Origin of the sequence: Gilliamella sp. Lep-s35 (assembly GCF_009795845.1) — a bacterium.
Classification (GTDB): Bacteria; Pseudomonadota; Gammaproteobacteria; order Enterobacterales; family Orbaceae; genus Gilliamella.
On sequence record NZ_WTEX01000007.1, the window covers coordinates 1 to 57671 of the forward strand.

52 protein-coding genes and 3 pseudogenes (1 of these 55 running past the window's edge) are annotated in these 57671 nt (G+C 35.9%); 36 read left to right on the plus strand and 19 right to left on the minus strand.

The genetic code is table 11. The features are described 5' to 3' along the window. The first annotated feature begins 101 nt into the window (after window positions 1-101). The 5 genes from GQ590_RS04520 to GQ590_RS04540 all read left to right on the plus strand — a co-directional run bounded on the left by GQ590_RS04520 (window position 102) and on the right by GQ590_RS04540 (window position 3054). The gene (locus GQ590_RS04520; RefSeq protein ID WP_160406345.1) at window positions 102-575 is read left to right on the plus strand and encodes a hypothetical protein; all 474 of its coding nucleotides are present in this window, start codon (window positions 102-104) and stop codon (window positions 573-575) included. Then, a complete protein-coding gene (locus tag GQ590_RS04525) occupies window positions 575-1135 on the plus strand; it encodes a DUF1629 domain-containing protein (protein WP_160406344.1) in 561 nt (186 codons plus the stop codon). The genes GQ590_RS04520 and GQ590_RS04525 overlap by 1 nt, the downstream gene beginning before the upstream one ends. A gap of 100 nt (window positions 1136-1235) precedes the next feature. Next, complete coding sequence (locus GQ590_RS04530; RefSeq protein ID WP_160406343.1) at window positions 1236-2270, plus strand: AHH domain-containing protein; 1035 nt, start codon at window positions 1236-1238, stop codon at window positions 2268-2270. A 3-nt stretch (window positions 2271-2273) separates the two neighbouring features. Continuing rightward, complete coding sequence (locus tag GQ590_RS04535; protein WP_160406342.1) at window positions 2274-2825, plus strand: DUF1629 domain-containing protein; 552 nt, start codon at window positions 2274-2276, stop codon at window positions 2823-2825. 16 nt (window positions 2826-2841) lie between these two features. Further along, entirely contained in the window at window positions 2842-3054 is a 213-nt protein-coding gene (locus GQ590_RS04540) for a hypothetical protein (RefSeq protein ID WP_160406341.1), read from the plus strand. A gap of 121 nt (window positions 3055-3175) precedes the next feature. Here GQ590_RS04540 and GQ590_RS04545 read toward each other — a convergent pair whose 3' ends face one another. Beyond that, complete coding sequence (locus GQ590_RS04545; protein WP_160406340.1) at window positions 3176-4219, minus strand: LacI family DNA-binding transcriptional regulator; 1044 nt, start codon at window positions 4217-4219, stop codon at window positions 3176-3178. A 177-nt stretch (window positions 4220-4396) separates the two neighbouring features. On the opposite strand from GQ590_RS04545, the gene GQ590_RS04550 reads away from it, so the two are divergent. The 3 genes from GQ590_RS04550 to dnaB all read left to right on the plus strand — a co-directional run bounded on the left by GQ590_RS04550 (window position 4397) and on the right by dnaB (window position 7709). Then, entirely contained in the window at window positions 4397-5416 is a 1020-nt protein-coding gene (locus GQ590_RS04550; RefSeq protein WP_160406339.1) for an aspartate-semialdehyde dehydrogenase, read from the plus strand. Next, window positions 5403-6194: a tRNA pseudouridine(38-40) synthase TruA gene (gene truA, locus GQ590_RS04555; RefSeq protein ID WP_160406338.1), complete on the plus strand. Its 792-nt coding sequence runs from the start codon at window positions 5403-5405 to the stop codon at window positions 6192-6194. The genes GQ590_RS04550 and truA overlap by 14 nt, the downstream gene beginning before the upstream one ends. A gap of 90 nt (window positions 6195-6284) precedes the next feature. Continuing rightward, window positions 6285-7709 (plus strand): replicative DNA helicase, encoded by a 1425-nt coding sequence (dnaB, locus tag GQ590_RS04560; RefSeq protein ID WP_160406337.1) that lies wholly within the window; start codon window positions 6285-6287, stop codon window positions 7707-7709. A gap of 60 nt (window positions 7710-7769) precedes the next feature. On the opposite strand, the gene GQ590_RS04565 is transcribed toward dnaB, so the two are convergent. From GQ590_RS04565 to GQ590_RS04585, 5 genes are all read right to left on the minus strand, one after another. After that, a complete protein-coding gene (locus GQ590_RS04565) occupies window positions 7770-8618 on the minus strand; it encodes a metal ABC transporter permease (RefSeq protein ID WP_160406336.1) in 849 nt (282 codons plus the stop codon). Further along, window positions 8615-9481, minus strand: a complete 867-nt coding sequence (locus GQ590_RS04570) for a metal ABC transporter permease (RefSeq protein ID WP_160406335.1) — start codon at window positions 9479-9481, stop codon at window positions 8615-8617. The genes GQ590_RS04565 and GQ590_RS04570 overlap by 4 nt, the downstream gene beginning before the upstream one ends. Beyond that, window positions 9482-10378 carry a manganese/iron ABC transporter ATP-binding protein gene (locus tag GQ590_RS04575; protein WP_160406334.1) on the minus strand — a complete coding sequence of 299 codons (897 nt, stop codon included), beginning with the start codon at window positions 10376-10378 and terminating at the stop codon, window positions 9482-9484. Continuing rightward, on the minus strand, window positions 10378-11298 hold the full coding sequence (locus GQ590_RS04580) for a metal ABC transporter substrate-binding protein (protein ID WP_202112874.1): 921 nt from the start codon (window positions 11296-11298) through the stop codon (window positions 10378-10380). The genes GQ590_RS04575 and GQ590_RS04580 overlap by 1 nt, the downstream gene beginning before the upstream one ends. 404 nt (window positions 11299-11702) lie before the next feature. Further along, complete coding sequence (locus GQ590_RS04585) at window positions 11703-13703, minus strand: autotransporter outer membrane beta-barrel domain-containing protein (protein ID WP_160406333.1); 2001 nt, start codon at window positions 13701-13703, stop codon at window positions 11703-11705. 199 nt (window positions 13704-13902) lie between these two features. Here GQ590_RS04585 and GQ590_RS04590 point away from each other — a divergent pair, with 199 nt between their 5' ends. After that, entirely contained in the window at window positions 13903-14835 is a 933-nt protein-coding gene (locus GQ590_RS04590; RefSeq protein ID WP_368669149.1) for an L-lactate dehydrogenase, read from the plus strand. Window positions 14836-14963: 128 nt separating this feature from the next. On the opposite strand, the gene GQ590_RS04595 is transcribed toward GQ590_RS04590, so the two are convergent. The 6 genes from GQ590_RS04595 to ilvG all read right to left on the minus strand — a co-directional run bounded on the left by GQ590_RS04595 (window position 14964) and on the right by ilvG (window position 22079). Continuing rightward, window positions 14964-15350, minus strand: coding sequence for a hypothetical protein (locus tag GQ590_RS04595; protein ID WP_160422546.1), 387 nt, complete (start codon window positions 15348-15350; stop codon window positions 14964-14966). Between the two features lie 252 nt (window positions 15351-15602). Next, on the minus strand, window positions 15603-17138 hold the full coding sequence (ilvA, locus tag GQ590_RS04600; protein WP_160406330.1) for a threonine ammonia-lyase, biosynthetic: 1536 nt from the start codon (window positions 17136-17138) through the stop codon (window positions 15603-15605). 1 nt (window position 17139) lies between these two features. Beyond that, window positions 17140-18990, minus strand: coding sequence for a dihydroxy-acid dehydratase (gene ilvD / locus GQ590_RS04605; RefSeq protein WP_160406329.1), 1851 nt, complete (start codon window positions 18988-18990; stop codon window positions 17140-17142). Window positions 18991-19106: 116 nt separating this feature from the next. Further along, window positions 19107-20036 (minus strand): branched-chain amino acid transaminase, encoded by a 930-nt coding sequence (locus GQ590_RS04610; RefSeq protein WP_160406328.1) that lies wholly within the window; start codon window positions 20034-20036, stop codon window positions 19107-19109. Window positions 20037-20168: 132 nt separating this feature from the next. Continuing rightward, window positions 20169-20399, minus strand: coding sequence for an acetolactate synthase 2 small subunit (ilvM, locus tag GQ590_RS04615; RefSeq protein WP_160406327.1), 231 nt, complete (start codon window positions 20397-20399; stop codon window positions 20169-20171). Window positions 20400-20402: 3 nt separating this feature from the next. Further along, complete coding sequence (gene ilvG / locus GQ590_RS04620; protein ID WP_160406367.1) at window positions 20403-22079, minus strand: acetolactate synthase 2 catalytic subunit; 1677 nt, start codon at window positions 22077-22079, stop codon at window positions 20403-20405. 924 nt (window positions 22080-23003) lie between these two features. On the opposite strand from ilvG, the gene GQ590_RS04625 reads away from it, so the two are divergent. From GQ590_RS04625 to GQ590_RS04635, 3 genes and pseudogenes are all read left to right on the plus strand, one after another. After that, window positions 23004-24095 (plus strand): hypothetical protein, encoded by a 1092-nt coding sequence (locus GQ590_RS04625; protein ID WP_160422548.1) that lies wholly within the window; start codon window positions 23004-23006, stop codon window positions 24093-24095. Window positions 24096-24670: 575 nt separating this feature from the next. Next, window positions 24671-25078, plus strand: a pseudogene (locus tag GQ590_RS04630) (AAA family ATPase); the annotation flags it as partial. 40 nt (window positions 25079-25118) lie between these two features. After that, complete coding sequence (locus tag GQ590_RS04635; RefSeq protein WP_160406325.1) at window positions 25119-26453, plus strand: DNA polymerase III subunit gamma/tau C-terminal domain-containing protein; 1335 nt, start codon at window positions 25119-25121, stop codon at window positions 26451-26453. Here the strand turns inward: GQ590_RS04635 and crcB are convergent. Further along, window positions 26335-26712: a fluoride efflux transporter CrcB gene (crcB, locus tag GQ590_RS04640; protein ID WP_160406324.1), complete on the minus strand. Its 378-nt coding sequence runs from the start codon at window positions 26710-26712 to the stop codon at window positions 26335-26337. The two genes, GQ590_RS04635 and crcB, sit on opposite strands and share 119 nt — an antisense overlap. 171 nt (window positions 26713-26883) lie before the next feature. On the opposite strand from crcB, the gene GQ590_RS04645 reads away from it, so the two are divergent. After that, a complete protein-coding gene (locus GQ590_RS04645; protein WP_160406323.1) occupies window positions 26884-27501 on the plus strand; it encodes a riboflavin synthase subunit alpha in 618 nt (205 codons plus the stop codon). 125 nt (window positions 27502-27626) lie between these two features. Here GQ590_RS04645 and GQ590_RS04650 read toward each other — a convergent pair whose 3' ends face one another. Next, on the minus strand, window positions 27627-27998 hold the full coding sequence (locus GQ590_RS04650; protein ID WP_160406322.1) for a DUF805 domain-containing protein: 372 nt from the start codon (window positions 27996-27998) through the stop codon (window positions 27627-27629). A gap of 233 nt (window positions 27999-28231) precedes the next feature. On the opposite strand from GQ590_RS04650, the gene GQ590_RS04655 reads away from it, so the two are divergent. The 10 genes from GQ590_RS04655 to GQ590_RS04700 all read left to right on the plus strand — a co-directional run bounded on the left by GQ590_RS04655 (window position 28232) and on the right by GQ590_RS04700 (window position 37017). Then, window positions 28232-30208: a transcription antiterminator gene (locus tag GQ590_RS04655; RefSeq protein ID WP_160406321.1), complete on the plus strand. Its 1977-nt coding sequence runs from the start codon at window positions 28232-28234 to the stop codon at window positions 30206-30208. Further along, a complete protein-coding gene (locus GQ590_RS04660; protein ID WP_160406320.1) occupies window positions 30198-30653 on the plus strand; it encodes a PTS sugar transporter subunit IIA in 456 nt (151 codons plus the stop codon). Before GQ590_RS04655 ends, GQ590_RS04660 begins: the two co-directional genes overlap by 11 nt. 29 nt (window positions 30654-30682) lie before the next feature. Then, window positions 30683-32020: a PTS galactitol transporter subunit IIC gene (locus GQ590_RS04665; protein ID WP_160406319.1), complete on the plus strand. Its 1338-nt coding sequence runs from the start codon at window positions 30683-30685 to the stop codon at window positions 32018-32020. Between the two features lie 12 nt (window positions 32021-32032). Next, complete coding sequence (locus GQ590_RS04670; RefSeq protein ID WP_160399736.1) at window positions 32033-32317, plus strand: PTS sugar transporter subunit IIB; 285 nt, start codon at window positions 32033-32035, stop codon at window positions 32315-32317. 117 nt (window positions 32318-32434) lie between these two features. Continuing rightward, window positions 32435-32950 carry a YjbQ family protein gene (locus GQ590_RS04675; RefSeq protein WP_160406318.1) on the plus strand — a complete coding sequence of 172 codons (516 nt, stop codon included), beginning with the start codon at window positions 32435-32437 and terminating at the stop codon, window positions 32948-32950. 13 nt (window positions 32951-32963) lie between these two features. Then, window positions 32964-33614, plus strand: coding sequence for a ribulose-phosphate 3-epimerase (locus tag GQ590_RS04680; protein WP_160406317.1), 651 nt, complete (start codon window positions 32964-32966; stop codon window positions 33612-33614). Window positions 33615-33624: 10 nt separating this feature from the next. Next, window positions 33625-34161 carry a 6-phospho-3-hexuloisomerase gene (hxlB, locus tag GQ590_RS04685; RefSeq protein ID WP_160406316.1) on the plus strand — a complete coding sequence of 179 codons (537 nt, stop codon included), beginning with the start codon at window positions 33625-33627 and terminating at the stop codon, window positions 34159-34161. Between the two features lie 88 nt (window positions 34162-34249). Beyond that, entirely contained in the window at window positions 34250-34411 is a 162-nt protein-coding gene (locus tag GQ590_RS04690; RefSeq protein ID WP_160406315.1) for a hypothetical protein, read from the plus strand. 2 nt (window positions 34412-34413) lie between these two features. Next, window positions 34414-36645: a DNA polymerase III subunit gamma/tau gene (gene dnaX / locus GQ590_RS04695; protein WP_160406314.1), complete on the plus strand. Its 2232-nt coding sequence runs from the start codon at window positions 34414-34416 to the stop codon at window positions 36643-36645. A gap of 33 nt (window positions 36646-36678) precedes the next feature. Beyond that, entirely contained in the window at window positions 36679-37017 is a 339-nt protein-coding gene (locus GQ590_RS04700) for a YbaB/EbfC family nucleoid-associated protein (protein ID WP_160406313.1), read from the plus strand. Between the two features lie 64 nt (window positions 37018-37081). On the opposite strand, the gene GQ590_RS04705 is transcribed toward GQ590_RS04700, so the two are convergent. Next, window positions 37082-37888: a cold-shock protein gene (locus GQ590_RS04705; protein WP_065635231.1), complete on the minus strand. Its 807-nt coding sequence runs from the start codon at window positions 37886-37888 to the stop codon at window positions 37082-37084. A 270-nt stretch (window positions 37889-38158) separates the two neighbouring features. Here GQ590_RS04705 and ruvA point away from each other — a divergent pair, with 270 nt between their 5' ends. Together ruvA and ruvB are read left to right on the plus strand one after the other, a co-directional pair. Continuing rightward, window positions 38159-38767, plus strand: a complete 609-nt coding sequence (gene ruvA, locus GQ590_RS04710; RefSeq protein WP_160406312.1) for a Holliday junction branch migration protein RuvA — start codon at window positions 38159-38161, stop codon at window positions 38765-38767. A gap of 13 nt (window positions 38768-38780) precedes the next feature. Continuing rightward, a complete protein-coding gene (gene ruvB / locus GQ590_RS04715; protein WP_160399742.1) occupies window positions 38781-39785 on the plus strand; it encodes a Holliday junction branch migration DNA helicase RuvB in 1005 nt (334 codons plus the stop codon). Window positions 39786-39876: 91 nt separating this feature from the next. Here the strand turns inward: ruvB and cysK are convergent, their stop codons facing one another. The 3 genes from cysK to yfbV all read right to left on the minus strand — a co-directional run bounded on the left by cysK (window position 39877) and on the right by yfbV (window position 42045). Beyond that, window positions 39877-40842, minus strand: a complete 966-nt coding sequence (cysK, locus tag GQ590_RS04720; RefSeq protein WP_160406311.1) for a cysteine synthase A — start codon at window positions 40840-40842, stop codon at window positions 39877-39879. A gap of 211 nt (window positions 40843-41053) precedes the next feature. Beyond that, complete coding sequence (priC, locus tag GQ590_RS04725) at window positions 41054-41560, minus strand: primosomal replication protein PriC (protein ID WP_160406310.1); 507 nt, start codon at window positions 41558-41560, stop codon at window positions 41054-41056. Between the two features lie 14 nt (window positions 41561-41574). Next, on the minus strand, window positions 41575-42045 hold the full coding sequence (gene yfbV, locus GQ590_RS04730) for a terminus macrodomain insulation protein YfbV (protein ID WP_368669180.1): 471 nt from the start codon (window positions 42043-42045) through the stop codon (window positions 41575-41577). A 171-nt stretch (window positions 42046-42216) separates the two neighbouring features. On the opposite strand from yfbV, the gene GQ590_RS04735 reads away from it, so the two are divergent. From GQ590_RS04735 to GQ590_RS12845, 8 genes and pseudogenes are all read left to right on the plus strand, one after another. Further along, window positions 42217-43422 (plus strand): acetate kinase, encoded by a 1206-nt coding sequence (locus GQ590_RS04735; protein WP_160406308.1) that lies wholly within the window; start codon window positions 42217-42219, stop codon window positions 43420-43422. Window positions 43423-43488: 66 nt separating this feature from the next. Beyond that, complete coding sequence (gene pta, locus GQ590_RS04740; RefSeq protein ID WP_160406307.1) at window positions 43489-45639, plus strand: phosphate acetyltransferase; 2151 nt, start codon at window positions 43489-43491, stop codon at window positions 45637-45639. A 425-nt stretch (window positions 45640-46064) separates the two neighbouring features. Beyond that, a complete protein-coding gene (locus GQ590_RS04745; RefSeq protein WP_160406306.1) occupies window positions 46065-46541 on the plus strand; it encodes a toxin-activating lysine-acyltransferase in 477 nt (158 codons plus the stop codon). A gap of 120 nt (window positions 46542-46661) precedes the next feature. Next, on the plus strand, window positions 46662-49898 hold the full coding sequence (locus GQ590_RS04750) for an autotransporter outer membrane beta-barrel domain-containing protein (RefSeq protein ID WP_160406305.1): 3237 nt from the start codon (window positions 46662-46664) through the stop codon (window positions 49896-49898). Between the two features lie 278 nt (window positions 49899-50176). Next, window positions 50177-51760 carry a glutamine-hydrolyzing GMP synthase gene (guaA, locus tag GQ590_RS04755; RefSeq protein ID WP_160406304.1) on the plus strand — a complete coding sequence of 528 codons (1584 nt, stop codon included), beginning with the start codon at window positions 50177-50179 and terminating at the stop codon, window positions 51758-51760. 147 nt (window positions 51761-51907) lie between these two features. Then, window positions 51908-52060 (plus strand): Arm DNA-binding domain-containing protein, encoded by a 153-nt coding sequence (locus GQ590_RS04760; RefSeq protein WP_202112875.1) that lies wholly within the window; start codon window positions 51908-51910, stop codon window positions 52058-52060. Continuing rightward, window positions 52057-52294, plus strand: a pseudogene (locus GQ590_RS12840) (tyrosine-type recombinase/integrase); the annotation flags it as partial. The gene GQ590_RS04760 and the pseudogene GQ590_RS12840, both read left to right, overlap by 4 nt. Continuing rightward, window positions 52267-52350 (plus strand): annotated as a pseudogene (locus tag GQ590_RS12845) (hypothetical protein); the annotation flags it as partial. The pseudogenes GQ590_RS12840 and GQ590_RS12845, both read left to right, overlap by 28 nt. Window positions 52351-52501: 151 nt before the next feature. Here the strand turns inward: GQ590_RS12845 and GQ590_RS04770 are convergent. After that, entirely contained in the window at window positions 52502-53251 is a 750-nt protein-coding gene (locus GQ590_RS04770; RefSeq protein ID WP_160406303.1) for a glycosyltransferase family 25 protein, read from the minus strand. 212 nt (window positions 53252-53463) lie between these two features. On the opposite strand from GQ590_RS04770, the gene GQ590_RS04775 reads away from it, so the two are divergent. The 3 genes from GQ590_RS04775 to uvrA form a co-directional block, all read left to right on the plus strand. Continuing rightward, window positions 53464-53934 (plus strand): YhcH/YjgK/YiaL family protein, encoded by a 471-nt coding sequence (locus GQ590_RS04775; RefSeq protein ID WP_160406302.1) that lies wholly within the window; start codon window positions 53464-53466, stop codon window positions 53932-53934. A gap of 24 nt (window positions 53935-53958) precedes the next feature. Beyond that, a complete protein-coding gene (locus GQ590_RS04780) occupies window positions 53959-54894 on the plus strand; it encodes a sugar kinase (protein ID WP_160406301.1) in 936 nt (311 codons plus the stop codon). Between the two features lie 241 nt (window positions 54895-55135). Beyond that, window positions 55136-57671, plus strand: partial view of an excinuclease ABC subunit UvrA gene (gene uvrA, locus GQ590_RS04785; RefSeq protein WP_160406366.1) — the 5' portion only. The gene runs 314 nt beyond the window's last position; the window shows 2536 of its 2850 coding nt (coding positions 1-2536); it begins with the start codon at window positions 55136-55138; the stop codon falls past the right edge of the window.

Consider the following 57671-nt stretch of genomic DNA (forward strand, 5'->3'; position numbering starts at 1 on the left):
AATACCGAAAGACCGCATGAGGCGTTAAATAACATGACACCGATTGAGTATAAAACACTAAAACAGGCAGCGTGATTTTCTATGTTAGTTTTGTGCTAAAAATGGGGTATTTACATAAAGACCACGTAAAAAGCTTACTTAAAAAAATTTGCGAAGATTATTTATTACAAGATATTTGTGATAAAAACAAGCAGCAAGAATTAGCTAAGGATTTTATAATTGGTATGGATAAACTGAGTCAAGTCATATTTAAAAAAATCAGTACCTTTAAATGGACAATAACCGCTGATGGCTTTTCGTATTCGCCCGGCAATATTGGTTGCTGCGGTTGCGACGATCAGGAAACAAAACGAAAGCTGCTGAAAGAAAAATTAAAAGGTACTCAAAGATTAGCCGCCAGCAATGCCAAAAAATTTTGGGGGGTGCTTTATTCCTCAATAGAGGCGTGTAATAATTTGAAGGATGCTGATTTTACTTGCACAGCCGGAGCCGTAACCCCAAACCATCATCGGAATAATAATACCGGCTATTATCAGGAAAGAATAAATATAGAAAAATTTCAAGGATTTAAATAATGAAAAACACAAACAACATGAATGATTTTGAATACTATTTTATGCAAAGAAAAGGAGACCAGGCTTATCCAATGATCGATATTCTGGATGAAGATGCCGAAACGGTTGAAGCCGAACTTGGTGATCCCTTACCCCGCCGCCCCGTATTGGCAGACTACTTAACAGGGTCTAAAGATTTTGTAACCAAACGCATTGCGGATGTTATGATGGCTATGAATATGGAAGGCGTACGGATTGTGCCGGTAGAGTTATCCGACCGAAAAGGCGGGTATATCGAAGATTATTACTGTATTTATGTTGATGATAATACCTATGAAGCCCTGGATAAAACTAAATCAGATTATGAATATGATGAAGAATGCAAACTTTATTTTATCAATAAAGTAGTACTAGACAAAGAAGTACTAAAAAAGATCCCGTTAAGCAAACGCTTAGGCTGGCGTTTACGCGAAGAAGCTGGAACGTATTTATACTATAAAACAGTTGTAGACGAAATTAAAAAACTAGAACCCACCGGCGTAGTATTTATTAATATTGAAGAATATCAAGGTATCTATTAATATAAAAATTATCAATTTCGAGCCATAAATATAGAAAGATTTCAAGGATTTAAATAATGAAAAACACAAATAATATAAATGAATTTTAATATTAAGGAATATGCCACGAAACAAATCCGGAAAATGGAAAGATCCGTTAACATGCCCTGTTTGCAATAAAGAATTTACCGCAAAAAGCAAGACACATAAAAGAGGCAGAATACAAGAGGGTTACCCTGTGGGGCATGGACCAACTTTAGGCGGTAATGTAGTTAATCTTCACTACCATAAAACCTTTAAAAAGCACCCTTTTTATTTAGAATCAGAAAAAACCAACAAATACGATAAGAATGAACGTAACGGCGTAGAGGCGCATCACTTAGTTACGTCAGCCTCAATGGCACAAAAACTAAAATATCAACATTTAGCGCTTTTTTTAGGATATAATATTAACCATTCCAAAAATGGTGTATTGCTACCTACCACCATGAAAGTTGCCTGCCACTTTGGAGTACCGCTGCATAGAGGCGGACACGGGGTGACGTTTATAAAAAAAGAAGAAAATAGGGATATAGATACCCTGCAAGGCATGACAGAAAAATTAGATGAGTGGAGCAAGAAATTTAACCAAAAAGAAGATATTATTTTTTCTTCCTATGATATTGCTAATGAGTTAACCATATTAACGTATGAAGATCATGTCAATACATTAGTCGCTGATATTTGTAAATCTTATATAGAAGAACAGGATCTTTGTAAAAAAGACAAAGATGAAATGGAAAGTTTAGCCGAAAACTTTATTAATGCATTAGATGATTTAAGTCAATCTCTTTTTCGTGAGCTTATTTTGTTTAACTGGACACTGACCTCCGACGGTTTTGATTATAAATCCGGCGGTATAGGCTGCTGCGGGCAAAAGAATCTGCCCGATAAAAGAGCTTTTTTTAAACAAGCCGACCCAAGCTTAAAATCAATGAATGTTCGTGAACTAATGTCTGCTATTTATTCCAATAGTCAAAAGGCAGACGAAATCAAAACCAAGTTACAAGATAAAAAATGCGTTGCAGGAAGCATGCAACATGCTACCGTTATAACGAATAACCACCGAAACTATTTTATTGAAAGAAAAAACTTACAACCCTTTAAATTTAAATAAAACATGGAAAATTATTATTTTATACGAAGAAAATCAGATCAGGCATATCCACTTATTAGAGAAGTGGGGTATGAACCGGAAGATGATGATAGAAACGCAACATTAGTCTATTTAGAGTTTAATGGCACTATTCCCCGTAATCCCGTGATGGCAGATTTTTTATCCGGTCCGGAGGTTTATATAACCGATAAGATCATTGAGGTGATTAAATCCTTTACACCCAAAGGAGTAAGGTTTATTGAAACAGAACTCACCACCCCTAAAGGCGATTTGATTGAAGATTATTTTTGTTTAAAAACAGAAAATAGATACCATGCAATGGATAAGGAAAAATCTGAATTTACCTATAAATATCTAGTTTACAACATATCAAAATTTATCTTAGACAAAAAAGTATTAAATAAAATTCCGCTAGAAGAGCGATTAATTTTTGTGTTAAGAGAATCTCCCTCAAAAATATTATTCCATGAAACCGTCGCTAAAGCCATAATGGACGTAAACCCTACGGGTATGGTGTTTATTAATATAGAAACAGGCGGTGAGCCGTTGGGGTAGGTTATTATTTTAGACCATGACAATATACGAACTCAGTATAGACGGCGATAATGCCACCAGTTTAGACTTTCCCATACAAGATGAGCAGGAACAATTCCTGCTCCTTGCCGAAGAAAAAATCACCAATAACCTATCAGTAAAAGCACAGTGGCAAGAATTTTTAGTATTAAAAAAAGAGCCTAAAATAGATATGGATTTTAATGATATTTGTGATAAGTCTACCCCTTAAAAAAGTTGTATGAATTAGTGTAGCCGATCCAAACAGATACCTTTTAGTTTAAATCTACAAGGTAAGCTCCATAATCGACTTAATTACAAACAATTTAGCGATAAACCGAACGGCTCAAACATTAATAAAATATCGATTCTGCTTCTATAATTTTACAGCGCTTAGTGGGTTTTGCTGTGCTTTTAATTAGTTCACACAGTAAAGTTGCTGATTTTTGTCCCATTTCAAACAAAGGTTTGTTTATTCTGCTTAGGGTATCTAATTGATTGTATTTAAGTTCTTTAGATGAGCTAAAATACGATATTGTAAGTGGTTTTGTAAGTTTTGATTGGCTTTCATTGGCTTGGTGTACGGCACCTAAAATCATGCTATCGGGTGATTGGTTGTGGTCTTTATCATCGCTTTTATCCAAACAATTTAAGCTAAAATTATCGGTACAAATAATCGCTGAAGGTGATTTTGTGCCGTTTATTAGTTTTTTAACCGCTGATCTGGCATGTTGATAGGTAAAACAGCCATGAATAATATATCTAGGCTCAATAGTAATATTGGCGCGCATTAAAGCTTGTTTATAGCCTTGTAGTAAAAGTGTAGAGCTCGTTAATTTTTCATTATTAAGCAAAATAGCAATTTTGGTATGTGACTTATCAATCAAATATTTTGTTATTTGATGGCCAATAAGTAAATGATCAAAGTCAACACAAATAAAATCAAGCGAAAAGTGATTAACTAAAACAATGGGCGGTAATGTGGTTTTATAAGCAACTAGCGTTTTTAAGTAAGGTGCATCATTAATAATAATAATGCCATCAAATGCATGTTGAGCAACATAACGAATAATATGATGGATATCAGTTTTATTATGATAAGGAAATTGCAAATAAAACATTTGAAACTGTTCTTCTTTTAAAACTAGCTCTAATCCTGCATTGATTAAGCTTTTTGAATAAAGTTGATTATCGATAATTAATATCTTTCCGCTGTTATGTATGGGTTTATAGGGTTTGAAATTTTTTGAAGTATCCATATTTAATTCCTCAATAGCTTGATAAACGCGTAGTTGTATTTGAGGTGAGGTTAAATGTGGTTTTTTTAGCACTCTAGAAACCGAAGCGACAGACGTGTTGGCTTTTTTAGCAATCGTTGATAGGGTGATTTTTGTCATAATAATAAATAAAGTTAACTAAAATGACTTATCACTTTACCGATATTAATTTTTTTTGTAAGGGATCAAATTTTATTTTGTCGATCTGTGTTCCAAAATCAAGAAATATCTTTTTCCGTTATCTTTGACAATATAGTGATATAATTACCGCTAAATTTTTTATTTGGGTTGATAAATATGTCTGCATGGAATATTGCTATTGTTGGGGCGACAGGGCAAGTAGGTTCTGCGCTAGTTGAATTACTACAACAACGTGGTTTACAAGATAATAATCTAAAAATTGAAAATCTCTATCTAGTTGGTAGTGATAATAGTGCTGGCGAAATTGTTCGCTTTTCTGGCAAGAATTTAACCGTAATTGATAGTGCACAAATGGATTGGAGCGAGTGCCATTTTGCCTTTTTTGTAGCGAGCGCAAAAACTAGTGAAAAATATGCACAAGTTGCCGCAGAGGCAGGTTGTGTGGTGATTGATGCGAGTGGTTATTTTGCCGAGCAGGATCATATTCCTCTTGTCGTTCCTAAAGTTAATAATAGTGTATTAACCGAATACCGTAATGAAAATATCGTCGCTGTTGCAAGTGCCACTGTGTGCCAATTATTGCGCTGTGTTGCATCGTTGACTGATATAGCGTTATTAACCAATTTACATGTAACTAGTTTTATTCCAGCCTCATTATATGGCAAGCCTGGTGTTGATGAACTTGCAGGGCAAAGTGCGCGTTTATTAAATGGTATGCCAGTTGATAATCAACTGTTTGATAAACAATTAGCCTTTAACTTATTGCCTATATCACACGAACAGGATGATGCGATATTAGGTGAAAAATCACAAGTGAACCAAATCCGTAAAGTATTGAGTAATTATGAACTTCCTGTCTCTATTGAGTCAGTGATTGTGCCCGTGTTTTATGGCGTATCGCAAGCCATTAATGTATCAAGTAGTTTACCAATTGAATTAGATATGGCGCGTTTTGGCGAATTTGGTGTTGAAGTTCAAGGCGATAACTTGCCCACCCCAGTGACCGAAGTGAGCACCGAATCTGAAAGCCAACTCACCATTAAATTGTCTAATTTACGACACAGTTATGGTCATTATGAACAAATTCAATTTTGGTCAGTAGCCGATAATATCCGTTATTTAGGCGCATTAATGCTAATTGAAACGCTTGAGATCCTCATTAATGACTATATATAAAATTGCCCTTGGTATTGAATATGATGGCAGTGCTTATTTTGGTTGGCAACGGCAACAGTCGGTTGATTCTATCCAAGAAAGGCTAGAATCGGCACTATCAATGATTGCTAATTCACCCATAACCGTATTTTGCGCAGGAAGAACAGATGCAGGCGTGCATGCAACAGGGCAAGTTATCCACTTTGAAACTCAAGCCGAGCGATCAGCTAGTGCTTGGACAATGGGCGTGAATTCGCATTTACCCGATAACATAGCTGTGCGTTGGTCACTAAATGTCGATGATAGCTTTCACGCTCGGTTTAGTGCCACAGCTCGGCGTTATCGTTATGTGATCTATAATCATCGCTATCGCCCAGCCATTTTAGCCAAAGGGGTATCGCATTATTATTTGCCGTTGAATGAAAGCTTAATGCACCAAGCAGCGCAGTATCTATTAGGCGAAAATGATTTTTCCTCTTTTCGAGCATCTCAGTGTCAATCAAGAACGCCTTGGCGCAATATTCACCACATTGAAGTTTGGCGGCAGGGCGAATATATTATTGTCGATATTAAGGCCAACGCATTTGTACACCATATGGTACGCAATATTGTCGGTAGCTTACTTGAGGTTGGTACAGGTAATCAGCGCCCAGAGTGGATTGGCGAACTGTTACAAGCTAAAGACAGAACACAAGCGGCAGCAACGGCAAAACCTGAGGGGTTGTATTTAGTTCAAGTTGATTATCCTGCTCAATACCAAATACCAATGCAGGCATTAGGCCCGCTATTTATAGAATAAGTGACAAAATAAGTTATAGAGTTAGTTATAAAACTAAGCATAAAATAGATAAAACCACTTAAGATTGAATCAAATTAAAAGATAAATGTCATGAATAGTAACGAAAAAAGTGCAAGTAAAGATTCAAGAAACCAAGAAGCGAAAAAATCAAAACTCCATAATATCAAGCTTCCACCTCATTCGATCGAAGCTGAACAGGCGGTGCTTGGTAGCTTGATGCTTGATAATCAACGTTGGGATGCGGTATCAGAAATGATCACCGAACGGGATTTTTATTCACGTCATCACCAATTGATTTTTTCTGAAATGCATACTTTGGTTAGCAAAGGTACGCCAATTGACTTAATTACCCTTTCAGAAAGCCTTGAAAGTAAAGATATTTTGGCTGATGTTGGGGGGTTTGCCTATTTGGCGGAGCTGTCTAAAAACACGCCAAGTGCAATTAATGTGGTTGCTTATAGTGATATTATTCGCCAACAAGCGATTTTGCGTGAATTAATCAGTGCATCAAATGATATTGCCGATAACTGTTATGCCACTGAAGGGCGTGATAGTACCGAAATTTTAGACTTTGCGGAAAGCAAAATCTTCCAAATTGCTGAAAGCCGAACCAAACAAGGTGAAGGCCCTAAAAGCATTACTGAAGTGTTAGAGTCAACTGTAGCTAAGATTGAGGAGCTCTTTCAACGTCCGCATGATGGTGTGACAGGGGTTTCAACCGGTTATGTTGATTTAGATAAAAAAACGGCTGGCTTACAGCGTTCTGATTTAATTATTATTGCCGCAAGACCATCAATGGGTAAAACTACATTTGCCATGAATCTATGCGAAAACGCAGCACTAGAGCAAGAAAAGCCTGTGCTGATATTTAGTTTAGAAATGCCATCAGAACAAATTATGATGCGTATGTTAGCGTCACTTTCACGAGTTGATCAAACCCGAATTCGAACAGGGCAACTACAAGATGACGACTGGGCAAGAATTTCAAGCACTATGGGGTTATTGCTTGAAAAGAAAAACATTTATATCGATGACTCATCGGGTTTGACGCCAATGGAATTACGCTCAAGAGCCAGACGTATTTATCGTGAACATAAAGGTTTAAGTATGATCATGGTGGATTACTTGCAACTTATGCGAGTTCCCAATATTTCTGAAAATCGAACCTTAGAAATTGCAGAAATTTCACGCTCACTAAAAGCCTTGGCAAAAGAGTTACAAATTCCTGTCGTTGCGCTATCGCAACTTAACCGTAGTTTAGAGCAACGTGCTGATAAAAGACCGGTTAACTCAGACTTGCGTGAATCAGGATCGATTGAGCAAGATGCCGATGTGATCATGTTTATTTATCGTGACGAAGTTTATAACGAGGCGTCAGAACATAAAGGCATTGCTGAAATTATTTTAGGCAAACAACGAAACGGCCCAATAGGTAAAGTTAGATTAAAATTCCAAGGCCAGTTTTCACGCTTTGATAATTATGCTGATGCTAGTAAATATTTAGATGACGAATAACAATAAAAACGTATACAGTAATGCTTGGCATATTTTTGTCATAATGATTTTAAATGTTACTTAAATCGCCGTTTTAACGGCGATTTTTTTATTAGCAATAAATTGATAAATTTGGGCCAGTAAAAATAAGATTGCTTGTAAAATAACAATACTTGCACTGGTTGATGCATCAACATAATAGCTTATTAACGTCCCTAATACGGTTGAAAATGCTGAAACCAGTACCGCAATGACTAACATCCGCTCAAAGCGCTTAGTTAACGAAAAAGCAATAATGCCCGGAGCGATTAACATTGCTATCACTAAAATCATGCCAGCTGTTTTTAATGAACCAACAATAGTTAAAGCTAGCACACTTAATAGCCCGTAATGTAACAGCTTGACAGGCAAACCAACCACTTTGGCTTGCAGCGGATCGAAGCAGTACAGCATTAAATCACGGCGTTTAATAATAACTAAGATCGACACAATTGTGGCAATAAGGATAATTTGTTTAAGCTCGTCATAACTTGTTCCAAGCACACTACCAAATAAAATATGGTTTAAATGTTGCGAGGTATCTACCTTTGAAAACAGCACCAAACCAAACGCAAACATCCCCGAAAACACAATGCCCATGACGGTATCTTCTTTAATTCGACTATTTTCTTTAATATAACCTGTTGCCACTGAGCAAAATAATCCTGATGCAAATGCGCCAATGATAATGGGGATTCCTGCTAAATACGCCAACACGATCCCTGGCAAAACAGCGTGTGAAATCGCATCACCCATTAATGACCAGCCTTTTAGCACCAAAAAACAAGAAAGCAAAGCACAAACAACACCTGTGGCTAACGCGGCTAAAATTGCGCGTTGAATAAGGGGTAGGGTAAGTGGGTAATAAATAAACTCACAAAATTCGGTCATACTTTTCCCCTTTTATTTAATCGGCTTTGACGTATTTTAAGGCGATTTGAAATAAGCCCTTGCTGTGGTGCAAATAAAAATGCGGCAATAAAAATCAGCGTTTGTAGCGTTACAATCACGCCACCTGTTTCGCCATTTAAATAATAGCTAATCCACGCCCCGACAGCACTGCTTACAGCACCAATTGCAACTGAAATCATCAACAACCGTGAAAATTGATTTGTCAATAAATAAGCCGTTGCTCCTGGTGTGATAACCATCGCAATAACTAAAATAGCCCCAACAGTTTGCAGTGCCGCAACGGTACAGGCGCTTAAGATGGTAAAAAATAGAATTTTTAGTTTTAGTGGTTGTAAACCAATGGATCTGGCATGGGTTTCATCAAAAAAAACCACTAACAAATCCTTCCAAAAAAAGAAAAGTAATATAAATGACACCAAAATAATGATTTGTACTTGCCACATATCGCTATCGTCAATGCCAAGAATATTACCAAAAATAATTGTTTGCACATTGACCGAGGTCGGATTGAGCGAAATGATCAACAAACCGATAGCAAAAAAAGTTGAAAAAATAAAACCAATAATCGCATCCGCTTTTAACCGTGTAAAAGTGCGAACTAAGGTAATGGCAAGCGCTGCGAGCAATCCAGTAAAAAACGCACCAACCGAATAAGGCAACCCCAAGGCATAAGCACCTGCAACGCCCGGCACCACTGAATGCGAAAGCGCATCGCCCATTAACGACCAGCCTTTTAACATCAAAAAAGCTGACAAAAAAGCACAAGCCGCACCAACAAGACTACTTACCCAAATAGCTTTGAACATAAAATCATAGGTGAATGGTTCAAGTAACAGTTCCATTTATTTTGGCCTTTTTTGCTCGTTTTCGACATGGTTAACCAACAAATCTTGATGAGGAGAATCATGTTTACCTTCACCGTAAAAAATGGCTGCACGTTCATCGTCAGTTAAGATCGATACTTTACGGGGATCTTCGTTTTCGTGTAATTTATCGCCCGATAGGCTAAGGTAACGCAGTGCACCACCAAAGGTGGTCATTAAATTTTGTGGTGTAAAGGTGGTTTCAGTTGGGCCAAATGCCAATACTGTTTGATTAATTAACACCACCTGATCGCAAAATTCAGGCACACTACCTAAATTATGGGTTGATACCAAAATTAAATGGCCTTCAGCACGCAAAGTTTTCAAAAGATCAATAATGGCATTTTCGGTTTTAACATCTACGCCAGTAAAAGGTTCGTCTAACAATAGAACACTACCCTGCTGAGCTAAAGCACGGGCTAAAAATACACGTTTTTTTTGCCCGCCAGAAAGCTCGCCAATTTGACGATACTTAAAATCAAGCATATTGACACGTTCAAGCGCAATATCGACTTGCTTTTTATCTTCTTTACTTGGGATACGTAAAAAAGACATATGCCCGTATCGCCCCATCATCACAACGTCTGACACAAGAACAGGAAAATCCCAATCTACATCTTCCGTCTGTGGCACATAAGCAATAATATTTTGCTTTAAAGCCTGATTAACAGACATATCATTAAACGTCACCCGACCACGAGTTGGTTTAACCATTCCCATAATGCTTTTAAATAAAGTCGATTTACCACTACCATTTACTCCAACTAAAGCACAAATAGTGCCACCATTTAAGTGGAAGCTAGCATCATGAATTGCGGTGTGACCATTATTATAAGTCACGGTGATGTCATCAACATTCAAGCAAATTTGAGTCATTATTCTTCGAATCCTTTAGCTATGGTTTCAACCGTTACTTTTAATAGATCAATATACGTTGGCACAGGCCCATCTTTTGTTGAAAGCGAATCAACATATAAAACGCCACCATATTTTGCGCCCGTTTCATTGCTTACTTGTTTAGCGGGTTTGCTTGAAATGGTGCTTTCACTAAAAACGACAGGGATGTGATTTTTATTAACTAAATCAATTAAACGTCTAACTTGCTGAGGTGTACCTTGCTGCTCGGCATTAATAGGCCATAGGTAAGCTTCTTTCAAATTATAGTCACGAGCCAAATAACTAAAAGCCCCCTCACTGGTCACAAGCCAACGCTTTTCATCAGGGATTTTGGCTAACCGCTCACGTAATGGGGTATCAAGTGCTTTAATTTTGGCAATATAATCAGCCGCATTTTTATTATAAATCTCGGTATTTTTGGGATCATATTTAACCAATGCTGCACGGATATTTTCGACATAAACTAACGCCAAAGTTGGTGACATCCAAGCATGTGGGTTTGGGTTACCCTTATAACTACCTTCTTGGATCTGCATTGGCTCAATACCGTCTGTTACCACAACAGATGGTACATCTTTGACATCTTCAAAAAAACGTTTAAACCAAAGTTCCAAATTAAGCCCATTCCATAACACCAAATCGGCTGAAAGTACTTTAGTAATATCTTGTGGGGTGGGATCGTATTGATGAATTTCAGCGCCAACTTTGGTAATTGACTCAACCACAGCGGCATCGCCAGCGACATTTTGTGCAATATCTTGAATTATAGTGAAAGTGGTAACGACTTTGAATTTCTTATCTGCTGCGTGGGCGCATTTGGACAGACCAGTCAAAATAATTAACGAAGTTAAAATAACCTTTAATAACGTTTTGCGGTTTTTTAAAAAATTGAACTTCATTAGCGACTCCTTGCACATAATCAAATAATAAAATTCAGTGATAGTTATTAACAAATAGAGTAATTAACCAATCAAAAAAATAACGTCTTATTTAATTAGTGATAATAGTGAAACAGCGTTATGATAAACAATAATAACAAATATTAATGAGAATTATTATCATTTAAACAAATAAAGTCAAATATTTCCTAAAATTTACTGCTTATTACTTTAGTATTGCTTTAATACTGTTATAACGATAGTCTTAATTCATTGTATATAAAACTAAATTAAATAGTAGATAGTTCCGTCTATTTAACTAATAGTTAGCATAAAAAATCATGAAAAAAATTGCCATAAACCCTATTTTTAGCGTATAGGATTTATGGCATTTAGGACAATGGGGCAGCCAATTTTATTGGTAATTAGAAAGAAAAACGATATCCAGCATTGGCTTGTAATAAATCAAATCGGTTACCTGGTGAGCTTTCTAAATCCAAATAAATATTATGTTGTTGATTAAGCTGTGCGCTGATACCAACGCCATTATTCCACCAATTACCTTTGAATGAATGGCTTTCTTTATTAGTATTTAATTTATAGTAAGTATCACCATTAAATTCTCTAACAATTCCTGTTCTAGCATAGATATTGATATTATTGTTATCAGAATTGATTTCGTATCCAAATAATGCAGATGCTCGACCAATTAACGAATTATAATTACCTAATTTTACTTTAAGCCCGTTAGTCGCATTAATTGATGTAGCGTTTTGATGGCTATAAGATAATTGAGATTGTGGTTCAATATAAAAATCATTTAATTTGTATTTTTGACCTAACTCTAAAGATAAGCCCAGTCCATTGGTATGGCCTGTTCCTTGAACGTGATTACTGGCAGTATCTTTAACCTTGAAGTGATTTTTTTGGCGAGCATATTTAGCAACACCATCAACATAAAATCCATCATTGCTTAAATATGTTGCGTAAAGGCCGGTATTAAATGATTTTAAAGAGCCATCACCTTTATGATAATTTGGATCACCATAAGTCTGCCCAACAAAAGCACCGACTACAAAAGGTGAATCTTCAGATAGCTGTTTATCTGCACCAAATTGGAAACCATGGTAGCTCATATCAAATTTACTTAATTTACCACCCGAAAACGAATCCAACTTACCGGAAAAAACGCGTAACCAAACATCACCAAACTGCCCACTTGTTCGCATGTCGCCAAGACGTTTTAGCAGTGTTTGGGTTTCAACATAACTCATTAAGTAATTACTGTTAAGAAATCCGGCGCTAGCCATTGCCGACGAAGTAATAGGATTAGCAGTTAATACATAATCTTTCCCATCTTTTTTTAAAGAATATTGATAACCACCAAGTTCAACATCATGATTGATTTTAAACTCAGCAGTACTTGTTGCATTGTCATCAATTTTAACTAACGTCAATTTTTCTTTACCTGTGGTATTAGACGCTCCATTATTTGTTAAATTTAGGGTATGAGTTCCTTCTGCTGATATAGGACGATTTGTGTCAGCTGATTTTGAAATAATAATTTTATCGCTTTTTGCAGCAGCAATGTCGGTACGTAAATCAAAACTTGATTCACCTTTTAAATTCTCAATGGTTAACTCTCCATAATTACCATTAGAATTATCATTAACAAATTTTATCGAACCTTGTCCAGATAGTTCGGTAAGGTAAGAATCTTCATCGGTTATTTCCCAAGAAGCGCCTTTGGCAAGATTCATTTTTATAATTCCAGTGGTCTCACCAAGATTAACTTCATCAGGATTGTAAAGTCCTGTCACGTGACCTACAATTTTTGAACCAGCAGTTAAATTTAATATAATTGTTCCATTATTAATTGCTTCTATATCACCATGAATTATTGATTTATTATTGATTTTTATTACTCCTGCATCATAAGCAACAATATTCCCATCAATAACTGATTCGCCATGTAATGTTACATTTCCATCTGTTACAGAAATTGCATCTGACGATTCACGATCGCTAACGCTAAGTGTAGTTTTCCCATTAACAACAATTGATGAATCTCCAAAGATATTAATTGCATCAGAATTATGTCCTTGCATATGAATTGTAAGATCACCATTAAAAATGGTAGAGGATGTCGAATGAGGTGAAAGGAAAGAATTTAATCCAGAAATTTCCCTTCCATCTTCGATGTGGTTATCTTCTCTTTGGATATTGATAGTGACATTTTTTTCAAAAACAGTATTGCTGTTAGCAAATATATGGATACCTGATGTGATTTCTCCATTAACTTTATTTAAATCGTGAGTAACAGGAACATTAATTTCATCAGTGTAGGTTTGAGTTCCTTGTAATTCAAGTGCATTTACTGCTAATGGTGTGGCTAGAGTTAATCCTAGAATTATTTTATTTTTCATCTAATAGTTTCCTTTCATCTATAATTGATGGCAGTTTAACAATAAAAAAATAATCGTTCAATAATTAACCTCAATAGAATTGTTACCTTGTAGATTTTTAACAATAGCATTAATTAGTCATTTTGACTTGAATCTTTAATTAACGAGAGTATAAGGGTAAACAAATAGTTCCTTTTTAATCCAAATAAAATAGGGGAGGATAAGTATGAAACTGAGAAAAGTGATGATTATTGGCGTGGGGAATGTGGGATCAACAACGGCTTATACATTAGTAAATCGAGGTATTTGTGAAGAAATCGCACTTGTTGATCTTAATAAAGAATTAGCCTATGGACATGCACAAGATTTATTAGATGCGGCGGCCTATCGGCAAAACATGGTCAAAGTTAGTCTGCGTGAATCAACTGATTGTTCAGACATTGACATAGCCATTATCACCGTCACATCAGGCATTGCTCAAAAAAGTCGAGCCGAAGAGCTTGCTGGCACATCTAAAATTATCGCAAGTATCGTGCCTAACATGATGAAAAGCGGATTTAAAGGCATCTTCTTAATTGCCACCAACCCTTGTGATGCGATTACTTATCAAGTTTGGCAACTATCAGGGCTACCACGCCACCGCGTAATTGGTACTGGCGTATGGCTTGATACCGTACGATTACGCCGATTATTGGGCGAAAAAATGGATATTGGTCCACAAAGTATTGACGCCTTTATTGTTGGTGAACATGGTGATTCACAATTCCCTGTTTGGTCGCATTCATCGGTTTATGGCATTAATCTTAGTGATTTAGAAAAAAACAAAATTGATTTTGAACAAATTGGCACTCAAGCTCGAAAAATGGGCTTTGAAATAGCTAACCGTAAGCACTGCACCGAATACGGTATTGCCAGTACTATCACCGAAATCTGCCAACACATATTCACTAATAGCCACCGTGCCTTAGCGCTTAGCTGTATTTTAAACGGCGAATATGGCTATAAAAATGTTGCGATTGGTGTTCCTGCAATTTTAGATCAGCATGGTATTAAAAAAGTGATCAAACTCGACTTTACCGAAAATGAAAAGCAACGCTTTGACAAAAGCATCAATATTGTTAAAGGCTATATTGATCATATTAAATTACCGTAGCAGCACTTGTTTTTATTATTGCTCAATTACCGTACTTACTTACCGTCATCCATTCGTGGCGAAATTCTTATTCACGCCACGAATAGGAGGGAATTATAATCATAAAAGAAACAGATTTAAATCATAGACTAATCTTCTAAGATGATTTTAACTTGTTGTTTAAGTTGATTATAGTTAGCATTACTTAAAAAATGGTAACGAGTATCTCTGATATGGCTAGCGATTTTTCTATATGTATTAAGATGTTCAGATACAGGATAGCAAGCAATATAATCATTAAAAGTGGCAACATCAGCAACGTCAGCAAACTGCTTTTTATCGATGTTATTTAAATAGCCTTTAAGATCAAGTGTCTGGCAATTAAGCTTATATTCCTTTCGCCAAAATTGATTATTTTTAAACTGGTAAGTTAAATTAACATTCGTTTTATAGTCATAATGGTTATCTTTGACATTAGTAAAATACCCGAGTTCATAATCGGCTTTGACATGTACATAAAATAGATTATTAAGCACTAAAGACGAATAAAAGAACAAATGATCTTCATGTCCTGTTTTGGCTGATAAGATAAGTTCATCTAAATATTTGCCATTTTCATCGTTACTGTTTTCCTAATTATTTTTGTAAAAAATATTCAGGAGTCTATACCGTTTGGGGATTAAGTTCGGTATTTTATAAGAAATAATTCTAGTATCAATTTTGAAAATTAATTTACCTAACTAAACCTATCCACCTTAATAGGTGGATAGTGGTTACTAGTTTTTACTCTAATTTGTCAAAAACAACTTAAGTGATGGATTTTTTGTTTCATTATGAAAACCATAACCCAAAGCTTTCAAATGCTGATCAAATTCACTATTATCACTTTCGCTAATTTCAAACGCAGCAAGCACTCGACCATAATCGGTGCCATGGCTACGGTAATGGAACATTGAGATATTCCAATTTGTCCCTAATGTTTGCAAGAATTTAAGCAAAGCGCCTTGTGATTCAGGAAACTCAAAACTGTACACTTGTTCTTGAATCGGTTTGCACGGTTTGCCACCAATCATGTAACGAACATGCAGTTTTGCCATTTCATCTTCGGTCAGATCCACAACAGGGTAGCCTGCGGCGGTAAGTTCTTGCATGATGCCATCTTTTTCGTTGCTTTGCGCAATTTTAATGCCCACAAAAATGTAGGCAGACTTGTCGTCGTGGTAGCGGTAGTTAAATTCGGTCACTGAGCGTCCGCCAAGCAGTTGGCAGAATTTTAAAAAACTGCCTTTCTTTTCGGGAATGGTGACAGCAAACAGGGCTTCACGCTTTTCGCCAAGTTCGCAACGTTCTGATACATAGCGTAAGTTGTGGAAATTTAAATTAGCCCCCGATAATATGTGAGCAAGGTTTTCACCGCTGATGTTGTGCTGCTCTACGTACTTTTTAATCCCTGCCAGTGCCACAGCGCCAGAGGGTTCGGCAATGGCACGCACATCGTCAAATAGGTCTTTTACTGCTGCGCAAATTTCATCGCTATCAACGGTGATGATGTCGTCGATATATTGCTGGCAAAGCCTGAATGTTTCGTCTCCAATTCGTTTAACGGCGACGCCTTCGGCAAAAAGCCCAACACGATCTAAATCAACTGGGTGGCCGGCATCTAAAGCCGCTTTTAAGCAAGCGGAGTCTTTAGGTTCGACTGCAATCACTTTGATTGATGGCATGATTTGTTTGATTAATACCGCAACGCCAGCTGCAAGCCCGCCCCCACCGACGGGTACAAAAATGCGGTCGAGTTTGGCATTTTGTTGTAATAATTCCATGGCGATACTTCCTTGCCCTGCAATGACAAGTGGGTGGTCAAACGGGGGAATAAAGATGCGTTTTTGTTCTTTGGCCAGTGCCATGGCTTTGGCTTTGGCTTCGTCAAAATTGGCACCGTACAAAAGCACTTCACCGCCAAAGCTTTTTACTGCTTCGACTTTAATATCAGCAGTGGTTAGTGGCATAACAATTAAAGAGCTGATGCCTAATTTAGTCGCCGAAAAGGCGACACCTTGCGCATGGTTGCCAGCTGATGCGGCTATAACACCGCATTTGCGTTCATCTTCATTTAAGCTTGCTATCATGGCTTGCGCGCCACGGATTTTGAAACTGTGGACAAGTTGGCGATCTTCGCGCTTAACAAAAATTTGATTGTTTAATCGTGTTGAGATTTTTTCCATCTTTTCAAGCGGAGTGACTTCGGCTACGTCATAAACAGCACTGCAAAGCGTTGCTTTTAAGTAGTCGGCGCCTGTGAATTGCGTGTTTTGTTGTTTCACATTAACCTCCAAGTTTGCTTTTATCACGAACGGCCCCTTTGTCTGCACTGGTTGCTAAGCTAGCGTAAGCTTTAAGTGCATAAGAGACTTGGCGATTGCGGTGATGAGGGGTAAATGCTTTGTCACCACGCTCTAGTTCAGCGACTCGACGGCGTTCAAGCTCATCAGCAGGAACATCTAATACCAGTTTTCGATTTGGAATATCAATATCGATTATATCGCCATCACGAACTAGCCCTATAACCCCACCACTTGCGGCTTCTGGTGAGATGTGACCGATTGATAAGCCCGATGATCCCCCTGAAAATCGTCCATCAGTAATCAGGGCACAAGCTTTGCCAAGTCCCATTGATTTTAGGTAGCTAGTTGGGTAGAGCATTTCTTGCATACCCGGTCCGCCTTTTGGTCCTTCGTAAATAATAACAACCACATCACCTGCTACTACTTTTCCGCCTAAAATGGCATCGACGGCATCTTCTTGGCTTTCAAATACTTTGGCAGGACCTCGGAAAATGAGATTTTCAGCAGCAACGCCCGCCGTTTTAACAATTGCGCCATCTAGTGCTACGTTACCATAGAGTGTGGCAAGCCCGCCATCTTGGCTATAGGCGTGGGCTATATCACGAATACAACCATTTACACGGTCATCGTCAAGTGAATCCCAATAGCAGTCTTGCGAAAATGCTTTGGTGGTGCGAATGCCAGCAGGACCACTGCGGTACATTTTTTTGACGGTTTCGTCGGTAGTTTGTTTGATGTCGTATTTAGCAAAGGTTTCTTGCAATGATAAACCAAGTACGTTGTGAACATTACCATTGAGCAGGCCTGCTTTATCTAATTCAGACATGATCGATACCACGCCACCAGCACGGTGCACATCTTCCATATGATATTTTGCAGTGCTTGGCGCCACTTTGCATAGATGTGGGACTTTGCGTGATAATCTGTCGATATCTGACATTGTAAAGTCAATTTCGCCCTCTTGTGCTGTTGCTAGCAGATGTAAAACGGTGTTGGTCGATCCACCCATAGCAATGTCTAATGACATGGCATTTTCATATGCTGCTTTTGTTGCAATTGAACGAGGCAGGTAAGATTCATCATCATGCTCATAATAGCGTTTGGTGATTTCAACAATGCGTTTTGCTGCTTGTAAAAAGAGTTGTTCACGCTGTTTGTGTGTGGCAACTAATGAGCCATTACCGGGTAGGGATAGTCCTAAAGCTTCGGTTAAGCAGTTCATCGAGTTAGCAGTAAACATGCCTGAACAAGAGCCACAAGTTGGGCAGGCCGATTCTTCAATGGCTTTGCTGTCTTCGTCGCTGACATTTGGGTTAGCACTTTGGATCATGGCATCGACCAGATCTAATTTTATGATTTGATCGGAAAGTTTGGTTTTGCCTGCTTCCATTGGTCCACCAGAAACAAAAATGGTTGGAATATTTAAACGAAGCGATGCCATTAACATGCCGGGAGTGATTTTGTCGCAGTTTGAGATGCAGATCATGGCGTCGGCACAGTGTGCATTAACCATATACTCGACAGAATCAGCAATAAGTTCGCGCGATGGTAATGAATAGAGCATGCCACCATGCCCCATGGCAATGCCGTCATCAACGGCAATCGTATTGAACTCTTTGGCAATACCACCGGATGCTTCAATTTGTTTGGCAACCAGTTGACCAATATCTTTTAGATGAACATGCCCCGGTACGAATTGGGTAAATGAGTTGACCACCGCAATGATGGGTTTACCAAAGTCTTCATTTTTAACGCCAGTTGCACGCCATAATGCACGGGCGCCAGCCATGTTTCGGCCTTCGACCGAGGTTGCTGAACGATATTTAGGCATTTTTTGCTCCCAAGTTTTATGCAAGTAACCGTATTTAGCGGTTTGTAGTTTTTAAAATTAATCAAACGTTAAAAAAGTTATCCGCCAATACATTTGGCGGATTTTGGTTTTATCTGTTATTTAACTGGATCTAACCAACCGTATTTGTCTTCGGTTTTACCATTAAATAAGCCAAAAAATGTTTGTTGTATTTGTTTGGTGATTGGACCACAACGACCAATCCCCACTTGGATGCGGTCAACACTGCGCACGGGGGTGATTTCCGCTGCGGTGCCAGTCATAAACACTTCGTCGGCTAAATAAAGTGATTCACGTGATAGTGTTTGCTCACGCACTTCTATGCCAATGTCTCGTGCTAGTGTTAGCACTGCGTCGCGAGTAATACCCGGAAGCGCGGAAGACGATAGAACAGGGGTATATAAAATGTTATCTTTTATGATAAATAGGTTTTCGCCCGCGCCTTCTGATAGGTGACCATGCACATCGAGAGCAATACCTTCTTGAAAGCCATTTGCTCGTGCTTCAGATCCAATTAATAATGACGATAAATAGTTACCGCCGGCTTTAGCTGCTGCAGGGATGGTGTTTGATGCAACCCGATGCCACGATGAAACCATTGCATCAATACCTTGATCTAAAGCTTCTTCACCAAGATAAGCCCCCCATGGGAATGCGGCAATCATGACATCGGTTTGATAGCCAGCAGGTGGGTTGACTCCCATGCCTACATCACCAACAAAAACAAGTGGGCGAATATAAGCACTTTTTAAATTATTTTTTTTGATAGTTTGGCGAGTCGCTTCCATAATTTCTTCAAGCGAATAAGGGACAGGAAAACGATAAATTTTAGCTGAGTTTAACAGCCTTTGTGCGTGTTCTTTGTGGCGAAAAATAGCCGGGCCTTTATGTGTATCATAACAACGTACCCCTTCAAATACTGAAGTTCCATAATGTAAAGCGTGTGACATAACATGTACTTTAGCATCTGCCCATGGAACCATTTCGCCATTAAACCAAATATAATCCGATTTTGCTGTAGAACCCATTTTTGTTTTCCTCTTTATTTTTTATTTGATAAGTATTTTTTGCTGTAAGTATTTTGCTTTAATGGTTAAGCATTATACCCTGAGTTTGTGCTTGTTTAACTGTTAAGTTATTTACTAACCTTGGCTTTATTTTTATTCAATTGTAATAACATCTTCTAATTTTGCTACTTGATTTTGTAATGTAAATAGCGATCTTTCAGTCGTTAATTGTAGCGTCATTATTATTGTGTTGTTTTCGGTTGTTTGCATTTGCATTGACTTAATATGCGCACCACGATGACGGATTACGCGTAATATTCGTTCTAGCGTTCCTAAATTATCATGCGCTTTTATAGTCAATTGATATTGCGTTTGTTCATTCATTATTTACTCCTTACCACTTTTATCTAGCATGTTTTCATTGGCAGCGCCGGGGGGGACTAGTGGCCATACGTTTTCTAATTCGTCTATGCATACATGTAAAAGGTAAGCACCTTTGGAATTGAACATGTTGTCAAGCGCACCGTTTATTTGTGACTTTTTGCTGATGGTTTGCCCCGGTATGTCAAACGCTTTGGCTAGCGTTAAAAAGTCGGGGTTATCAGATAGATTTGTTTCGCTGTATCTTTCGTTAAAAAATAACTCTTGCCATTGGCGAACCATGCCTAGGCGCTGGTTATCAATTAATACCATTTTTATTGGTAGCTGTTTGCGTTTGATAGTGGTGAGTTCTTGAACATTCATCATGAATGAACCATCGCCCGATACGCAGATAACGCAGTCATTCGGTCTTGCCATTTGTGCACCAACGGCAGCAGGTAAACCAAATCCCATAGTGCCAAGCCCACTTGATGTGATAAAGTTTTGTGGGTGGGTAAAGCGCATGTGCTGGGCTGTCCACATTTGGTGTTGTCCAACATCGGTTGTAATAACTGCATCAGCCGATTTACGCTCTGATAGGGTTTTTAATAATGCTGGTGCATAAATGGCTTCGCCAGGGTGATCATAACGGGTTGGATGCAGTGCTTTTAATTCATCAATCCTTTGATGCCATGTGCTTATTGATACCGTTTGATTTAGCAACGGTAACACGTGTTTTATGTCACCTTGCAATCCTAAATGGCTTTGGCGTAATTTGTTGATTTCGGCTTGGTCGATATCAACGTGCAGCACTTTAGCATGCCGTGCAAATTCGTTAAGATTGCCCGTTACTCTATCATCAAACCGCACCCCTAACGCAATTAATAAATCGCACTCTTGCACTGCTAAATTAGCCGCTTTGGCGCCGTGCATGCCAATTAATCCTAAATAATAAGGGTTATTAAGATCGGCTACGCCAAGTCCTTTTAGGGTTGATACACTTGGAATGTTCGTTAATGCCATAAATTGCCTTAGTTCGGCAATTGCGCCAGAAAGCCCAACCCCACCACCAATGTAAAGAATTGGTTTTTTAGCTTGGGTGATCATTTGTTTAGCTTGGTTTATATCATCAGGCAGGATTGGATATAATTGAGTGTTATTTTGAGCGGTTTTGGTTAAGGATGGCGATAAAAAGTTTTGATAATCTAGGTTGGCAAGCTGTATGTCTTTGGGGATGTCAATCAATATTGGCCCCGGCCTGCCCGAACTGGCTAAATCAAAGGCCTGCTCTAAGGTATTGGGTAAATCTTTAGCATCATCAATTAAGTAACTGTGTTTGGTGCAAGCAAGTGATAATCCTAAAACATCCACTTCTTGAAAGGCGTCAGTACCAATAAGCTTTGTGGGAACTTGTCCTGTTATGGCAACAATCGGTACTGAATCAATTAAGGCGTCGGCAAGACCTGTGATGATGTTGGTTGCACCGGGGCCAGAAGTGGCAATGCAAACGCCAGTTTTGCCTGTTGCTCGGGCATAGCCTATAGCTGCCATGGCTGCACCTTGTTCGTGGCGACAAAGTACATGTTCAATACCACCATCATAAAGTGCATCGTATAGCGGCATAATTTGTCCACCAGGATATCCAAAAACGGTGGTTACACCTTTTTCTTTTAAAGTTTTTACTATCCACTGTGTTGCTAACATTGATTCCTCACTTATTTTGCCCATTTATTATTCATAAAAATAAGATTTATTAAAAATAAAATTCATAAAAAAACCCCCGCTTTTTAAGGGCGGGGGTTTTTGAGTTATGTATGAACATACTTTTAATTCAAAAAACGCCCCCGCGTTGGAATAATGACCACGCTGACAATAATGTTGATGAGGACGATTTTGAGTGAAAATTTCATAATGTTATACAATTAACTGTTTGTCATTTTTTAAAAACTATTCTTAACAAAATACTCGTTTTAAAAAAAAGTGCAACCGTTTTTTGACGTTTTTGTCATGTGCATCAATAAATTAATAAACTGTCAAAAAATTTCAGAAAACCACATATTTTAGTATAAAGTTCACTTTATTTGCAGCTTATTTTTGTAAAAAATATTCAGGAGTCTATACCGTTTGCCGATTAAAAAACAAATTATTAATCAGTTAAAAAAATCTGACATATTTTGAGCAAATTATTTTAAACATGGTGTGTGAATAATTTCATTGTCTTATATGTAGGAAAACGCCGAGTTGTTTACACTTCATGGTTAAAATAATCCTCTAAAAACTCATAAGGCGTTTTTCCTGAAATCGCTTTATGCGGTTTTATGGTATTATAAAAATTAATAAAGCGTTTTGCCAAATCAGTGACCGTTATTTTTTCTTTATGATATAAATGCCATATCTCTTGTCTGTAATAAGGCGTTAATTTTATTTTTTATTTATGTATATTCATTACAGTATTTTCTCAAATTACTGTAAACAACGTGAGAAATTTCTACATGTTATACATTTAAAAAATTTTCAAAAAAGCTAGCCAAGTGAATTTCAAAAGATTAAAATTTATGAGAGGGTTTGATCATTTTACAATCAAATGATTATAAACAAAACAAGATATTATTTTACAAAGGAAGTATAATGCAGCACCATATTATTAAACACCGACACTGGCAAACCTATGTTTTAAGTTTACCAAACACTGCCATTAGGTGCATTTTCACATTTTTCTCGCTTATATCCTCGATATTATCGCTTAAATTATCACTAAAATCATTGGCAAAAATTGTATTACTGGCACTGCCGTTATTGTCATATTCGTGGCAATTGCAGGCAGCAAATGATAACACTAATCAAACGGATAAGCGTAGTGATGCCATAATACTACCACTGACGGAAGTTATTAATTATGCAAGGCCAACTCTAAGGGGTGGTTTTGGAGGCCCAGCTGACATATGGAATTCGAATAAAGGCTTTTTAGTTCAATCAATCGAGCCTCAGTCATACAATCTCAATTTTCCGACCACGGGTGCGAATGGTCTATTTTTTGATTTACTCATAAGTGGCGTAGATATAAATAAATTGACATGGCAACCAGTCACGCACGAAGGAATTACTGCAACAGTGACAAATGTTGTAAATGCTCATTTGTGGACTCCTGATTATGAGGAGAGAGGACCTGTGGTAGCTCGCGTAACGCTAACCGGTCCAGTGGCAACAATAAATCAACATAAGAATCCGAATCCTAGCCCAATTGCTAAGCCAAGGTTACCGCAGACGTTTGAGTTAGTGGGTAGAGATAATGATGGCCATGAGGTAGTCTATGGATTTGTGCTACAAAAGTGGTTTGTCAATCGTGGTGCTGAATCTAAACCTTATAGTGACCAGTTAGCATGGTGTAATAGTTTGGGTTATCGCATGCCGAAGGTAAAAGATTTAACCAATGCGAAGTGTGGTAAACATTATTATTTCCCCTGTAGGAATGGCATAGATGGCGCCAAGCCGTCGTCAGGAGAGTATGGATTACAACGTCGAATTGGCGCTGGATTTTTCACGGAGTGGGGCTACGTGCAGGACTACTATGGTGCGAACTTTGTCTTCCTCTACTATTGGACAAGTGACGGGGTAGAGGCAGATAGAATTCGGTACAATGTCTACGCGGGCGGTGGCAACGTTGCCATCCCCAGCGACTCCCCCGACACTCACTTTTATGCTGTTTGCACCACCCCTTAGTTTTTAGTTATTAATCTTTAAAGTTATATAAGACAGCCAAGCAATAAAAAACAGCAGCCCCACATTAAGTGGGGCTGTTTATTTTGCCGATTATTTTGTAAAAAATATTCCGGAGTCTATACCGTTTTAAATTCATAACAAATTGATTTAACTAAAAAAGTAAAAAGTGCCAACAACACCGCAAGGCCAATATTTCAGTTTTTTTACGCTATCAAGAAAACAGACAAAGCCCCATTTTTGTTAAAAACTTTCAGGAATGCACCTTATTTATGTAAAAAACCTAAAAAAATCAAACTTAAGTTATAAAAACTAGCCAAGCAATAAAAAGCAGAAGCCCCACATTAAGCGTGGCTGTTTATTGGTTTATTTTGTCGGTTATTTTGTAAAAAATATTCCGGAGTCTATACCGTTAAACCGAATAAAGCGATTTTAAGCCAAAGGACTTATGCGCTTTTAGCGAATTACCTTAATGATGAAATGTAAAAACTCGGTGTTTTTCTACAGATTATTGCTTATATAAAGACTAATTTAGCGCTTTATGGTATGATTAGCGCCAAATTCAATGACAATAAGTTATGCTGATTAAGAGTTATCAAGTTTTAGCATGCAAATGGCGACCAAAATCATTTTCTGAAGTTGTGGGGCAGGAGCATGTCCTTAAAATTTTGTCTAATGCACTATCACTTGGTCGCGTTCATCATGCTTATTTATTATCAGGCACACGAGGCGTGGGTAAAACGTCAATTGCACGTTTATTAGCAAAAGGGCTCAATTGCGAAACAGGCATTACGGCAACACCTTGCGGGGTTTGTGATAACTGTCGTGATATTGAGCAAGGGCGATTTGTTGACTTGCTCGAGATCGATGCCGCATCACGAACCAAAGTCGAAGACACGCGTGAAATTCTTGATAATATTCAATACTTACCAACTAAAGGGCGCTTTAAGGTCTACTTGATTGACGAAGTCCATATGCTGTCACGCTGTTTGCATTTAAATGTGCTTGATTCAACTCTTGGCTTTTATGCCAAAGGCCGTTGATGCGGTTGTTCCGCCAACTGTGCTACAGCCACAATCGCAAACCCAAACCCAAACTCAACACCAAGCTCAAGCTCAAGCTCAAGCAATAGAGCAAACTAATGTATCAAAGCAAGCAGAGGGTAATAAGTCAGTTAATTCTCAAACGCAAATTTCGCATGTAACAACACCAGTACAAGCGACAAAGGCACCGCAAGTAAGTCAGCTTGAGCATAACGCAGTTAATCACTCAGATCCCGTTAAATCCTCCTCGCTTGAAGCAAAACAATCAGCGCTTAGCTCGCCTTTATCTGGATCTGAACAATCACAAAATTCCTCTAAACCAGTGAGTGACAAGTCGTCTGTTGCTAGCCGAAAAGTTGAAAAAATGGCTAAATCTGGAAATGATGATTTAGCGATTCCTGATGATGTTTCAACGGTGACTAAAAGCATTTTAGAAATGCGCATGCAGTTGATGAAAGAGGAACAAAATCCAAAAAAGCCTAAAACGGTTGAGGCTAAGGTGGCTCAACCAAAAAGCCCTGTAATCAACGCATCACTTGAACGAATTAAGCAAAATTCGGTTCCTGTTGAGTCTATCAATACCGATAATAGCGATAGTCATGCTGATAATGATAGCGATAATAGTAACGAAAAAGAAGAAATCACAGCCGAAAATTATCAATGGCAAGCGAGTGGTTTAATTCCGATGAAAGAAGAGATTGTGGTTGATACTAAAGCCTTTCGTGAATCGCTTAACGGTGAAAAAACACCTGAAATGACTAAAAAATTGATTGCAGAAATGGCTCAAAAGGATGCATGGTGTGCTGAAATTGAGCAATTGGATTTGTCACCTTTGATTAAGCAAATTTTTGTTAACTCGGCTGTTGAGCAAACAGATAATGAAACGATTGTGTTGCATTTGCGTTCAAACGTTAAACATTTAATTAATTCGGTATCGAATGTGATTAAAGTAAAAAAAGCGCTTTGCAAACATCGTAACCAAGAGCTTGATGTAAATATTATTATTGATGATGATCTAAATTATAAAACACCAATTGAAATGCGTGAAGAGTTGTACCAAGAAAAACTCGCACAAGCGAAGATAACGATTGCTGAAGATCCAAAAGTGGCTACAATTTGCCGATATTTTGACGCTAAGATTGATGAAGCAAGTGTTCGTCCTATGACTATTTTTTGTATTATTTGTGAATTAAATTGCTTTAAGATCGCAAATATTGGTACGATAAAATCCCTAAAAATGTCATTAAAACTGAGCCAATTACATGAATCAATATGGCTGCTAAGCCCCAAGATATTCGACCTTCTTGTAAAAAGTTAACAATTTCGGCTGAAAAAGTTGAAAAGGTTGATAGCCCTCCACAAAAACCGGTTATCACAAGTAAACGCCATTCGGCAGAAAGGTTAGAATGGTTAAAAAAAGCAATGGCAAAACCAATAATATAACCTGCAACTAAATTAGACAGTAATGTGCCTAGCGGAATTGCAAAAGCAATAATATTTAATTTAAGCGATAAAAACCAACGTAACAAACCACCCGCCACCGAACCGACCGAAATAGCTAAAATCAGTTTTAACATAATGATATGTCCTTGCTTATATACTGTAATAAAAAGTTAAATTTGTTATCGATATCAATAATAATTGATCAATAAACATTTGAAACGATCATACCAGTAGAAAATAGAAATAGGAAATTCTAAGCAGATTGAGATAGAATATTTAGCATTATCAAGAATTGAGGTTTATATATGTTTACAGGTATTGTGCAAGGAGTTGGTCAGATCATTGATATTGAAGATAAAGATAAATTAAGAACATATAAAGTTAAATTACCCCATCAATTGGTCGATAAAATTGAAATTGGTGCTTCAATTGCTAATGATGGTTGTTGCTTGACAGTGACAAGTTTTGAGCAAGATTGGGTAACGTTTGATATTATGCAAGAAACCCTAGCGTTAACAACATTAGGCAATAAAAAAATCCACGATTTTGTCAATATTGAACGTAGTGCAAAATATGGTGATGAAGTGGGTGGGCATATTATGTCTGGTCATATTTCTTGCACAGCAACTATAATTGATATTCAAAAAACAGCAACCAATTGCCAAATGACGTTACAGTTGCCAGCACAATTTAGTAAGTATTTATTATATAAAGGCTTTATTGGTATTGATGGTGCAAGCTTGACGGTTGGCAAGGTTAACGATAATTGCTTTCATATTCATCTAATCCCTGAAACACTCGCTGTTACTACCTTAAACGCAAAAAGAGTTGGGGACAAAGTTAATATCGAAATCGACTCTCAAACTCAAGCCATTGTCGATACGGTTGAGCGAGTATTAGCAACAAAAAATTGGGTAAATTAAATCTTATAAAATATCAAGATTAAAGTTACTTTAAAACCTAGAATAAAGGGTTAGATAAAATAATTAAGGCTAGGGGGATTGGATATAACGATAATCTATCTTCCCACCTTGTAAGGGGAATTTTATTATTTTGGCAATGTTCTTGGATCAGGTCCATATTTGTTTACACCTGGAATTGGAGTCAATATTAAAGATACACCTATTATAATTGCACCACAGAAAAAATAACCAAGACACCACCACCCGCTTGCGTTTGCATCATGTAGCCGTCTAACATTGTAGGATAAAATTGCAAAAAAGTTAACGATCAGAAATATAGCTAAACAAATAACAACTAGTAAAAGTGGTAATATTTTTATCCCAATTATAGTAAAAGTGAACAATGCTATAAATTGGAAGAGAATAAAATAACCAAACTCACTACGAGTTGAACGACCTTCGTAACAAAATATTTTTCTATACCCATCAAGCAATGAATTAATTGCTTTATCTAACACTTAATACTCCTTATTTATTAAAATTTTTGTAACTATATAATAAATAAAAATTTATTTTAAATATTCTATATTAGCAAGGTGATAAAAATATAATTAAAGTTTTCCTGCTTTTTTATTACATCTAATTCCAGATTAATCTGGAAAAAAATGTCATCGTCTTATTTATCCAACTAATTATACTTTAATATATTGAATCATGAATATATTTAAAAATATAAAAAGGGAGTTTGGTAATGGAAAGACAGATAGAGTTACTGAAACTACTTTTTAAAGAGTCTGAATTTAAACCGGCAACTTATTTTAGTGCAAAGTTATCTATTTCAACTAAAACCATTTATTCCGATATTGAAAAATTGAATGATCAGCTATTAGCTGTTCCAAATAGCGATATTTATATCGAAAAATCCCCACGCAAAGGTTTAATGTTAACGGGAAATAAAGAGTGTATTGATTTAATAATTGATTATTTAGAACAAAATAATAGCCACGGCTATTTTAATAAAAACTTTCGCAGATTAGCCCCAGAATATCGCCGATTAGATATTGTAAAACGTTGCTTATTAAACCAAGAAAGCGTTTCACTGGAGCAGTTATCTGATGATTATATTGTGAGTAAAACGTCGTTACATAAAGATATCGAGTTTATTAACCGCTCATTAGAATCAGAAAATGTTTTATTAATCGTTACACACAAAGCCATTGTTATAGAGGGCAAAGAAAGCCAAATTCAGCGTGCTATTAAGCACTTTTTATTGTTATATATTAATAAACAAGATAATTATTATCTAAATCAACTCATGAATTCATTGATGGGTGATAATTCTTTTGAGCAAATTAGCCAATTATTATTTGAACATCACGAATCAATTGTTCAGCGATCCTCTGAATATTATTTATCATCATTATTGATATCGATAGCAATACAGTTAAAACGATTAGCACTAGGTTATCCGATTGATGAAGAAGATGATTTTTTATTTAACCATATTCGTTATATGCAGTCGTATTTGATTGCATCGGATCTTGCAAAACAGCTTGAAGTGGTTTTTAACATTGAGTTTTCAACTAATGACATTAAATACTTAAGTAAGTTGTTTTTTGCTCATCGAATTATTGATGAATCAGTAAAAGTTGATGATAGCTTTTATGAGCAAATTATTCGAAAAATCATAAAAAAAATTGGCGAAATTGAAGGCGTTGATTTATCGAAAGATAGTAAATTGTTTCATTCTCTCTTATCACACTTTCCACCCATGATTACCCGTTTGCAAAAACAAATACGTATTATTAATCCTATTTTAAAAGAAATTAAACTCGAATATTCAAAATTATTTAGTGTGTTGTGGTACGCGCTTTCTGATTTAGAACATAAATTTAATATTCGCTTAAATGATCATGAAATTTCGTTTTTATTAATTCATTTTCAAATCGCATTAGATAAAGCCGCCGATGCAAATAATATTGTGATTATTTGTCAATATGGTTGTTCTTCATCAAATTTAATTTTAAATAAAGTTCGGAAAATATTGCCTTCTAAAGACAATATTGAAGTCTTTTCAATTTCGAAGCTAGCATCAACGAATCTTAGCAATGTTGATTTAATTATTACTACACTTGATATCAATAATCTTAATAAGCCTGTTGTTAAAATATCATCATTATTAAATACTAATGATTACCAAAATATCATTCAGGCTTATGCAAATTATGTTTTAAATAAGCAGTCTGATTTTTCAGAAAAAAATAATTGTTATCCTTCCACAGCAAAATTTGTAGATCCAGATCTTATTGAATTAAGTGCTGATATTGACAATAAAAATAAATGCCTTAGCCAATTAATAAAGCAACTTGAAGATAAAGGCTATGTCACCCATCACTACCGAGATTCTGTTTTACACCGTGAAGAAATTGGTGATACATCAATTGAAAACGGTATCGCTTTACCGCACGGTTCACCGATGTTTGTGACCAAATCCAGTATATCAATTATGACATTACGCAAACCAATTAAATGGGGAGTAATTGATGTAAGTGTGATTATTATGGTTAGCCTTTCTGAAAAAAATATCAATAGCATCAATGAAGTATTTACAGAAATTTATGAAATTGTTTCTAACAAGTGCGCTATATCTGCTTTAAAAAACATCACCAGTTTTAAACAACTAAAACTATTTTTGGATAATCAAAGAGGAATCAAACATGTATTTTGATAAGCATTTATGCCTTTTTAATATTGAGGCATCAAATCAAAAACAAGTTCTGACACAAATGGCACAAATATTATTGACGAATGGCATTGTTAAGCCTGATTTTTTAGATGGTATTTTGCAAAGGGAGCAACAATACCCTACAGGTTTATTAGTTAATTCGACTGGGTTTGCTTTACCACATACTGATTCGTCAAGAGTTAATCAATCTCAGATTTGTTTTGCATCATTAAAACAGCCAGTCATTTTTAGTAGCATGACCGATGAAAATGAAAAAATTCCTGTCAAATTCATTTTTATGCTAGCGATGAAACAACCTCATGAACAAGTTGAAAATCTACAAAATCTAATAGGCTTATTTCAAAACGAACAACAAATAAAGCTATTGGAACAATGTCATTCAATTAACCAATTTACTGCTATTTTAAATGAAGCGGGTGTGAAATAAAAAGTTAACTTTTATAAAGGAGTCCTAAAATGGATAGTATTATTAACATCTTTCAATGGCTAATAAATTTAGGTGGGGTCGTATTTTTACCTATCATTATTTTTATTATAGCCCTGTTTTTTAGAGTACCATTTTCAAAAGCCATTATGTCTGGTATCACTGTTGGTATTGGTATCGTTGGTTTAGGTTTGGTGATCACTTTATTGTCAGACACTTTGGGGGTTGCCATTCAAAAAATGGGTGAGCAGTACGGTACATCATTAAGCATTATGGATATAGGCTGTGGTGTGGGTGGGCCATTGGCATTTTCAACTACATTGGGGTTATTGCTTATTCCTATTTCGCTGCTCATTAACTTTCTTTTTATTTCATTAGGTTGGACTCGAACATTAAATGTCGATATTTGGAATTTTTGGTTTGCCATATTCTTAGGTTTAGTGGCTTATTCAATCACAGGGCTTTATTGGGTAGGAATTATTGGGTGTATTACCGCTGTTATGTTGCAATGGTTTTTAGCCGATTTGTTACAAAAACCAATAAGCTCATTTTTTGGTTATCCAGGTATTTCAATTACACATTTAATGGCTTTGTCGGGCGCTATTGTGGCAATTCCTTTAAATTGGATCTTTGATCGCATTCCAGGCTTTAATAAATTAAATGCTGATTCAGAAACGCTAACCAAACGATTTGGTATTTTTGGTGATACGGTTGTTATTGGTCTAATTATTGGTTTAGTGGTAGGAGTTTTAGCAGGATATGATGTTCCACAAATTGGTAAGCTTGCTATTTCAACCGCGGCAATTATGAAAATCATGCCTAAAATGGTTGCTATGTTTATGGAGGGGTTATTACCTGTCGCTGAAGCCGCACGTGAATTCACTAGCAAAAAGCTCAATGGAAAACAAGTTAATATTGGTATGGATGCGGCATTAACAGTTGGACATCCTGCTGTTATGGCAACAGCATTAATTATGGTGCCTGTCTCACTTTTATTGGCTTTAATTTTACCAGGCAATAAAGTGTTACCTTTTGGGGATTTAGCCTTTTACGCTTTTGGTATCTGTTTGATGATTCCGTTTTTTAAAGGAAATATTGTCCGTTCAATTATTGGCGGTACCATTTATTTAGTGATTTGCTTATATATGGCAACTTGGCTTGCACCTGTCATCACGGATGTATTCCATTTAGCTAATTATGATGTAGGTACAGCAGGTATTGTGACGGTTATTTTATGTGGTTTATGGCCAGTAACCTTGTTTGTTTTATTACTAAGCTACTTTGGCTATATAGGACTGATCGGCTTAGCGTTGGTGATTTTATGCTTGCTGATTTATATCAACAAAATCAAAAAAATTGAAATTTATTAAAAGGATATCAATATGAAAAAATTACTTATCATGTGTGGAGCGGGGCATGCAACTTCAACCATTGCCGTTAGCAAAGTAACCAAATGGTTAAATGATGAAAAATTAGCAGAAAATGTCAAAATCTATCAATCAAAAATAGCCGATGAGTTAAATAAAATTGATTCGTATGACGTGGTTATTAGCACCACTATTGTGCCTGAGTCGATTAAAGATAAAGTTATAAATGGTTTGGCTTTATTAACTGGTGTTGGCTTAAACGAGTTTTTTGCTGAACTAAAAAAACGCCTAGCGTTATAACATTACAATATTAGATTTGGCATTTAAAATTATGCCTCATTTACATAGCCCCATTTACATTGCGATTTAGCTGAATAGTGGATGTGTAGTTGGGGCAAATAAGCAAGGAATAATCTCATGAATATTTATCATCATGCTATAAAAATTGCAACTGTCGCAGGAAGGCACTCTTATCATGATATTACTAATGATATAAACCAATTTATTAAGCAATCAAATATCCAAAATGGTCAAATTACCATCGCCACAACGCACACAACCTGTTCGCTTTTTTTTGATGAATGTATGCACGATACTAACTTTTTTGGTGACGAGTATTTACATGTTGATATTAATAATGTACTAGAGCAGATCGTTCCAAAAATGACTAGCGAAAATCAATACAACAGCCCTGGACCAAAACATATTGAGTTTGGTTTAAGTTTGAATGATCCTAATTACCCCGCTGAAAAATGGGTAATGCTCAATACTGATGCTCATATCAAATCCTCTTTGTTTGGTAGTTTTTCACTAGTATTAATCATTAAAGATGGAAAGCCGCTTATGGGCGAACTTGGACGAGTTTATTTTGTTGATTGGGATGCATTACGCGAAAGAACTCGTAATGTTAATTTTATGCTGATGGGTTGTTAATAAAGGTATAACTATGATTTTGTCTCCATCGTTATTTAATTCAGATCTTTATCTAATCAAAGAAACCTTAGATACACTCGATTTGTTGGGGGTTACGCATTTACATATTGATGTAATGGATAATCATTATGTTCCTAATTTAGGTTTTAATGTTGGCTTTATATCAAATCTGAAAGCGCATACCAATTTTATTTTAGATTGTCATTTAATGGTTGAAAAACCCGAAGTATCAATTTCTGATTTTATTGAAGCTAAGCCAGATATTATTACTTTTCATTACGAAACAACGGTCCATCATTCCTTTATTATTAATAAAATCAAAGATAACAATATAAAAGTCGGTCTAGCCATTAATCCAAGTACGCCAGTTGAATCTATAAAAATGTTATTACCATTAGTTGATCTTGTATTAGTTATGACTGTTAATCCTGGACAAAAAAATGAGACCTTTTTACCTTTCACACTGCAAAAAATCGAGCAACTCAATTTAGAAAGGCAAAAAGGCAATTACCATTACGATATTCAGGTGGATGGAAATATTACCGATAAAACCCTACCTGCATGCGTAGCTGTTGGGGCTAATAATATCGTTTCTGGTGGATTTATTTTTAAAAATAATGATATTGAAAAAAATATTGAAAAATTAAAAGTAGCGATAAGTTAAGGAAAAAACAATGAGCATAAAATCAATATTAAGTAATATTTTCAATGAAGTATCAGCACAAATAGATACCATAAGCGAAGCACAACTTAATGAATTTAAAAATGCGATTATTAATGCAAATCATCTATTTTTAGCGGGAACAGGGCGTTCAGGGTTAATGATAAGCGCTTTTGCTAATAGGCTTATGCATTTAGGTAAAAGCGTTAGCTTAATTAGTGAAATAAGCAAACCCAAAGCTACTAAAGGCGATTTGTTGATTTTAGGTTCTAATTCTGGCGAAACAAAAAGCCTAATTGTTTATGCAAAACAGGCAAAAGAATTAGGTATCAATATCATCTTATTAACAGCAAACAGTAGCTCGAATCTGGCAAAATTGGCCGATAGTATTATTGTTACTCCCATCAATGTCGTTAAATTAAGCCAACCGATGGGTAGTACTTTTGAGCAATTATCGTTATTAATTTACGATAGCCTTGTTTATAGTTTGATGGAAGAATTACAGCAAACACCAGAAATGATGAAGTGTCGTCATGCAAATATTGAGTAATTCTTGTTTTTATTTTTTGTTATTTTTAATAAAATCAAAGTATTGCGTAATCTAAGCGATTGAATAATTCTTACAAAGCAAGAAGATTATGATTATTATCGATAATTTGGCTATTTTCTTAAGTAAGACATTTGGCTTATTATGGGGATCTTTGTTGCTCAATATTGCATTAATTATCGGTGGTTTAAAGACTATTTTATTGGTTTATGGTATGATTAGCGCCAAATTCAATGACAATAAGTTATGGTGATTATGAGTTATCAAGTTTTAGCACGCAAATGGCGACCAAAATCATTTTCTGAAGTTGTAGGACAGGAGCATGTCCTTAAAATTTTGTCTAATGCACTATCACTTGGTCGCGTTCATCATGCTTATTTATTTTCAGGCACACGAGGCGTGGGTAAAACGTCAATTGCACGTTTATTAGCAAAAGGGCTCAATTGCGAAACAGGCATTACGGCAACACCTTGCGGCGTTTGTGATAATTGTCGTGATATTGAGCAAGGGCGATTTGTTGACTTGCTCGAAATCGACGCCGCATCACGAACCAAAGTCGAAGACACCCGTGAAATTCTTGATAATATTCAATACTTACCAACCAAAGGGCGCTTTAAGGTCTACTTGATTGACGAAGTCCATATGCTTTCACGCAGTAGCTTTAATGCACTACTAAAAACCTTAGAAGAGCCACCCGAACATGTTAAGTTTTTATTGGCAACAACCGATCCACAAAAGTTGCCGATTACCATTTTGTCGCGCTGTTTGCATTTACATTTAAATGTACTTGACACAGCGTTAATCAGCAAGCAACTCGATCATATTTTACAGTTAGAACAAATTAGCCACGCCCCCAAAGCGATTGGATTATTAGCTAAAGCGGCTAATGGTAGTATGCGTGATGCGTTAAGTTTAACCGATCAAGCTATTGCTCTTGGTAATGGTAAAGTTGATGCCGAATCAGTAGCGGTAATGCTTGGTACGCTTGATAAATCAATTCCATTTTCGTTAGTTGAAGCATTGCATCATGGTGATGGTAATGCCTTAATGCAACAAATCGAGGCTGCGGCAATGCAAGGTGCCGATTGGGATAATTTATTAGCCGAAACCATTACGTTATTGCACCAAATTGCGTTATTACAGGTAGTGTCAACCGCATTAGGTGATTATACCGATAACGAAGAACGTATCCGTTTTTTAGCACAATATATGGCACCGAACGATGTGCAATTGTTTTATCAAATTTTGTTAATGGGGCGTAAGGAGCTTGCTTTTGCTCCTGATAAAAAAATTGGTGTTGAAATGAGCTTTTTGCGAGCCTTGGCTTTTATGCCAAAGGCCGTTGATGCGGTTGTTCCGCCAACTGTGCTACAGCCACAAACCCAAACTCAACATCAAGCTCAAGCAATAGAGCAAACTAATGTATCGAAGCAAGCAGAGGGTAATAAGTCAGTTAATTCTCAAACGCAAATTCCGCATGCAATACCAGCACAAGCAATAAAGGCACCACAAGTAAGCCGCCAGCTTGAATATAACGCGGTTAATCACTCAGAGCAGGCTAAATCACCGGAGCTTGGCGAGCAGCAAATATTTAGTTCACCACTCTCTGAACCTGAGCAATCACAAAATTCCTCTAAACCAGTGAGTGACAAGTCACCTGTTGCTAGCCGAAAAGTTGAACAAATGGCGAAATCTGGAAGTGATGATTTAGCGATTCCTGATGAAGTTTCGTCGGTGACTAAAAGCATTTTAGAAATGCGTATGCAGTTGATGAAAGAGGAACAAACTCCAAAAAAGTCTAAAACGGTTGAGGCTACGGTGGCTCAACCTAAAAGTCCAGTAATTAACGCATCACTTGAACGAATTAAGCAAAATTCGGTTCCTGTTGAGTCTATCAATACCGATAATAGCGATAGTCATGCTGATAATGATAGCGATAATAGTAACGAAAAAGAAGAAATCACAGCCGAAAATTATCAATGGCAAGCTAGTGGTTTAATTCCGATGAAAGAAGAGATTGTGGTTGATACTAAAGCCTTTCGTGAATCGCTTAACGGTGAAAAAACACCTGAAATGACTAAAAAATTGATTGAAGAAATGGCTCAAAAGGATGCATGGTGTGCTGAAATTGAGCAATTGGATTTGTCACCTTTGATTAAGCAAATTTTTGTTAACTCGGCTTTTGAACAAACAGATAATAAGACGATTGTGTTGCACCTGCGTTCAACCGTTAAGCATTTAATTAATTCAGTATCGAATGTGATTAAAGTAAAAAAAGCGCTTTGCAAACATCGTAATCAAGAGCTTGATGTAAATATTATTATTGATGATGATCTAAATTATAAAACACCAATTGAAATGCGTGAAGAGTTGTACCAAGAAAAACTCGCACAAGCGAAGATAACGATTGCTGAAGATCCAAAAGTGGCTACAATTTGCCGATATTTTGACGCTAAGATTGATGAAGCAAGTGTTCGTCCTGTATAATCATGGCCGTATTTTTTTAAACGAGGAATTATTATGTTTTCAGGTGGAAAAGGTGGATTGGGCAACTTAATGAAACAAGCCCAACAAATGCAAGCAAAAATGCAACAAGCACAAGAAGAGATCGCAAAATTAGAAGTTACAGGCGAATCGGGTGCAGGTATGGTTAAAGTGACCATTAATGGTACACATAGCTGTAAACGCGTTGAAATCGATCCATCGCTATTAACTGAAGATGATAAAGAAATGCTAGAAGATCTTATAGCAGCAGCTTATAACGATGCAAGCCGTCGTTTAGACGAAGCACAAAAAGAACGAATGGCCCAAGTAACCGGCGGCATGCAATTACCACCAGGTTTTAAAATGCCGTTTTAAGCGTAAATTATTTTATCGTGGCGGAAAAGCAAATCATATTTCCTTTCCGCTATTTTCGGTAAAATTATTTTCCAATAAAGATAAAATCGTTTACTAATTTTTCATTATCATAAGTAATATCACTTAAACGCTTTTTGAAAATTTCACATAAGTCATATATCGAAATTTCTTTTACTTTCACATTATCGAAATCACTTATCTCTTTGCTTTCTCCTTTAGTAATGATCCAAACTTGTTTATTTTTACCCGTTAATGGAATTGTTTTAGGGGTGATTCCACCGTCATTTTTTTTAATGTTGAAGGTTAATTGTGCTTTTTGGTTCAGTTTATTGATATAGTTTTCTATTTGTTCTTCTTTAAACGACTCAAAGTTTTTTTGTAATGTACAATCATACATTACCGCTAAATTTTCGATAATAAAAAAACCATCAGCCTTACCTGCTTGATTATCACGATCAAATTGAAATATTTTATTTAAACCAATCACTTTTAATAAATTAAAGACAGAGTCTTCAAACGCTAGTGGTTCGTCAATATATTTGATTTGTTGGACAGACTTTATTAAAAGTGCTTGATAGTCTTGGGCATCAATTTTATTTTTTAAAGGTTTATCGTCAGACAGGCTCTGTTCATTGTTTTCGGCTGCTTGATCTTTGATAATTTTGATATTTGTGGCAAATCGTTGACCAGAATCTTTTTCATTAGCCGTAAATGCCACTCGTAGGCCTATTTCTATTTCATCTATAGGTAAATTATCAAAATCCTTTTTGGTAAAGTAATAATCCTTTCCTTCATCCAATGCTCTTATAAATCCATAATAGGCATCTTCATTATTTTTATCTTTACAAAGTTTTTTTATTTGACTAATCATACATAACGCTCCTTAATGGAATAAATTATGATGTTCAAAACATAATTTTTGATTATTGAATAATTATAACGTTTATAAACAAAGGACCTTTTTTAACTAGTATTATATATAAATTCACGACATATATCATTTAGTAAAATGATATATGTCGTAATTAGTATTTTATTCAACTGTTCATTTATACAGTTTTTCTTTATTATTTTTTTGCTATCAGGTAAACTACACCTTATTATTTGCTTATTTATTATGCTTTATTATTAAGGATATATTGTGATTGGTCGTTTACGTGGCACTATTATTGAAAAACAGCCTCCGAAAGTTCTGATTGAGGTTGGTGGCGTCGGCTATAATGTGTTTATGCCGATGACCTGTTTTTATGAATTACCTGAAAACGGGCAAGAAGTTATTGTATTAACGCATCTTGCTGTGCGTGAAGATGCCCAAGTATTGTATGGGTTTAATCAAGAGCAAGAGCGTGAGTTATTTCGTGAGCTTATTAAAGTTAACGGTGTGGGGCCTAAATTGGCGTTAGCAATTTTGTCAGGTATGTCCGCACCGCAATTTATTAATGCTGTTGAACAAGGTGAAATTAAGACTTTAGTTAAATTGCCGGGCGTAGGCAATAAAACGGCACAACGGTTAATTGTTGAAATGAAAGATCGTATTAAACATTTTGCGGAACCATTATCAAACACTAGTACGATTGTAGATATGGACAGTGTTCAAAAATCGGCTAATCAAATTGAAGGCGAAGCGGTTTCGGCTTTAATAGCATTAGGCTATAAACCACAAGAGGCTAGCCGTATTATTAATAAAGTCATTAAACCAGAAATGGATAGCGAAACGCTGATTCGTGAAGCCTTAAAGTCGGCACTGTAAATAGGGATTGATTATGATTGAAGCGGATCGTTTAATTGCTCCACAAGCGCAAAAGGAAGAAGAATCACTCGATCGTGCAATTCGCCCTAAATGTTTGGATGAATATATTGGGCAACCACAGGTGCGTGAACAGATGAAGATCTTTATTCAAGCAGCTAAACAACGTAAAGATGCACTTGATCACGTGTTAATTTTTGGACCACCAGGATTAGGAAAAACCACGTTAGCTAATATTGTTGCCAACGAAATGAATGTTAACCTACGTACTACTTCAGGACCTGTGCTTGAAAAGGCCGGCGATTTAGCTGCTATGTTGACTAATTTAGAGCCCAATGATGTATTGTTTATTGACGAAATCCACCGATTGTCTCCTGTTGTTGAGGAAATTTTATATCCTGCAATGGAAGATTACCAATTAGATATTATGATTGGTGAAGGCCCTGCAGCGCGCTCGATTAAAATTGATCTTCCCCCTTTTACGTTAATTGGCGCAACAACGCGCGCCGGATCGTTAACTTCGCCACTGCGTGATCGTTTTGGTATTGTGCAACGTCTTGAATTTTATCGTGTCGAGGATTTGGAATATATTGTGAGCCGTAGTGCCAAATTTTTAGGGATGGATTTATCAGATGAAGGCGCACATTTAATTGCTAAACGTTCACGAGGCACCCCAAGGATTGCCAATCGTCTTTTACGCCGTGTGCGTGATTATGCCGATGTAAAATCAAAAGGCGTTATCGATCAAAAAATTGCGACTCAAGCGCTTGATATGCTTGATGTTGATAACGAAGGATTTGATTATATGGATCGCAAATTATTGCTAGCCATTATCGAAAAATTTATGGGTGGGCCAGTTGGTCTTGATAACATTGCAGCAGCTATTGGTGAAGAACGTGAAACGATCGAAGATGTACTTGAGCCGTTTTTAATTCAACAAGGCTATATTCAACGAACACCTCGTGGCAGAATTGCAACACCACATGCATATCGGCATTTTGGGATTATTCAAGATGCATAAGCAGATGTGTTCAATTTATTATATTTTTTGATAACCATATCATTTATTATTCTAACACCACTATAAGGTGGTGTTAGTAATTTTATGTCGTTTATCCCAACTCTTTTTCAGTAAAAATCCCACTAAACAAATCAGTGCTTAAATAACGTTCGCCAGAAGATGGCAAGATAACAACAATAGTTTTACCAGTGTTTTCAGGTAATTTAGCTAATCGATCTGCTGCAAAAACTGCAGCACCCGATGAGATCCCTGCCAATATGCCTTCTTTTTCCATTAATTCGCGAGCTGTGTCAATGGCTTGTTCGTTGGTAACTTTTTCAACTAAATCTATTAGGTTTAAATCTAGATTGTCAGGAATAAATCCTGCACCAATACCTTGAATCTTGTGTGGCCCAGGCTTTATTGGTTCGCCAGAAAGCGCTTGGCTAATGACTGGTGAATTAGCAGGTTCAACGGCAACAGCCGTAATATTCTTTCCTTGGGTATTTTTAAGGTAACGTGTTACACCTGTAAAAGTGCCTCCAGTTCCGACGCCAGCAATAAAGATATCGACTTTACCATCGGTATCTTGCCAAATTTCAGGGCCCGTTGTTTTTTCGTGAATTTCTGGATTGGCTGGATTACTAAATTGTTGTAGCATAATATTTTTTGTAGGATCGCTAGCGACAATTTCTTCAGCTTTTTCGATCGCGCCTTTCATTCCTTTGGCTGCTTCGGTCAATACTAAATTAGCACCAAGCGCTTTAAGTAGCTTTCTGCGCTCTATGCTCATGCTTTCAGGCATGGTTAATGTCAATTTATAACCACGAGCAGCTGCAACAGACGCAAGGGCAATACCTGTATTACCACTGGTTGGTTCAATTAATTCAACGTCAGAATTTAATAAACCACGTTTTTCAGCATCCCAAATCATGTTCGATGCAATGCGGCATTTAACACTAAAGCTTGGGTTGCGCGATTCGACTTTGGCTAATATATTGCCATGACCAAAATGTTTTAATCTGACTAACGGCGTATGCCCAATGGTTTGTGAGTTATCATCAAATATGTTACTCATGAATGTATCCTTATTAATTGCTTTTAACCGATAGTTTTAGAAATTTTGCTAATCTTTGCAATATTGCCAATATTATAAAGATAACTCCAAAAGATAACACTAATTAATAATTATAATAATATTCGTTTTGGTAATAAGCGTTTTTAGTTATGTTTTTATATAATATTCACCTTATATTTAGCTAAAATATAGCAAAACAACTATTTTTAACTTATAAATCAATGTCATTTTCCATTTCTAATTCAATTTTTTTTATTGCTTGTTCACAGCGGTAAATTCGATTATCAAGTGCAGCTATTTTGCTTTGGTTAGTGATGTCAGATGATAGTTCTAACTCGTATTTCATTTCTTGTAGTCGGCGTAAGTAATCTAAATGACGCATGTGCTTTTGTGCTAAAGTTTCTTCAATAACATGTTTAGGTTCTTTCTTACGTAAGTCATGAGTGGCTAGTTCGCGTGTTAGAGCTGTAATTTGGTTGACTAATGTGTCGGATAAAAATGTGATTTGTTCAATTTTTTCTGATTTAATATTGGCGACTAATGCGTGATAGGTTTGTTTTATTTTCTCAAGGTAAAACGTTTTGTCTGTCACAATTTTATTGGTTTGAAATAGTTGCTCATCAAAATAGGGCTCTTGAAACCGTTGTTCGTTTACCAAATTGATCTGTTGTTCTAGTTGATCAATTTGATTTTGTAATGTTGTGAGTAAGTCTGTCATTATTGTTGGCCTTTTTAATAAGGTAAGGAATCATCTGAACCAAAATAATCACCTAAATGCAATTTGGCTAAATTTATAATGTTCATAAATGCTTCAAATGTTAGCTTATTGTCGTCTGTGCTATTTTCAGCGATAATTTTTTTAGCAATCAACTTTAATTTTAATTGATTATAACAGTCAATTAAGTTAAGCGGTAAAGGCGATAGCGCACGTCGTCCTAGCCAAAATATCCCTTGTAGGGGCAGACTTAAGGCAAATAATAGGGTGATTATTGTTACTGCAATTTGCGCAGGCAGGCAATATTGCCAAACTAGTAAGCCAATAATGATAGGGGGCAAGTATTTATTTGCGGTTTTTATGTGGTTAATGATTTTTAATTCAGGAAATGAATGCATTAGCTGTTTGTCCGTCGGACAAAGCTTCATATACCTTATCCCAGCTTTAATTGTGTTTATTAGGTTCATCTTTTGCGGATTCCTCGACATTCACTTCTTATTGTCTTAAAATAGTGTTATTCAAATTGGAGACTCCTCTATTTTATCTCAAAAAGCAAGATATCAGAAGTCACCTAGTGTAGTCACATTGATTTTTTATCATGTGCTGAGTTACCAATTTTGATTGGTATATGTCTTTTTATTCAATCTATAGGAATTACTATGTCATCAAGTAATAACGCTCTAGTTCTTAATTGCGGAAGTTCATCATTAAAATTTGCCATTATAAACCCTGAAAACGGTGATGAATTTTTATCTGGTTTAGCTGAATGTTTTCACCTTCCTGATGCACGTATTAAATGGAAGCTTGATGGTGTTAAAGGCGAAGCATCTTTAGGTGCTGGTGCTGCACATAGTGAAGCAATTAAATTTATTGTTAATAGTATCTTCCCTCAAAAACCAGAATTATTAGATAGCATTAAATCGATTGGTCATCGTATTGTTCACGGCGGTGAAAAATATACTCAATCAGTGGTTATCGATGATTCAGTATTAAAAGGTATCGAAGAAGCATCTGCTTTTGCACCATTACATAATCCAGCACATTTAATTGGTATTCGTGAAGCATTTGCCGCATTCCCACATCTAAAAAATAAAAATGTAGCGGTATTTGATACAGCATTCCATACAACAATGCCAAAAGAAGCCTATTTATATGCTATTCCAAACGAATTATACACCAAGCATGGTATTCGTCGTTATGGCGCGCATGGAACAAGTCACTATTATGTAAGTCAACAAGCAGCAAAATTATTAAATAAACCAGTTGACCAAACCAATGTTATTACTTGCCATTTAGGTAATGGTGCATCAATTACAGCGGTTAAAAATGGTAAATGTGTTGAAACTTCAATGGGCTTAACACCATTAGAAGGTTTAGTGATGGGAACACGTAGTGGTGATATCGATCCTGCTATTATGTTCTTCTTACATGACAATTTAAAAATGTCTGTTGCTGATATTAATAATCTATTAAATAAAAAATCAGGTTTATTAGGTTTAACAGGGGTAAGTAGTGACTGCCGTTATGTAACTGATAATTACGAAACAGATGAAAATGCAAAAAATGCTTTAGATGTTTTTGTTCACCGTTTAGTTAAATATATTGGTGGTTATGCTATGCTTTTAGATGGCCGTTTAGATGCTATCATCTTCACTGGCGGTATTGGTGAAAATTCTGAAGAAGTTCGTCGTATGGCGTTACAAAAATTAAGCATCCTTGGTTTTGAACTTGATCAAGAGCGCAACTTAGCTGCGCGTTTTGGTACAGGTGGCATAATTACTAAAGATGGTTCTGCCATTGCAATGGTAATTCCAACCAATGAAGAGCTTGTCATCGCTCAAGATGCTGCGCGTTTAACTGCGTAATAAATATTCAAAACCGCCTAAATGGCGGTTTGTTTTTATTTAATAAAGAATTAAGAGGTAATAATTATGTCTCGTACAATTATGCTCATTCCAACTGGTACCAATGTTGGGTTAACTGGTGTGAGCCTTGGTGTTATTCGAGCTATGGAGCGTCAAGGTATTAATTTAAATGTCTTCAAACCTGTTGCTCAGCCAAGAGCAGGGGGCGATGCGCCCGATAATACAACAACTTTAGTTAGTCACAATACATCAATTCCAGCATTAAAACCGCTCAAAATGAGCCATGTTGAAAACCTATTAGGTTTGAATCAACAAGATATGTTAATGGAAGAAATTGTTGCACTTTATGCAGAAAACACGAAAGGTGCTGACGTTGTTTTAGTTGAAGGTATTGTGCCGACATCAGATTATCCTTTTGCTAATGAACTCAATAATAATATCGCTAAAACGCTTGGTGCTGAAATTATTTTTGTAGTGAATATGGGTAAAGATACACCAGAGCAACTTAGAGATCGTATCGAAATTGCGCGTTCTAATTTTGGTGGTATTAAAAATGAAAAAATTATTGGTGTGATTGTTAATAAAGTTAATGCACCAGTTGAAGAGCAAAGCCTTGCTCGTCCTGATGTGGCAGAAATTTATCATACGCCTAAATTTGATAATAAAAAAATCACTATCGATGATTTAAATGCACACAGCCCATTACCTGTATTGGGATGTATTCCTTGGAATATGGATTTAAGTGCTTGCCGAGCTGTGGATATAGCTAAACATTTTGATGCAAAAATTATTAACGAAGGTGATATTAAAAACCGTCGTATCAAGCATATTTCTTTCTGTTCACGTAGTGTTCCTAACATTATTAGCCATTTACAGCCAAATGCACTTTTAGTAACCTCAGCTGATCGTTCAGATGTATTAGTTACGATTAGTTTAGCTGCAATGAATGGAGTATCAATTGGTGGTGTTTTATTAACGGGTGGTTATGAAATCGATGAAAAAGTCGCAAAATTATGCCAACCAGCATTTGATACTGGCTTACCTGTGTTTACGGTTAAAACCAATACTTTCCAAACCTCTATCAATTTACAACAATTTAATTTAGAAATTCCTGTTGATGATAAAGAGCGCATGGAAAACACACAGAATTTTGTTGCTGATCATATCGATGCAAATTGGATTAAATCATTAAATGAAATAGTGAACTCTGCACGTCGTTTATCACCACCCGCTTTCCGTTATCAATTAACTGAACTTGCGCGTAATGCGAAAAAAGTGGTGGTATTACCAGAAGGTGATGAACCAAGAACAGTCAAAGCAGCGGCCATTTGTGCTGAACGCAACATTGCAAAATGTGTGCTTATTGGTAATCCTGATGAAGTACGTAAAGTTGCCGCTTCACAAGGTGTGACTTTAGGTCAAGGTGTTGAAATTGTTGATCCTGAAAATATTCGTGAAAAATATGTCCCTCGTCTTGTTGAATTACGTAAAAACAAAGGCATGACAGAAGTGATTGCTCGTGAGCAATTAGCTGATAACGTAGTACTTGGTACGATGATGCTTGAAGCAAATGAAGTTGATGGTTTAGTATCAGGTGCGGTGCACACAACAGCTAATACTATTCGTCCACCATTACAATTAATTAAAACAGCTCCAGGTAGTTCACTTGTTTCATCAGTCTTCTTTATGTTAATGCCTGATCAAGTATATATTTATGGTGATTGTGCAATTAATCCAGATCCAAATGCACAAGAATTGGCTGAAATTGCCATTCAGTCGGCTGATACAGCAATTGCCTTTGGTATTGAACCTCGCGTTGCGATGATCTCATACTCAACAGGTAGCTCTGGACAAGGTGCTGATGTTGAAAAAGTGAAAGAAGCAACACGCATTGCTCAAGAAAAACGTCCAGATCTTATGATCGATGGTCCATTGCAATATGATGCTGCGGTAATGCCAGATGTGGCTAAATCAAAAGCGCCTAATTCGCAAGTTGCTGGTAAAGCAACTGTATTTATCTTCCCTGATCTTAATACAGGTAATACGACTTATAAAGCGGTACAGCGTTCTGCAGATCTTGTTTCAATTGGTCCAATGCTACAAGGTATGCGTAAGCCAGTTAATGATCTGTCTCGTGGTGCATTAGTTGATGATATTGTTTACACTATTGCGTTAACAGCGATTCAATCTGCACAAGAACAAAACGCTAGCAATTAATTTTAATCGTATATTTTTATATCAATAAGAGGTGAGCAATTCACCTCTCTTTTCAACGCCATTTTTTACTAGCCTATTATTCATTTCCAAAATAATTTAAAAATTTTCAATTTTAAAATTAACAAAAAAGATGAAATTTTATTTCTAAAAAAATCAATGTGTTAATAATTAAATTCTTGTTTAAACAAGTGTTTTTTTTAAATTCTATATTATTCAAAAGCTTGCATAAACTTTGCAAGTGTCTCAAAAACAGGAGTTTTAGAAAAAAATCCTTATTATTTTATTGGCGTTGTATTTTTATACTTCAATAAAAATAATATGTTAACTAAATAATATAAAATATTATTAATAATAAAAAATAAAATAATTTAATTTACTTAATTAAGTAATATAATGGTTAATAGCTTTCTAAAAAGGTAAAATATATGAGCGATTTTAATCAATATGTAAATAGAATTATCGCACCAAGTATATATCCTGATACTATATGGAATGAAGCGGAAGTATTAGGTGCCATGATTTGGTTATGGAACCAAAATCCAGCCTATAAAAAAGTGGCACTTGATTCAGCTCTAGATACTTTACAACCTATAATTCGTTCTAAAAATTTTGCTTTAATTGTTCATAATAATAAACCGTTAGGTTATATAAATTGGGCATATTTTAACAATCAGGAAGAGCAGCAATATCTCAATAAAGAACTGCCTTACGTCAATTTCGTTCATTGTAATCGACCAAATAAATCCAAGCGGTTATGGTTACTTTCTTTTTACTGCCCATTTGGGCTGCGTGAAGTTTTTTTAACAAAGTCAATTTGTAAAAAAGTACTAAAAAATAATCTTTGTTATTTTGGTTATCACAAATCTAAAAGTAATACTGTCATTAAAAAAGTTCAATGTTAAGTTTTTAAATTAATTACCACATATAGCTAACTAACTAATTTTTATATTCTTATTATTTTTATTGTATAAAAATGAATATGTGATCTCGCCACGTTTTATCATCAATTAAAGGTAATAATTATGAATAAAGTATACCAAACAAAATTTAATATTGTTACAGGTATTACAATTGCATGTTCTGAATTAGTTCGAAGAGCTTGTAAATCAACAGCCACAGTTGTATGCCTTGTCACTTCAGCTTTAGCCATTCCTACTTCTGCATTTGCTTTAGATTGTATAGCAAACACAGATGGATCATATTTAGTAGGTCAAAATAGTCCTAGCTGTAATAATATTAAAGCAGCTATTGTAACTCAATCAGGTAATGCTAGTTTTTATGTGCTAACTAGAAGTAAACTGCATGAGCAACTTAATGTTGGGGATACAATCTTAACAGCAAATGTTAATGGTGATTATACAGGTTTAGCAAATCAATATACTTATGGCGTTTCAGGAGGTTCAATTAACGCAGGCAATTTAAATTTTACTATTACCAACAACGGTCAAACTATGGGGCTTGCAACACATCACAATGTTGATCTAACTGCCAAAAATGTTGAATTAAATATAACTGATAATTATACCCGTGGGAGTAACTCAGGCGGTAATGTAGCATCATATAGTATATTGGCAGGTTCTTTTGCTGATGCAGGAGAAAAAGACACTTATAACGGGAAATACAGTACAATTACTGTCGATAAATTAAAAATAAATCAAACAGCAAAAGGTGGTAAAACTCAGCCGATCTTAAATAATGGTATTCGTGCTATTCAAGGTGCCTACGAAAATTCAGGAAATGGTTCAGCAGGGCAAGTTATAGTCAATGATGATTTAGATATGACATTAACAGGAAATCGCTCTATCGGAATTTATGTCTCAGGTAATCCAACTAATCATGATACTGCCGATAAGGTTGGTTCTAGTGGTCAATTGACGCCAAAAGTGATTTTAAAAGGTGGGAAAAATACAATCACAATAAATAAAGGTAGCGACACATCGGCGTTAAAATGGGATAGTGCGGCTATAAAATTAGGTAAAACACGTAACACCGGTGAAGGTGCTGGTATTTTAGAGTCTTATGGAGAATTAACGATTGATACAACTAATGCATTAGAAGGTAGTGGTATCAAAATGATTCGTAATTCATTGCTCAAAGCAGATTATGAAAATAGTGCAACGATTATCAAAACAGGCGGTTATGCACTTGAAATTGGTACACATGATGATGCCAACTCAACAGGCCAATTTGAGCAGGCTGCATCACATGGTGTGAAAGCCAGTTTTAAAAATGCCATATTTACTACTACTGGCACTAGCGCCGATCCTGTAATAAATGGTTCTATAGGACGTAAAGATTTAATATTTGTTGATCAAGGGCAGGTTGACACGGTTTTATCTTTTACGGGGGACAAGACAGACCTTACCGCAAATGATGCAGGTTATATTATTAATGTAAGTGGTAACTATACAGCACCTAACTATCAATTTTTTTCTAATACTTATGATTCAAATGGAACTGAACTTGGGCACGATGCATATCAAGGATCCTCAGTCACATTTAATGCTTCGGGTAAAGGTAGTATGACAGGGTTAGTTTACAAAGGTTTAGTAAAAGTTGAAGAAGGGGAAGTTTTAGATACCAATGTAAATACTGTGCTTAATATTAATTTAAATGATAATTTTACGTGGAATTTGAAACCGAATGGTACAAGTAATATAGCAAAATTTGACAAAATTGAACTTACCAATGGAGCAACAATTAACGGCGCTTTTGATGATACAGGTAACAATAAATTTATATTAAAAGGGGATGTTATAAGTAATGGTGGTATCATTAACTTAGATAACCATTTGCATGGAAAGTATAATGATATTTTAACAATTGATGGTAATTATATGGCTTCTGGTACTGCGATGGTTAAAATGAATACCCTTTGGAACAATCCAATTGTAATGTACGATGCTAATGAACAATCAGATATACTAAAAATTACAGGTATGGCAACAGGAGTAACAAAAGTCATTCCGATAAATTCGACAGGACAAGAAAACATCATTGATGGCAATATCCGCCAAATAGCAAGTATTATTAATACAGATCCAGTAATTTATGTTGGGACAAGTAGTAATGAACAAGTATTTCAAGGCGTTGCACATACTAATGGTGCAACCGAAGTACAATTAGCCAAACGTAAAACTGCAAATGGAGATGAATACTATTGGACAATGCAGATAGGTAGTTTGCTACCAGTACCACAAGATCCGCAATCACCACAATCACCACAATTGCCACCAGTAGTGCTAATTAAGCCTAAACCTATTTTATCAAGTCCAGTTGCTGGTTATGTTGCTATGGCAAAGGTCAATCAAGAACAAGGGCTTTTAAGTATTGGAACATTACACGAACGACGTGGGCAAGATATCAAATTCAATTCTTCCCGTTATAATGGCAACAATAAATATGCAGGAGAAACATGGGGAAGAATATTAGGTAAACACCTTAAACAAAATGGGAAAGCACGTTTAAATTATGACACAGACATGTATGGGATCCAACTAGGTCATGACTTAATCAATAATATTGAAGAAAATGGAAGCCATAATCATGTTGGTCTGTATTTGGCATATACTAAAGCTTATACTGATTTTTCTGACAAATATCGAGCTGAACACGGAAGAATTTCTCATAATAAACGTACAGGTAAAGGAAAATCAGAATCAGTAAACTTAGGATTAACCAACAGCTATTTTTCTACCGATAATAGTTATCTTGATTTAGTGGGGCAATTTTCCTATTTACGTAACAAATATGAAGCACGAAATGGGAATAATCCTCACGCCCAAAATGGTTTAAGTATGGCACTCTCAGCCGAAGCAGGGCATGCTTTTATAATAAACCAAAGTGACATTCAGCAAAACAATTGGTTAATTGAACCTCAAGTTCAAATGGTCTATCAATATATTGATTTAGATAGCTTTAAAGATAAATACAGAAAAGTGGATCAAAATGGTCAAGATCAGCTAAGAGGTCGAATGGGGGTTCGAATTGCTTACAATCAAGGAAAAGCTCAACAAATAACCACAGTTTATGCTATAGGTAATATTTGGCATGATTTTATCAAACCCAATGATGTCAATATTGGTTGTGATAGGCTACGAGAAAAATATACTAGTACATGGGGCGAATTAGGACTAGGAATCAAAGCTCCATTAGGTCAAAATATGTACTTATACGGTGATACTCGCTATGAACATGATTTTGGTAGTACTAAACGTCAAGGATATCGAGGAAATATCGGTATAGAACATAAATGGTAAGTTTTTTTCCATCATCAAAACTTATTTAAGAAAATTATTAATATATACGTGATTATGGTCATAATAGTAATTACGTATATATTCCTTTTTATTATCAAAACAATATATCAAAAATTTCAGAATAATTTGCTCTCATTTACTATCATTGTATTAAGTAATTCAATATCCTTGTAAAACAAAAAATTTACAATTATTATTTAACAAGTTTAATTTTATCGTTAGATAATATAATATCACCTCTTATTTTTTTATTATTTCATACCTTAGGAATAAAATTCATGAAAAAAGACATCCACCAGCAACGTATTTTAATTCTTGATTTTGGTTCACAAGTTACCCAGTTAATCGCTCGTCGAATTCGTGAAATTGGTGTGTATTGTGAACTGTGGCCGTGGGATGTATCGGAAGAAAAAATTAAACAATTTAATCCTAAAGGTATTATTTTATCAGGTGGTCCTGAAAGTACTACCGAACAAAACAGCCCGCGAGCACCCGAATATGTGTTTAACGCTGGCGTGCCCGTATTAGGTATCTGCTATGGTATGCAGACTATGGCAATTCAACTGGGGAAAGGAGGGCAAGTTACTGCCTCTAATCAACGAGAGTTTGGTTATGCTAAAGTTGATATTGTTGCAAAATCAAAATTAACTGATGGTATTTTGGATAGCACAAGTGAACAAGGTGTTAATCAACTTGATGTTTGGATGAGCCACGGTGATAAAGTAACAACATTGCCTGATAGTTTTACACTGATTGGGCGTACTGAAACTTGCCCATTTGCGATTATGGCTAATGACGAAAAACAATTTTATGGTGTTCAATTCCACCCAGAAGTAACTCACACTGTAAAAGGTTTCGAGTTATTGCAACGTTTTGTGATCGACATTTGTCACTGTGAAAAACTTTGGACACCATCTTCAATTATTACCGATGCCATTGCTCGCATTAAAGAAAAGGTTGGTAACGACAAAGTATTACTTGGTTTATCAGGTGGCGTTGATTCTTCTGTAACTGCATTGTTATTACACCAAGCTATCGGTGACCAATTAACTTGTGTATTTGTTGATCATGGTTTATTGCGCTTGAACGAAGCACAACAAGTTATGGATATGTTTGGTAATAAATTTGGCTTAAATATTATTGCGGTAAACGCCGAAGACCGCTTTTTAGCTGCATTAAAAGGTGAAGCTGATCCCGAAGCTAAACGTAAAATTATTGGGCGTGAATTTGTTGCTGTATTTGATGAAGAAGCAGCAAAACTTAAAGATGTAAAATGGCTTGCGCAAGGTACTATCTATCCTGATGTGATTGAATCAGCAGCAGCCGACACAGGTAAGGCTCATGTGATTAAATCACACCATAATGTTGGTGGTTTACCTGAAGATATGAAAATGGGCTTAGTTGAACCATTAAGAGAGCTATTTAAAGACGAAGTACGCAAAATAGGTTTAGAACTTGGTTTACCTTATGACATGCTTTACCGCCATCCATTCCCTGGTCCAGGTCTTGGTGTGCGTGTACTTGGTGAAGTTAAAAAAGAGTATTGTGACTTATTACGTCAAGCTGATGCTATTTTTATTGAAGAACTTTATAAAGCTGAACTTTATCATAAAGTTAGTCAAGCCTTTACTGTATTCTTACCTGTTCGTTCAGTAGGTGTAATGGGGGATGGGCGTAAATATGATTGGGTTGTATCCTTGCGTGCAGTTGAAACGGTTGACTTTATGACTGCTCATTGGGCTCAGTTACCTTATGAATTCCTTGGTCGAGTTTCTAACCGCATTATTAATGAGGTTAACGGCATATCTCGTGTTGTGTATGATATAAGCGGAAAACCGCCAGCGACGATTGAATGGGAATAATTGCATTTAATATCATGTAATCTCATATTGTCTTTTTTTGTTATTTTAAGCCTTGTTTATCAAGGCTTTTTAGTCTTATTTAATCTCATGTAGTCTCATTTAAGCTTGATTTTTTTGACGGTATCTTTGACGGTATAGGAGATAAAAATGTTAACAGAAATCAAGCTTAAATCAATAAAACCAAAAGACAAACAATATAAAATTCCAGACCGAGATGGGTTGTATATTGCTGTATCTAAAGCAGGTACGTTGTCTTTTCGTTATGATTACCGCATTAATGGGCAACGAGAAACCAGCTAGCTCAAAAGAACGGTTTAAATCTCGGTAATTTTACTGTACATGACATGAGAAGAACTGCATCAACTCACCTACATGAGGCCGGTTACAACTCCGACTTGATAGAAAAGGCTTTAGCTCATGAGCAACGAGGTGTTAGAGCTGTTTTACAATAAAGCTGAATACTCAGGGCAAAGGCGAAAACTATTACAGCTTATGCTTATTGGTATAATCATAAACGATTACATTCTTCGTTAGGCTACTTGCCTCCCGTTGAATTTAAAAAACACTTACCCCTTAATTTTTTTGTTTGAAAATGTGTTGCCATTCCACAATATCTATTAAACTCACGCCCAAGAAAACGGCATAGGTTAAAAGCCCTACCTCCTTTTATCCTAAGGAGTTAAAACGAATTGCACTCCATGGTGTAATCTAGTTTTTGTTTTTTTAAAAAGAAGAAAATGCTTAATCTGTATAATATTTTGTTTTTTCAAATCTATTGATAAAGTGTTTTCTAAACCATAATACTATCATTCTTTTTTTCTTATCTTTTTTAAATAGTTTTTTTCTATAATCAGATCGTTGTTTGATAAATTGAATTCTATCAGTGTGTATTGATGAATTTGAGAGGTTTTTGTCATTTGTTGTAATTAAGCAGGGTAATGTTGCATATAATTTAACTCCTGTGCATAATTTAATTATTCTAAACATATCAGCTTCATAGCGAATAGGATATAAAAATTTAATTAGCTTTTTGGCTGTCTCGTTCGTTACGATGTATCCAGTAGCTCTAACAGCTCTTGTTACCTCAAATATGTTAAAGTTGTCTAAGTTGAATTTTTTATTAACAAGGTAATGAAAATCCGCTGTTAATAAAAAAATTCCTTTTTTGTCATTTTTGCTTTTAAAACTATTTAAAAAGTTAGGTAGTTTTTCATCTAATACTGCATCATCTTCAAGAATTAAAGCGTAGGGTAAATTGTTTTGTATTATTTTTTTATATACATTTATGTGGCTTAATGCACAGCCTATTTCCCCTTTAGTTAAAAAATTATTTGGATAATCGTAGACTGCATTTTGAATGAATTCTTCAGATAAAGCATTACCATCGACGGCATTATAAATTTCAAAGTTTAGGTTTAGTTTTTCACATTCCTTTTTTATATGTTCTTTTTTAGCTGGTTCTCTTTCTAAATTTATTATAAAAATCTTCATGTTATTTACTTTTCTTAGAACAATATTTAAAGTATATCATGCTAATAAAAATATAAAAAATGATAAAAAACTTATTAACAAATGATCTATAAAAATGATTGACTTAAGTATATACTCTTTATCAATTAAATTGGATTATAATGGTGTATATTAATAGTGAGTAATTCAATTGTAAGTATTTATTTTCACCAATATTTTAAGGATCTTTTAATATGATTTTAGGTAATATTAATCATTTAAGGCTAGTTCCTTATTTGCCTAGCAAAATAAAACAATCAATTGAGTACATTAAAGATAACGTTAATATTAATACGCCTGTGGGGCGTTATGATATTGATGGTGATAATATGTTTTTTATGGTGTCAGATAGTCGATCACGTTATATTGATGAGGCTAATCCTGAATATCATGAAAAATATATCGATGTTCAGATTGTTTTAGAAGGGCGAGAGGGAATGGCGGTGTGCACGTTACCACCTTATACTAAAGTGTTAGACGATAAATTAGCAGAAAGCGATATTGCTTTTATCAAAACACCAAAAGAGGAAACAATGCTAACATTGCAACCAAATGATTTTATTGTTTTTTTACCTAACGAAGTACATAAGCCACTTTGTGCTATTGATAATAAGATTGAAACAGTTCGTAAAGTTGTGGTGAAAATCGCGCTGGATTATTTATAATTAAGTCAAGGGTATAGGTATAATATGACGACAAATATCGCTGTGATTGGCGAATGCATGATTGAATTGTCGATAAAACAAGGTTCGACTACACGAGGTTTTGGTGGTGATACGCTTAATACCTCTGTTTATTTATCACGTTTATTAAAAGGTCGTGATTTTTCGATTCATTATGTGACAGGGCTTGGTACCGATCCTTTTAGTCAAGAGATGTTAGATAGTTGGCAAAAAGAAAATATTCAAACTGATTTAGTACAAAGAATGGCAGATAAGATGCCTGGTCTTTATTCTATCGTGACCGATGAGCAAGGTGAGCGCTCTTTTTATTACTGGCGTAATGATGCAGCAGCTAAATTTTGGTTGAAAACAGCTGAAACAGACAGAATAATTCAGCAAATTGAACATTACGATTATGTATATTTAAGTGGTATTAGTATTGCGATTTTAGATGCTGAAAGTATCCTTAAATTATTAGATCTTTTAAAACAAGTTAAGTCTAATGGTGGTAAAGTTATTTTTGATAATAACTTTCGCCCACGTTTATGGCATAGTCTTGATTTGGCACGTAGTGTTTATGCTGATATTCTTAGCTTGACCGATATTGCATTTTTAACATTAGATGACGAAGATTTGTTATGGGGTAAACTGCCTTATGAACAAGTGATTGAGCGTACAAAACAATTTGGTGTAACAGAAATTATTATTAAACGCGGTAGCGATAGCTGTATTATTGATTCAGCTGAAGGGCGTTTTGAAGTTCCAGCTAATAAGATTGCAAAAGATAAAGTGATTGATACTACCGCTGCAGGCGATTCATTTAGTGCAGGATACCTTGGTGCGCGCCTAACAGGACAAAACCCATCACAATCTGCATTACAAGGCCATTTAGTTGCCGGTACGGTGATACAATATCGCGGTGCAATTATTCCTGTTGATGCTACCCCTAAATTAATTGATTAATCAATTATTTTTGTAAAAACGGCCAAAACGGTCATTGATGACCGTTTTTTGTTTTAAGTTAGAAATAACATTTTCAATTAATATTCTTATCAAAATCTTTATAAAAATTACTTCTTGATGTAAAACAGTGATCAGTTATTTGTCTATATAGTAGTGTATTTAATCTGTTCTCACTGGTACAATATACAGTTAAATTTCCATCCATTTTGTTTGAAAACAAATATAAGAGAGATCTATGTCAATCAAAGATATCGATATTCGTGGTGCGAGAACGCACAATCTAAAAAACATTAATGTCACCATTCCTAGAGATAAGTTAGTTGTTATTACTGGGCTTTCGGGATCGGGTAAATCTTCGTTAGCATTTGATACTCTTTATGCGGAAGGACAACGGCGTTATGTTGAATCATTGTCAGCATATGCGCGTCAATTTTTATCGTTAATGGAAAAACCTGATGTCGATCATATTGAAGGGTTGTCGCCTGCAATTTCGATCGAGCAAAAATCGACTTCGCATAATCCACGCTCGACTGTTGGGACTATTACTGAAATTTATGATTATCTGCGATTGCTTTTTGCTAGAATTGGCGAGCCTCGCTGTCCTAACCATCATTTACCTTTAGCTGCGCAAACAGTTTCGCAAATGGTCGATAGCATTATGGCGTTACCGACTGAAAATCGTTATATGCTATTAGCTCCTGTAGTTACTGAACGTAAAGGTGAATTTGTTAAGCTGTTTGAACAGTTAGCAGCTAGTGGTTATATTCGGGTACGAGTGGATGGGGATGTCTATGACCTTTCTGATCCACCTGCGCTTGAGTTACAAAAAAAACATACCATTGAGGTGGTGGTTGACCGTTTCCGTATTCGTGATGATCTAAAATTACGGCTTGCAGAGTCAATTGAAACAGTGCTTTCAATCACTAATGGTATTGTTAAAGTGGCTAATTTGGATGATCCGCAAGCTGAAGAATATCTGTTTTCGGCTAATTTTGCTTGCCCGATTTGTGGTTACAGTATTTCGGAGTTAGAGCCACGATTATTTTCGTTCAATAATCCTGCAGGAGCATGCCCTGAGTGTGATGGTTTGGGGGTGCAACAATATTTTGATCAAAAACGTATTGTCCAGATGCCAGAAGTTTCATTGGCTGCTGGTGCGATTAAGGGCTGGGACCGTCGCAATTTTTACTATTTCCAGATGCTAAAATCATTAGCAGATCATTATAAGTTTGACATTGATAAACCGTATGAAAAATTACCTGAAAAGATAAAAGACATTTTATTAAATGGTTCAGGTAATACCGAAATTCAGTTTGTTTATTCAAATGATCGAGGTGATGTTGTTAAACGTAAACATCCATTTGAAGGCATCCTTAATAATTTAGCTCGTCGTTATAAAGAAACTGAATCACAAACCATCCGTGAAGAATTAGCGAAATATATTAGTCATCGACCTTGCCCTTGTTGTGGCGGTTCAAGATTGTGTACAACGGCAAGAAATGTATTTATTAACGATACCAATCTACCAACAATTAGTGATCTTAGCACGCAACAAGCTAAAGATTTTTTTGATAAATTAACTTTAACAGGGCAACGAGCACAAATTGCCGAAAAAATCTTAAAAGAGATCAATGATCGTTTGCAATTTTTAATTAATGTTGGGCTTAACTATTTAACGCTTTCACGATCCGCTGAAACATTATCAGGTGGTGAAGCACAACGTATTCGATTAGCAAGCCAAATTGGTGCAGGGCTTGTCGGCGTGATGTATGTGCTAGATGAACCTTCTATTGGATTGCATCAGCGAGATAATACACGTTTGATTGACACTTTAACGCATTTACGCGATCTAGGTAATACGGTTATTGTGGTTGAGCATGATGAAGAAGCCATTATGGCAGCCGATTATGTGATCGATATAGGTCCTGGAGCAGGGGTTCATGGTGGCCAAGTTGTTGCACAAGGAACACCTAAACAAATAATGGCATGTAAAGAGTCTTTAACTGGGCAATATTTATCAGGTAAAGAAAAAATCGAAATACCAACTATTCGCACCAAAGTCGATAAGAAAAAAATGTTATCTCTTATTGGTGCAACAGGAAATAACCTTAAAAATGTAACATTAAATATTCCAGTTGGCTTATTTACATGTATCACAGGTGTATCAGGTTCAGGAAAATCAACCTTAATTAATGATACCTTATATCCCCTTGCTCAAAACGAACTCAATGGTGCAGAAAAAACTGAAATAGCACCCTATAAATCAATCAAAGGACTTAACTTTTTTGATAAAGTTATTGCGATAGATCAAAGTCCAATAGGGCGTACGCCACGTTCTAACCCGGCAACGTATACCGGCTTTTTTACCTCTATCCGTGAACTTTATGCAGGGGTGCCAGAATCACGTGCTAGAGGATACACTCCAGGTCGATTTAGTTTTAATGTGAAAGGCGGTCGGTGCGAAGCTTGCCAAGGTGATGGTTTAATTAAAGTCGAAATGCACTTTTTGCCAGATATTTATGTACCTTGCGATCAATGTCATGGTGCTCGCTATAATCGTGAAACCTTAGAAATAAAATATAAAGGTAAGTCAATTAACGAGATTTTAAATATGACTGTAGAGGAAGGCCGCGAGTTTTTTGATGCCGTGCCGATGATAGCACGCAAACTGCAAACATTGATTGATGTTGGGCTTTCTTATATTACCATTGGACAGTCAGCAACAACATTATCGGGTGGTGAAGCACAGCGTGTAAAACTTGCAAAAGAATTATCTA

What these genes read in the sequence shown, in the direction of transcription:
- GQ590_RS04660 (WP_160406320.1), top strand. Translation starts at nt 30,198, where the DNA reads ATGTATTTTGATAAGCATTTATGCCTTTTTAATATTGAGGCATCAAAT.
- GQ590_RS04690 (WP_160406315.1), top strand. Translation starts at nt 34,250, where the DNA reads ATGATTATTATCGATAATTTGGCTATTTTCTTAAGTAAGACATTTGGC.
- guaA (WP_160406304.1), top strand. Translation starts at nt 50,177, where the DNA reads ATGAAAAAAGACATCCACCAGCAACGTATTTTAATTCTTGATTTTGGT.
- GQ590_RS04610 (WP_160406328.1), bottom strand. Translation starts at nt 20,036, where the DNA reads ATGGGTTCTACAGCAAAATCGGATTATATTTGGTTTAATGGCGAAATG.
- ilvM (WP_160406327.1), bottom strand. Translation starts at nt 20,399, where the DNA reads ATGAATGAACAAACGCAATATCAATTGACTATAAAAGCGCATGATAAT.
- GQ590_RS04550 (WP_160406339.1), top strand. Translation starts at nt 4,397, where the DNA reads ATGTCTGCATGGAATATTGCTATTGTTGGGGCGACAGGGCAAGTAGGT.
- pta (WP_160406307.1), top strand. Translation starts at nt 43,489, where the DNA reads ATGTCTCGTACAATTATGCTCATTCCAACTGGTACCAATGTTGGGTTA.
- GQ590_RS04525 (WP_160406344.1), top strand. Translation starts at nt 575, where the DNA reads ATGAAAAACACAAACAACATGAATGATTTTGAATACTATTTTATGCAA.
- GQ590_RS04775 (WP_160406302.1), top strand. Translation starts at nt 53,464, where the DNA reads ATGATTTTAGGTAATATTAATCATTTAAGGCTAGTTCCTTATTTGCCT.
- GQ590_RS04575 (WP_160406334.1), bottom strand. Translation starts at nt 10,378, where the DNA reads ATGACTCAAATTTGCTTGAATGTTGATGACATCACCGTGACTTATAAT.
- GQ590_RS04625 (WP_160422548.1), top strand. Translation starts at nt 23,004, where the DNA reads ATGCAGCACCATATTATTAAACACCGACACTGGCAAACCTATGTTTTA.
- GQ590_RS04655 (WP_160406321.1), top strand. Translation starts at nt 28,232, where the DNA reads ATGGAAAGACAGATAGAGTTACTGAAACTACTTTTTAAAGAGTCTGAA.
- GQ590_RS04535 (WP_160406342.1), top strand. Translation starts at nt 2,274, where the DNA reads ATGGAAAATTATTATTTTATACGAAGAAAATCAGATCAGGCATATCCA.
- cysK (WP_160406311.1), bottom strand. Translation starts at nt 40,842, where the DNA reads ATGAGTAACATATTTGATGATAACTCACAAACCATTGGGCATACGCCG.
- GQ590_RS04670 (WP_160399736.1), top strand. Translation starts at nt 32,033, where the DNA reads ATGAAAAAATTACTTATCATGTGTGGAGCGGGGCATGCAACTTCAACC.
- GQ590_RS04735 (WP_160406308.1), top strand. Translation starts at nt 42,217, where the DNA reads ATGTCATCAAGTAATAACGCTCTAGTTCTTAATTGCGGAAGTTCATCA.
- GQ590_RS04665 (WP_160406319.1), top strand. Translation starts at nt 30,683, where the DNA reads ATGGATAGTATTATTAACATCTTTCAATGGCTAATAAATTTAGGTGGG.
- ilvG (WP_160406367.1), bottom strand. Translation starts at nt 22,079, where the DNA reads ATGTTAGCAACACAGTGGATAGTAAAAACTTTAAAAGAAAAAGGTGTA.
- GQ590_RS04585 (WP_160406333.1), bottom strand. Translation starts at nt 13,703, where the DNA reads ATGAAAAATAAAATAATTCTAGGATTAACTCTAGCCACACCATTAGCA.
- GQ590_RS04760 (WP_202112875.1), top strand. Translation starts at nt 51,908, where the DNA reads ATGTTAACAGAAATCAAGCTTAAATCAATAAAACCAAAAGACAAACAA.
- yfbV (WP_368669180.1), bottom strand. Translation starts at nt 42,045, where the DNA reads ATGTCGAGGAATCCGCAAAAGATGAACCTAATAAACACAATTAAAGCT.
- GQ590_RS04675 (WP_160406318.1), top strand. Translation starts at nt 32,435, where the DNA reads ATGAATATTTATCATCATGCTATAAAAATTGCAACTGTCGCAGGAAGG.
- ruvB (WP_160399742.1), top strand. Translation starts at nt 38,781, where the DNA reads ATGATTGAAGCGGATCGTTTAATTGCTCCACAAGCGCAAAAGGAAGAA.
- GQ590_RS04680 (WP_160406317.1), top strand. Translation starts at nt 32,964, where the DNA reads ATGATTTTGTCTCCATCGTTATTTAATTCAGATCTTTATCTAATCAAA.
- GQ590_RS04750 (WP_160406305.1), top strand. Translation starts at nt 46,662, where the DNA reads ATGAATAAAGTATACCAAACAAAATTTAATATTGTTACAGGTATTACA.
- GQ590_RS04545 (WP_160406340.1), bottom strand. Translation starts at nt 4,219, where the DNA reads ATGACAAAAATCACCCTATCAACGATTGCTAAAAAAGCCAACACGTCT.
- GQ590_RS04635 (WP_160406325.1), top strand. Translation starts at nt 25,119, where the DNA reads ATGCCAAAGGCCGTTGATGCGGTTGTTCCGCCAACTGTGCTACAGCCA.
- GQ590_RS04565 (WP_160406336.1), bottom strand. Translation starts at nt 8,618, where the DNA reads ATGACCGAATTTTGTGAGTTTATTTATTACCCACTTACCCTACCCCTT.
- truA (WP_160406338.1), top strand. Translation starts at nt 5,403, where the DNA reads ATGACTATATATAAAATTGCCCTTGGTATTGAATATGATGGCAGTGCT.
- GQ590_RS04745 (WP_160406306.1), top strand. Translation starts at nt 46,065, where the DNA reads ATGAGCGATTTTAATCAATATGTAAATAGAATTATCGCACCAAGTATA.
- dnaB (WP_160406337.1), top strand. Translation starts at nt 6,285, where the DNA reads ATGAATAGTAACGAAAAAAGTGCAAGTAAAGATTCAAGAAACCAAGAA.
- GQ590_RS04780 (WP_160406301.1), top strand. Translation starts at nt 53,959, where the DNA reads ATGACGACAAATATCGCTGTGATTGGCGAATGCATGATTGAATTGTCG.
- hxlB (WP_160406316.1), top strand. Translation starts at nt 33,625, where the DNA reads ATGAGCATAAAATCAATATTAAGTAATATTTTCAATGAAGTATCAGCA.
- GQ590_RS04520 (WP_160406345.1), top strand. Translation starts at nt 102, where the DNA reads ATGGGGTATTTACATAAAGACCACGTAAAAAGCTTACTTAAAAAAATT.
- GQ590_RS04570 (WP_160406335.1), bottom strand. Translation starts at nt 9,481, where the DNA reads ATGGAACTGTTACTTGAACCATTCACCTATGATTTTATGTTCAAAGCT.
- GQ590_RS04645 (WP_160406323.1), top strand. Translation starts at nt 26,884, where the DNA reads ATGTTTACAGGTATTGTGCAAGGAGTTGGTCAGATCATTGATATTGAA.
- ilvD (WP_160406329.1), bottom strand. Translation starts at nt 18,990, where the DNA reads ATGCCTAAATATCGTTCAGCAACCTCGGTCGAAGGCCGAAACATGGCT.
- crcB (WP_160406324.1), bottom strand. Translation starts at nt 26,712, where the DNA reads ATGTTAAAACTGATTTTAGCTATTTCGGTCGGTTCGGTGGCGGGTGGT.
- GQ590_RS04580 (WP_202112874.1), bottom strand. Translation starts at nt 11,298, where the DNA reads ATGAAGTTCAATTTTTTAAAAAACCGCAAAACGTTATTAAAGGTTATT.
- dnaX (WP_160406314.1), top strand. Translation starts at nt 34,414, where the DNA reads ATGAGTTATCAAGTTTTAGCACGCAAATGGCGACCAAAATCATTTTCT.
- GQ590_RS04705 (WP_065635231.1), bottom strand. Translation starts at nt 37,888, where the DNA reads ATGATTAGTCAAATAAAAAAACTTTGTAAAGATAAAAATAATGAAGAT.
- GQ590_RS04770 (WP_160406303.1), bottom strand. Translation starts at nt 53,251, where the DNA reads ATGAAGATTTTTATAATAAATTTAGAAAGAGAACCAGCTAAAAAAGAA.
- GQ590_RS04540 (WP_160406341.1), top strand. Translation starts at nt 2,842, where the DNA reads ATGACAATATACGAACTCAGTATAGACGGCGATAATGCCACCAGTTTA.
- priC (WP_160406310.1), bottom strand. Translation starts at nt 41,560, where the DNA reads ATGACAGACTTACTCACAACATTACAAAATCAAATTGATCAACTAGAA.
- GQ590_RS04530 (WP_160406343.1), top strand. Translation starts at nt 1,236, where the DNA reads ATGCCACGAAACAAATCCGGAAAATGGAAAGATCCGTTAACATGCCCT.
- GQ590_RS04700 (WP_160406313.1), top strand. Translation starts at nt 36,679, where the DNA reads ATGTTTTCAGGTGGAAAAGGTGGATTGGGCAACTTAATGAAACAAGCC.